The organism is Ruegeria sp. AL1 (assembly GCF_056540905.1).
Window position 1 is genome coordinate 115344 of sequence record NZ_JBQFXP010000006.1, and the last position, 57671, is coordinate 173014.

The window sequence follows — 57671 nt, forward strand, 5'->3', positions numbered from 1 at the left end:
ATTAGATTGAAATCGCGGGTCGGGTCAGCCGGGGCAACGGCCAGCACAGTGCGAGAGTTCGAAACGCTACGGGAGTTCTTTACCTCGGCCACATTGGTTGCCGTCGTTGATTTACCATTCATCGCGATATTCATCTGTGCCATCTACCTGATTGGCGGGCCTCTGGCTTGGATTCCGGCGCTTGCAGTGCCTGTCGTTTTTTTGGCAGGTCTTGCGATCCAACCCATGCTGTCAAAACTGGCGGAACAAAGCATGCAGGATGGGATATCCAAACAGTCTGTGCTTGTGGAAACCGTAACAGGTCTGGAGACAATCAAAACCACTGCGGCAGGCGCGCAGATGCGAAATCGCTGGAGCGATGCGATGGATCGGCATTCGTCACATGGTCGCCGCAGTCGCGCAATATCGCAATTCGCCTTGAATTTCACGGGATTTACCCAGCAAACCACGCAAGTTCTCGTGGTGTTCTATGGTGTCTTTCTGATTTCCAATGGTGAGACCAGTATGGGCGCGCTGGTTGCAGCAGTCATGCTGACGGGCCGAGCCTTGGCACCGTTGGGGCAATTGTCCCAAACTCTGACCCGAACCAATCAGGCGCGCAGTGCCTACCGAAGTCTAAACCGATTAATGCAAGCCGAAAGTGAACGCCCGAGTGGGCGCAACTGGATCAAGCGTACGCACCTGAATGGCTGCATTTCGTTCAACAATGTGCATTTTCGCTATCCAGATCAGTCAGAAGATGCGTTGAAAGGGCTGAGCTTTACGATAGAGCCCGGAGAAAAAGTTGCGATCCTTGGGCAGATAGGATCCGGAAAAAGCACAATCGCTCGCCTCATGCTCGGATTGTATCAACCGCGGGTCGGGTCGGTGATGATGGATGGGCTCGACATCCGACAGATCGATCCACGCGATTTGCGGCGCAACATAGGTACGGTTTTGCAGGATATTTGGCTGTTCAGCGGCTCGATCCGGCAGAATATCAACAGTGGTGCTGTCCGGCCTCGGGATGAGGACCTGATACGGGCGGGTCAAATATCGGGTGTAGAGGATTTTGTTTCCCGCCATCCCAGCGGGTACGACATGCAATTGGCCGAACGCGGCGAAGGTCTTTCCGGGGGGCAGCAGCAGGCGATTGCACTGGCGCGGGCACTCATCGGCAAACCGCCGGTTCTTTTGCTGGATGAACCGACAAGCGCCATGGATGTAAAAAACGAGGCTGAGATCATCGCGCGGCTAAAGGCGGCTTCAGTCGGAACAACGATGGTTGTTGTGACGCACCGCACCAGCCTGCTGGAGTTGGTAGACAGAATAATCGTCATCGAAGATGGCAAAGTTGGTGCAGACGGGCCCAAGAGTATCCTCACGCAACATATTCGCAAACCGGGGAGGCACCTGAATGTCGCGGCATCCTGATCTCGACAGTCTGGCACGAGAGATGCGAGGTCGCTCGCCACTAAGGGCGTCGTTGCTGCTTGTCGTGATAATTGGGTGCCTTGTTTCGGCAGTCATTTGGGCGAAATTCACTGAATTGGACAAGGTCGTACGCGTGGACGGTCGAATTGTCCCGTCACGCGATATCCAGATCATCGAAGCAACGGAATCGGGTGTGATCCAGGGTTTGAATGTGCGCGAAGGCGAGGTTGTGGCGGCAGGTGCGTTGCTGATGGAACTGGATTCAGCCCAAATCGACAGTGAGTTGGGTCAGGAGCAGCAACGCGCATTTGGGCTGCGCGCGCGTGCTCAACGGTTGAGTGCCGAAATTGACGGTCAACCGTTGGATTTCGATCCCGATCTGTTGCTTCATGCGCCGGATGTGGTTCGGTCGGAAGCTGCACTTTACCAGGGAAGGCGCGCGGAACTGGATGCCGAAATCGCGATTTTCGACCGGCAGAGACTGCAGAGGCAACAGGAATATGAAGAAGGATTGGTGGACAAAGTAACTGCCGTCGAAACACTAAAAGTTCTGGCAGAGGAACGCGCGATGATGGCCCCTTTGGTGAAGCAACGCATGGAACCTGCAACCACCTTGCTGGCGCTCCGCCGCAGCGAGGCCGAGTGGCAGGGTCGAAAAGTCAGAGCCGAAGCTGTTGTCCGTAGGCTTGAAACCGGTCTGGAGGAAATCGAGGATCGCAAGGATGCTGTTCGCAGTCGGTTTCGAAGCGCGGCTTTGACCGATCTGGCATTGGTGACGGCGGAGATTGCCACATTGCAACCGGCATTGCCCGCATTGCGGGACCGCGCAGCTCGGGCGCAAATTCGCGCGCCGGTTCGAGGAATCGTGAACCGGGTCCACCGCTCAACGCTTGGAGGGTTGGCGCGAGGTGGAGAAGAACTGATTGAAATTGTTCCCCTTGACGACACGTTGCTGGTCGAAGCCTATGTCCGCCCGAAGGATATTGCCTTTTTGCATGCGGGTCAGCCGGTCAAGGTCAAGATCACGGCATATGACTTTTCCAGATATGGCAGTCTGGACGGTGAGATCACCCGCATCGGTGCCGATACGATTTCACGATCAGAGCGCAATGAAGAGGAGGTGTTTGTGGTGGAAATTAAGACGTCAAATACACTTCTGGATGCGGACGGTGTCGCCGTTGAGATCATACCCGGAATGGTCGCAGAAGTGGACATTCTGTCTGGTCGTCAAACGGTTTGGGCCTATTTGATTCAGCCTGTGATTAAGGTCAAGGACCGTGCTTTGCGAGAGTGATCCATCGCCACCAATGTGCTGTCAACGCCAGTTCACATCACCAAGGAAGATGTACCCAGCCCCATATATCGTTTTGATAAGGCGCGGATTTTTGGGGTCTTCGCCAAGCTTGGTGCGGAGTCGGGAGATCCGGACATCCATGGCACGATCAAAACTGTCTCCGGCGCCACCGCCGAGCATCTCTTGCATGCGGGCCCGGCTGATCAAACGCTTGGGGCTGTCAAGAAACAGGCGCAACACTTCACCTTCGGCGTGGCTGAACGGTGTATTTATTCCCTTTGCATCAATCAGAACATACCGGTCGAAATGGGCGGTCCATCCGTTGAATTCTGCAACTTCAGAGTTTTGTATCGCTGGTCGGGTCGACCGCAGACGGGCCCGAATGCGGGCGACCACCTCGGCCGGGTCAAAAGGTTTGGTAATATAGTCATCCGCACCAAGCTCAAGACCAGTGACGCGGTCTTGCACCTGAGCGCGCCCGGAAATAATGATGACTGAGGCCCCTTGCTCAAGCGCCAAACGATGCACCAGTGCCAGCCCGTCCGTATCGGGCAGTGATAAATCCACCAGGCAAACATCCGGAGTGACCCGCTTCAATGAAGCTTCAAACTCACGCGCGCGCGAAAAGCTCTGGGTCCGAAATCCAGCGTCCTCAAGGGTATCCGTTAGAATCCGGCGAATTTCAGGCTCATCGTCAAGTATGGTGACCAATGGCTGGTTCATCATGCAGCCTCGCAACTGATCAGCGCCGCCAATTGCGCATGGTTGAACGGTTTTTGCAACACGGGGGCCAGTGCCAGCGCCTTTCGGTGCAACGGGTCGGTTGGCGGCAGTGAAGTCATAAGAATGCAAGACAAACCCGGACCAAGTCGTTCTGCGATGTCGAGACCCGTTCCTGCACCTTCCAGTCGAATATCCGACAGGACCAGTTCGATATCCTGAATATCGTTGATAAGGTTCAGTGCCTCATCGGCAGAGGTCGCCTCGATCACGGCGTAACCGAGATCGATCAGAGTTTCGCGGAATTGCCCGCGCAGATCGTCATTGTCTTCGACCAGCAATACAAGTCCGGATTGCGCTGGCGGTGCAGGACGATATGGCAATCGCAAAACAACCGATGCACCGGACGGCGTATTGCGCAGGTTCAGGTCACCGCCCGCAAGTTTCACGGTGTCGTAGACCATAGGTAGCCCCAACCCTGACCCGTCACTGCCTTTCGTGGTAAAAAACGGGTTCAGCGCTTGGTCGAGCGCATCAGACGAAAATCCTGGCCCGGTATCTGAAACGGTAATTTCGATCCAGATCGTCCCGATGGCATGGGCGCTGATGGTGATCTGTCCGGATACACCACAGGCATCCCGCGCATTCAGGACCAAATTCAACAGCGCGTCTTGAAGCATACCAGGGTCCAGCATCAGCGCGCGATCCGGCAAGGTGTTCACAACCGACAACCCCATGCCGCGCGGCAAAGACGGGGACGCGAGCGTGCGCAAATCCTCTAATAGCTCGCGCATATCCGTGGATCGCGGTTGAGGTGTCCGGCTGCCGGTCATATCGGCGATGCGATTCAGCAATTGCCCGCCCCTGCGCGCGGTTTGCTGGGTTGCCGAGATCAGTTTCGCTGCCTCTTCCGGCAGTTCCATCTTGGCCAGACGCGCCTGCATGCCCAGGATGATGGTCAGCAAATTGGAAAAGTCATGCGCCAACCCGCTGGTCATCTGAGCTGCCATCGCGCGGCGGCGGGTTTGCTGCAATGCCACGCGGGCCTGCGTTTCTTCGGTGATGTCCACGGACATAACATACACGCCCCCTTCCCCGTCCGGAGTGAAGGACACCCGCAACCTGCGTGAGTCGTGATCCTCGGTGAATTCGAAAACTGACGGATTGCCGGAATAGGCCTGTTCCAAATGCGGCTTCACGCGCTCATAGGCCGCCGATCCAAGCGCTTCGGACATATGCAGCCCCAGAATGTCCGAAGGTCGCCCGGGCATGACAGAATTCAGACGCCGGTTGGAATAATCATAGTATCTGTCGGCATCCAGATGGGCGATATGAGCCGGCATCATTTCGGTGGTCAGTCGGGTTCGCGCTTCGATTTCGGTCAACTGGCGCTTGGCCTCTTCCAGCGTTGTGATCGTGGCGGCAAGTTTGCGGTTGGTGGCCGACAATTCCTCGGAATGGCTCAATACCTGATCTGACAGCTCTTCTGATCGGGCCCGCAGCAAAGTCTCGATCCGCCGCGTTCGGGTGATATCGGTATAAACCGCAACCCAGCCGCCGGTTGGCAACGGGGCACCCTCGACCGAGATGACCTGACCGTTGGGGCGTTCACGTTCCATGTAATGGGGTTCAAATGCGCGGGCTTGCTCGACCCGCTGTTCGACAAGCGTTTCAAGGTTGTCTGCGGTCCCGTATTCTCCGCGAGCGGCCAGAAAGCGGATGGTGTCACTGAATAGCGACCCCGGCTGAACCAATTCATCAGGCAGGTCGAACATCTCCTGAAACCGCAGATTGCACAAGACCAGCCGTAACTGACTGTCGTAAATGGACAAAGCCTGACCGATCAGGTTCAGCCCGGCGCTGGTCATTGCCTTGATGCGCTGTTCGCTAATGTCCACTTCCATCCTCCGACGATATAGTCCTAGCACCGGATTTGGCGGTCGTGTAGAGGGTTCGCGCTGCCAAGGGGCCCCAGCACAGGGCGGCCGCGACCTGGCGGTATCTGTAGCGTGGCCGCAATTTGGTCAATGAAAATCTGAAGATGGCAAACAAACCCGTTGCAGGCGAATGCTATTTTCCTTCACATACGGCTATGACGCAGCCAACGATAACCACCGATACTGATGCAGCAGGGGTTTGCATCCGGATTGCCGGTGAGTTGGTAACCCAATCGCTTGAATTTGTTGAAAAGGGGTTTCGCGCTATCAAACCCGGTGGCGCGGATGTGGTGCTGGATATGTCCGGCCTGCAGAAAATGGACACCGGCGGCGCCTGGCTGCTTGCCGATCTGTCCAACCGGCTGAGCATCAATGGCGCATCCGTCAAAATCGAAGGGCTGAAACCTGCTCATGCGTCCTTGCTGGACACGGTGACCCGCAGCATTCCGAAAGAGATTGGCGTAACCGAACCGCCGCGTGGGTTCGTGAACTGGCTGGGCCGCTTGGGGGAACGCACCGTCGGAGGCTGGCAGGACACGTTGTCCATGCTGGAATTTCTTGGGCTGACTTTGCACCGGCTTGCCCGTACGATTTTCAAACCCTGGCGTCTGCGCCGTGCCGCCTTGGTGTCCCAGATGGAGCAGACGGGTTTCAAGGCCCTGCCTATTGTCGGCCTTATGGGCTTCCTGATCGGCGTTGTTCTTGCCTTCCAGGGGGCGACGCAGCTCAGGCAGTTCGGGGCCGAGATTTTTGTGGTCGAATTGATCTCGATCTCGGTTCTGCGCGAATTGGGTATCCTGCTGACCGCCATCATCGTTGCAGGGCGGTCGGGGTCAGCATTTACAGCCTCAATCGGGTCGATGAAAGTTCAGGAGGAGATCGACGCCATGCGATCCCTCGGTCTGGACCCGATCGAGGTTCTGGTCATCCCGCGCGTCGTCGCGTTGCTGATAACATTGCCGATCCTTGGCTTTGTGGCCAATATCGCGGGTCTGGTTGGCGGTGCATTGATGAGCTGGATCGACCTGGGCGTCAGTCCCGGCATGTTCATGACCCGGTTGAAGGAAAACACAGGCGTCTGGCAACTGGCAATCGGGATGATCAAGGCCCCATTCTTTGCATTGGTAATTGGCGTGATTGCCTGTTGGCAGGCCATGCAGGTCAAGGGATCATCGGAAAGCGTGGGGCAACGCACGACAGCTTCGGTCGTGCAGTCTATTTTCATGGTCATTGCGCTGGACGCGCTGTTTTCGATCTTCTTCTCGGTGTTGGGTGTCTGAGATGGACGGAACCGTGCTTCAGGATGCCACACAGACTGACGCTCAGAGGCAGGCGGTAATACGGGTGCGCAACCTGACCAACCAATTCGGCGATCAGGTCGTGCACAAGGATCTGAACCTGGATGTCTGGCGCGGTGAAGTTCTGGGTGTGGTTGGCGGATCAGGCACCGGGAAATCCGTTCTTTTGCGCACGATTGTAGGCTTAAACCGTCCCGCCGCAGGCGATATCGAGGTGCTTGGCGTTGACGTTCTGAACGGGCCGGAGGCGGATCGTCAACGGATCGAAAAAAGCTGGGGAGTCGCCTTTCAGGATGGCGCGCTGTTTTCTTCGCTCACCGTAATGCAGAACGTCATCGCGCCGATGCGCGAGCATACCGGCATCAGCGAAAACCTCATGAAAGCCCTGGGTGGATTGAAGATCAGCCTTGTCGGTTTGCCACAACTCAGCTGCGGCAAGTTTCCCTCGGAGCTGTCTGGTGGCATGCGAAAACGGGCGGCATTGGCCCGGGCACTCGCGCTGGACCCCGAGATCGTGTTTTTGGATGAACCGACGGCCGGCTTGGACCCGATCGGGGCCGCGGCATATGATGACCTGATTGGCGAGTTGCAGCAGGCGCTGGGGCTCACGGTTTTCATGGTTACCCATGATCTGGATAGTCTTTACGCGATATGCAACCGCATCGCGGTGCTTGCGGAGAAACACGTCTTGGTTGAAGGTCCGATAGAAGAAATGACCGACGTCGATCATCCGTGGGTACAGGAATATTTCACCGGTCCCCGCGCCCGAGCGGCACAAGTGAAGGGGCAGAACAGGTAGAGGCGATGGAAACCCGGGCAAATTATATCCTGATCGGCGCGTTTACTCTTGCAGGTATCCTGGGCGCGTTCGGTTTTTTCCTGTGGCTCGCCAAGTTCGAGGTGTCGCGGCAATACGCTTACTACGAGGTGCTGTTCGAAAACGTCTCGGGCCTGTCGGCGGCAGGTGGCGTCAGCTACAACGGTTTGCCGGTCGGTCAGGTGATTTCGCTGGAGCTGGATGAAGAAGACCCTTCAAAAGTCAGGGTGCGGCTGGAAGTGGATGCTGACATTCCGGTTTCAAAAGACACGATCGCGCAACTTCAGTCATTGGGTGTGACAGGTGTTGCCTATGTTGAGTTGTCTGGCGGCTCGCCCACGGCCGAGCGATTGCCGAACAACAGTTTGATACAAAGCAAGCGCAGCGCGATTCAGTCCTTGTTCGAGGGCGCGCCATTGCTTCTGGAAAACGCCATTTCGCTGATCGAGGATGTCAGCAAGGTCGTCGATGAGAAGAACCGGGACTCGGTAACTGAAATTCTGGGTAATCTGGCCTCGGCTTCGGGACGTCTGGACAAGACCTTGTCGGACTTTGAATCGCTGTCATCCGATCTGGGAAGTGCCGCGCGGCAAATTGGCGATTTTACCAATCGTCTGGATCAGTTGGCCGATACCGCAGAAACAACTCTAACAACGGGAACCGACACGCTGAACAGCATCAAAGATGCTGTGGGCAGCGCGAAGGCTGCTTTGGAAACCGCGAATGATACGCTGGTCACAGCGAAAGACGTCATTGCGCAGGATATTCGTCCGTTTATTGAACGGGGATCGGCATTGGCGGACAATCTGATTGTCCTGTCAGAAGAAGGTCGAGTGTCGTTGGCAACCATTACTGAAACCTTCGCCAACGCAAATGGCACTCTGGGATCAATCGATACGGCCATGAGTTCGGCAGATGCAACGCTGAAATCTGCACAAAAGACGTTTGATACAGCCAACCGCGTGCTGGACGAAGATGTCGCGGCGGTCGTGGCCGATATCCGCAACGCGGCCAATCAGGTGGCGACGACGGTCACCACGGTAACAGACCGGATCGATGCGATATCCGCCGATATCCTGAGCGCCTCGCAATCGGCTTCCAATCTGTTGGGAACCATTGATAATATCGTGCAAGAGAACCGCAGGCAGGTCTCGGATTTCCTGCGTGTCGGATTGCCTCAGTTTACCCGGTTCATCGAAGAATCTCAGCGTCTGGTCATCAGCCTGGACCGGTTGGTGGATAAGGTCGAACGTGATCCTGCCCGCTTTCTGTTAGGCACCCAAGCATCGGAGTTTCGTCAATGATCAGGCCCGCCATATTTGTTTTAGTCGCGGCGGCACTGGGTGGCTGCACAGGGTTGGGAACGCTCAGACAGGCTTCAAAGCCCAACGATTTGTACCTGCTGACGCCCAAAAGCACCTTTTCCTCCTCGCTGCCGCAGGTGAAACGGCAAATCGTCGTCGAAGAACCTACCGCAACGGCCGCCGTCAACACCGATCAGATTGCGATTCAACCCAGCGCCCTGCAGGTGCAATACCTGCCGCGCGCCCGGTGGGTGGATCGTGCCCCGTTGATTGTCCAGACACTGATGGTCGAAAGCTACGAAAACTCGAACAGAGTGGCCGCCGTGGGACGCTCCACAGTTGGGCTGCGGGCCGATTACGTCATCGCCCCTGACCTGCGCGAGTTTCAGGCCATTGTCACCAATAACGAAGATGGTTCGCAGGCCGTGCGCGTCGAAGTGCGCCTGAACATCAAAATCATTGACGAGTTTGAGGACAAGATCATCGCCTCAAGCTCGTTTCAGGAGAATGTGAATTCTGCAAGCGGACAGACACCTGATCTCGTTGAGGCTTTCGACCTTGCATTGGGGCGCACGATGCGGGATGCGGTGGAATGGAGCATCCGCAAAATCCACACACACGCATCTAACAACCCAAATACAATCTCACGCTGACCGCCCCGATCAGAAATGGCTGGCCGAGGCGGCATTCCAGTCCTGTGCAAAGGTTGGCGGGATGTCCTCGCCCAACAATACCCGATCCTCCAGAATTTCATAAAGATCAGCATAGGTTTCTTCGTGCTCATCTGCTGTGCGACGCAGAATATCTGACGGATGCAGGTCCGAGACCTTCGCTTTACCCATCGCCCCCAGAATTTCGCGGAAGCTCTCCAATGTGGCGTCGTGATACCGATGAACGCGCTGGCGTTTTTGCGGGACGTTGACAGCGCGTCCGCGGATCGGGTCTTGCGTTGCCACGCCCGACGGGCACCGGTTCGTATTGCAATGCAGCGCCTGAATGCAGCCGATGGCAAACATCATCGCCCTTGCCGCATTGCACATGTCCGCTCCAAGCGCAAATTTTTCGATCATGTCGAATCCCGTGGCAACCTTGCCCGAACAGATGACCTTGATGTCGTCGCGCAAACCGATTCCGCGCAGGCAGTTATCCACAAAAACCAACGCTTCATTCAGCGGCATACCCAATCGGTTGGTGAACTCGACCGGCGCGGCTCCGGTTCCCCCTTCCGACCCGTCGACCGTTATGAAATCGGGTTGAATGCCTGTATCCAGCATTGCCTTGCAGATCGCCATGAACTCGGACCTGCGGCCGATGCACAGTTTAAACCCGACGGGCTTGCCGCCGGACATTTCTCTGAGGTGTTGAACGAATTCCATCAGGCCTGTGGGTCCATCAAAGGCAGAATGCGTGGGCGGAGAAATCACATCCTGATGCAGCGGAACCCCTCGGATTTCCGCGATTTCTTCGTCGACCTTGGCGGCGGGTAATACACCGCCATGAGAGGGTTTCGCGCCCTGGGACAATTTGATCTCGATGGCCTTCACAACATCTTTGCGTGCTTTTTCCGCAAACTTGTCCTTGTCGAAGCCGCCGTCAGCCGTGCGGCACCCAAAATATCCCGTGCCAATTTGCCAGATTATATCTCCGCCTTCCGCAAGATGGTGGTGGGACAGACCCCCTTCGCCGGTGTTATGTGCAAATCCGCCATCCTTTGCGCCTCCGTTCAAGGCACGAATAGCGTTGGCACTCAGAGCTCCGAAACTCATAGCCGAGACATTCAAACGCGACGCGTGATAGGGCTTTTCGCATTGCGGACCGCCCAGCATAATCCGCTCTTCTGTCTCATCCACATGTTTGGGCGCAAGTGAGTGATTGGCACGGTGGTAGCCGGTTTCCGTGATATCATATTGCGTCCCAAAGGCCTGCGTATCCAGTTGCCCCTTGGCGCGTTGATAAACAAGGCCGCGCACAATCCGATTGTAGGGCCGGCCGCTTTCGTTGGTTTCGACGAAGTACTGTCGGATTTCGGGGCTGACAAATTCCAGCATATAGCGGAAATGACCCAACACCGGATAATTGTTCAGAACGTTGTGCCGTGTTGTCAACAAATCATACGCCCCGATGACCGTATAGGGCACAATCAGCACCAGCAGCCATAAAGCTGGCCCCCAGAGCAGCCCCAGCAAAATCGTGACCGGCAGCGCCAGAAATGCCACTGCAAAATACACCCTGCGAACAATCATTGCGATCTCCCTGACGGCTCGGATTTGTAGCTGGGCACCATGCCCCTCAGTTGCGCCCATGGTTGGACAGATTGACATTTGATTGCAAGCGTTTGCCCGGCAACTGCGGCGATCCGACGAGAATGTGAGATACAGGACGCCAGCGCGGCTTGGTTGATCCGCACTGGCGCAAAGGATAAGCCGGGCCAAACGCAGGGAAGGCAGGATCAAAGACGGTGGCCAAATCCGACATTCCTCAGGGGGAACGGATCCTCATGTATGTCGCTGTTTTTGTGGGTGGCGCGGCGGGATCGCTGCTGCGCGAGGCGTTTTCCGGCAGCCTTTCCGGTGCTCCGTTTCTGACCGGGACCTTTGGCATCAATATCGTGGCGTGCTTTGTCCTTGGCTGGCTCTATGCAATTCGCCACAAGGTTCATGCACATGTGCTGCATCTCGGAGCGGTTGGGTTTTGCGGCGGCCTGTCGACCTTTTCCTCTTTCGTGGCCGAGCTTGCCCGCCTTTGGGAGACCAGTGGTCTTTACGTCCTGATCGCCATTGCCGCCGAAATCGCTATCGGTCTGGGAGCGGCGATTTTGGGCGAAACCATCGGAAAACGGCACCGGAGAGCCGGTCAATGACGGACTTGTATCTGCACGCGATGTTCGGGTTGGGAGGCGGACTGGGAGCTGTCGCACGGCACTGGCTTTCCATGCGTGTGACTCATGATCTGCCCCTTTCAACGCTGATTGTGAATGTCGTGGGCAGTTTTCTGCTGGGGCTTTGGATCGGATATCTGGGCGGGCCGGTCGAGATGGGAGAAGAGGAAAAGCGGCTTGTCTTCGGGTTTTGCGGCGGGTTCACAACCTTTTCCAGCTTTGCCTATCAGTCGTTGCAGCTTAACCGCGACCGATCCATCGCTATGGCTGCCGGAAACATCCTGATCAGCCTTGTTTTGTGCTGGTTTTCGCTGTGGCTTGGCGTGCGCCTGCTGGCGTTCACATGACGTGCATGTGCATCCGCAAAGCCAGGTTACCTAAAATCCAGACCGTCCCCCCGATGATAATCAGCAAAACCAGGGTCGAAAACAGGATCAAGTCCAGGTCCTCTCGGCTGCTGCGGCGGCGGTCGATATGCAGGAAATAGACCAACTGTACCAATAGCTGCGCCAATCCCAACAGACCGATGGTCAGATAAACGCCCTTGGTTTCAATCCCGAAAACATACGCAATCAAAAACACCGCGAAGGTAAGCAACAGGGAACCGCCGTAGCCAATGACATATCGGCGACGCTCGCGTTTGTGTAGGTCGACGCGTCTATCCATAGGTGAGCCCTCCGAAATACACGATGGTGATGATGCCGATCCAGATCAGGTCCAGGAAATGCCAGAACAAGGCCAGACGGACGACCCGGGACTTTACCAGATCGGTCATCCCCATGACCCGCAACTGGATACCGAGTACGATCAGCCAAAGGCACCCGATTGCCACATGCAACCCGTGCAGTGGGACCAAGCCATAAAACGCCGACAGGAAACCGCTTCGCTGTGGAACCCCGCCGAGGGCTGCCATGTTCATGAAATCCCGAACTTCAAGCGCAAGAAAACATAGTCCAAGGGCCAGAGTAACGCCGAACCAAAGGACGATACGAGGACGCGGCAGATTGTACTTTAGCGCCAGCATCGCCAATCCGACGGTCAGGCTGCTGGTCAAAAGGATCAAGGTCTGGGCAAAGATGCTTTTCAGATCAAACAATTCATGCGGGCCGGGGCCGCCGGCCTGCGCATCGATCATCGTGATGTAGATACCAAACATCAGACCGAAATAGACCAGATCACCCATCAGAAAGACCCAAAAGCCAAATGTCACTACTTCGGACGCTTTGTCGGCACTGGCGTGATCTTCACCCAGATTGAGGCCCGGGTAACTATGCTCTGGCGCGCGTCTCATGTGACGGCCTCCATGTCAGGACGGGCGAGACCGCGATTCTCGGGGGATGCCTCATGATCGCGGTCGATGGCGGTTGTGCTATGAACCAGCGCCAGCCACGCTTCGTGATCCCGGCGCACTTCTTCTGCGGGAATGATCAGTTCGGTACTGGTGTCAAAGCTCCAGACAATGACAGCGAGAATGATCAACATCGTCACCGCAGCGGCAAGCCACCAAATCCACCAGACCAGCGCGAACATCCATATCCCGCTGAGAACACACAGGATGAAGCCAATGCCCGTGTTGCGCGGCATTTCGATGTCTTCATAAGAATCCGGCGTGGGATAGGCGGCCCCGTTCTCTTTGGCCGCCGCGAAATCGTCCCGGTCGGACACTGTCGGGATAATTGCAAAATTATAAGGCGGTGGCGGAGCCGGAATTGACCATTCAAGCGTTCTTCCATCCCAGGGATCCCCAACCGGCACGCGACTTTGATCGCGGTCGCGGATACTGATCCAAAGTTGGATCAGCACCGAGAACAGCCCGCAGGTGATGATGATCGCTCCGATGATGGCCACAATCATGAAAGGTTGGAAGGATGGGTCGCTATAGCTGAACGAACGACGCGGCATTCCCATCAGGCCAACAAAATACAAAGGCATGAATGTGAGCAGGAAACCAAACGTCCAGCAAACTACGGAAACTCGGCCCCAATATTCGTTCAGGCGGAAGCCAAAGGCTTTGGGGAACCAGTAATTATACGCGGCCAGCAGCCCGAACAGAACACCCGGAAGCAACGCGTTGTGGAAATGCGCCACGAGGAACAGAGTGTTGTGAACCTGATAATCCACGGTCGGGTTGGCCAAAATAACACCGCTGAGCCCGCCAATGACAAACAGCATCAGGAACGCAAGGCTATAGAGCATTGGCACCGAAAGCCGGATGCGTCCACGATACAATGTTGCCATCCAGTCATAGATTTTCACACCGGTTGGGATAGCAATCAGCATTGTTGCAATACCAAACACGGCATTGATCAGCGCGCTTTGTCCCATCGTGAAGAAGTGGTGCAGCCAGACTGTAAACGACAGAACCGCAATCGACATGGTCGCGATGACCAGAGAATTATAGCCATAAAGGCGTTTGGCTGAGAATGTCGCAAACACCTCGGAATAGATGCCATAGGCGGGAAGCACCAGCAGATAGACCTCGGGGTGGCCGAACAGCCAGAACAGGTTGGCATAGTTCATCATGTTGCCGCCAAGGTCATTGGTGAAGAAATGGAAATCCAGATACCTGTCGGCTGCCAGCAACAACGCCGCGACACCCAAAGGTGGCATTGCAAAAACAATCAGGATCGAACTGCAGATAATCGTCCAGCAATACATCGGCAACCGCATGAACTTCATCCCCGGCGCGCGCAGTTTGTAGATCGTGACAGCGAAGTTGATGCCCGTCAGTGTGGTTCCAACACCCGAAACGACGATGGCCCATATCCAGTAGTCCGGCCCCACCCCTGGGTTAAACGCAGCGCCGGTGTAAGGGGGATAAGCGGTCCACCCGCCGGTTGAGAATTCCCCGACCACCAGCGAGACCATCAGCATCATTCCGGCAGACACTGTCAGCCCCAGGCTGATCTGGTTCATCACCGGGAATGCCACGTCACGCGCGCCGATCATAAGTGGAACAAGGTAGTTCGCGACCCCAAAGACAAAGGGCACCGCCACAAAAAACACCATGATCGTGCCGTGCGTGCTGAACAATTCAGCGAAATGTTCGGGTTCCAGAAAGCCGTCGCCCGGTCCCATCGCCTGTTGCGCCCGCATGACCACACCTTCAAGCACGCCGCGGGCCAGCATAACGATGGCAAAGACGATATACATGATGCCGATCTTCTTGTGATCCGCGCTTGTCAGCCAATCCCGCCAGAGTGGTCCCCACATGCGGAACCAGCTGAGCAGGCCAATAACCGCAATTGCGCCGATCACCACAACGGCAGCAGCGGCATTGGCAACAATCTCATTTGCGCCGGGATTCTGAATCAAACCGGCGATCGGCAGCGCGTCCCAGCTGAGCCGCCCAAAGAAACCATCGGCAGAGGTCATCGCGTGGCCTCCTGCCCGAACGATGTTGTTCCGGGCTGTTGATCTGCAGGAAGAGGTTGCCCGCTATGATATCTGTGAAGGATCGTTTGGAATAAATCCGCTTCTTCCAAAGTGAAATAAAGGGCTCTTAGCGGCATTTGAACGGTTCCCAAAGCCGCCTGTACCTCGTCACGATCTGTTCGCATGGCCAGTGTCTGGTAGGTCTCTTTGGTTAGCGGAATACCGTTCAGCCGGACACTCTCGACCCAGGCGTTGAAATCTGCTGGTTGCATGGCCTGGGTCAGAAAATTCTGTTTGGTAAAGCCGCGGCCGTTATATTGCGTGTTCTTACCTTGCATGGTTTTGGGGGTATCCGCGACCAGATGTAATTGCGTGGTCATGCCCGGCATGGCGTAGATCTGACCTGCCAGCGCCGGAATAAGGAAAGACTGCATGACCGTGTCTGTGGTCAGGGTCATTGCGACCTGTTGTTTGATCGGGATGCCCAACTCTCCGACCGTGGCGATTCCCAGATCGGGGTAGATGAAAAGCCATTTCCAATCGAGCCCCACCACCTGAACCCGCAATGCGGGCTCTTCTCCGAAAGTCGCGGCATAGGGGTCAAGCCGGTGCGTTGCTTTCCACAGATAGACCGAAAGGATCGCGACGATCAGAACCGGAACGCCCCACATCAAAAACTCCAGCTTGGCCGAAAAATCCCATTTGGGGCGATACTGTGCCGCGCTGTCGGGACGTCGGCGATACCTCTGGACAATAAGAGGCACCAGGACCAGAACCGGAACGACCGCGATCAGGATCAGCACGGTTGCCCGCATAAGATGGGTCTTTTGAACCGCGGAAATCGGGCCTTGCGGGTCCAGGAAGCTGTCGCTGGCGCCCGCGGGCGAGGCCAAGGCAAGAACACAGAAAAGCGCCTGAAAACACAGCAGAAACACAGAAAGGTTTCGATTTTCTTTCACGCCTGCCTGTCCTTTGATGCAATGGGTTCGGAACAACTATTGGCAGAGTCCCATGAATTCTCAAGGCTTTTTGAAAGGTCGGGATGTAACAGATAACGTCAAGCGTCGCGCATTAACCTCGGGCACAGTTGACAACCTGTCGTATCAAAGGATGGTGTATATACGATGCGCCTGCTTTGCATGATCCTCTGTCTCGTTTCACTTGCCTCTGCACTGTCGGCGCAGGATCGCGCTGCTGTCGAGCGGCAGTTCAAAACATGGTTGCAGGAGACCGTTTGGCCTCAGGCCCGGGAACGCGGCGTGTCGCGCCAGACGATGCAGCAGGCGTTCTCGGGCGTGACACTGAACTGGGACTTGCCTGATTTGGTTCCGCCGGGTGCCCCAAAAAATGCACCCCAGCCCCAGCGCCAAGCCGAGTTCGGCGCGCCGGCTCGCTACTTTAGCGCTGGTTCCGTTCAAGGCGCGACCTCGGTCGGGCGGAAAATGGCGAGACGGCATGCGGACACGCTGGCTCGGGTTGAGGCGCGGACCGGTGTGCCGGGGCGTATTCTTTTGGCGATCTGGGGCCGCGAGAGTGGCTATGGCCGGGTGCCCATCCGCCATGATGTGTTTCGGGTTCTGGGCACCAAAGGGTTTATGAGCACCCGTGCTGAGTACTTCACCGCTGAGCTGATCGCCGCACTGCAGATTGCCGAAGCCGGGCACGCACCCGAGCGCGAGATGAAAAGCAGTTGGGCCGGTGCTTTGGGTCAGCCACAATTCATGCCTTCCAGCTTTTTGTCCTATGCGGTCGATGGAGATGGCGACGGCAAAGCCGACATCTGGCGCTCTGAAGCGGACACTCTGGCCTCAATCGGTCATTATCTGGCACAACATGGTTGGATCAGTGGTCGGGACTGGGGGTTCGAAGTGACGGTGCCCGCCTCCGTGTCCTGTGCGCTGGAGGGCCCGGACCAAGGACGTCCAATCCGCGACTGGATGGATATGGGAATAACCCGCGTTTCTGGTCGCCCTTTTCCCGCGCATGAGATTTCTGGCGAGGCCTATCTGATGATGCCCGCCGGGCGGAATGGCCCTGCCTTTGTCGTGACGCCAAATTTCTATGTCCTGAAGGATTACAACACCAGTGACCTTTACGCCCTGTTCGTGGGCCATGTCGGGGATCGCATTCAGTTCGGAGTCGGCTCGTTTCAGACCCGCTGGGGCAAAGTCGATACGCTCTACCGATCCGATATTGCGAAATTGCAGCAAGTGTTGGTTGATCAGGGCCATGATGTCGGCGGTGTGGATGGGCTACCGGGTTATAAGACCCGACGCTCGATTGGGCGTTGGCAAGAGGGTGCTGGTCATGATCCAACCTGTTTCCCCTCGGCCAAACTGACGACTCTGATAACGGATTGATTCGCTCACGGGCCCATCACATTCGAATTTCTTAAGGTAATGCCTTCACGAAAACGTCATGGCATTGACGTGTTTCAAAATAAAGTTTCACGCCTGATCCCTGTTACATATCGAATCCGTCTTTGAGGCCTCAGCGGCGAGCAAAACCTTTTACCTTTCGTTAAATGGTGGCATTTTCGCCGCATCGAAAGGCACATTTCGCACCTGGTTCCCGAGTTTTTGCTGACATGAGTAAACGGTCAAATTTTGACCTTTTGCGATCCAGATCAAAGCAAAGAGCTTCTGAAAACACGAAACACACGGAATGTTGCGCACATCGAAACGCGATGTGCCGCCTGACACCAAGAAAATGGGAGAACACCGCATGAACCGTATTGTCCGTAATTCATTGGCAGGATTGCTATCCTCAACCCTGCTTAGCGGCGCGGTCTTAGCCGCCGGAACGCATCCGGAAACCGGCGAAGCGCTGGCAGAAGACCAGACCTTTACCTATCGCATCCTGGATGAGCACAGCTCGGTCGATCCGCAGGTTGTCGAAGACGTTTCGGGTGCCGAAATTGTTCGGGACCTGTTCGAAGGCCTGATGAACCAGGACGAAGACGGCAATCTGGTTCCCGGCGTAGCCACCGGTTTCGAGGTCAATGACACCAAAGACGTCTATACTTTCACCCTGCGCGACGACGCCAAGTGGTCGAATGGAGACCCGGTCACCGCAGGCGATTTCGTTTACGCCTGGAAACGTGCCGTCGATCCCGAACTGTCCTCACCCTATGCTTGGTTCATGGAACTGATGTCGATCGAGAACGCCGCGGACATCATCGCGGGCAATGCGTCCATCGACGATCTGGGCGTCAAGGCCATCGACGACAAAACGCTGGAAGTTCGCCTGAGCGCGCCCCTTCCCTATTTCCCACAGATGACCACACATTCGACTACCTTTCCTGCCCCGCAGAAAGTCGTCGAAGAATTCGGAGATGCGTGGACCCGGCCCGAGAACATCGTGTCGAACGGTGCTTATGTTTTGACCGAGCATCTGCCCCAGGAACGTTCCGTACGCGAGCGCAACGAGATGTACTGGGACAATGACAACACCATCATCGACAAGGTTGTCGCGCTGGTCATCAACGATGAAAACGTCGCCCTGACCCGCTATCTGGCAGGCGAACTGGACCGCACGGAAATCCCCGCCGGTCAATATCCGCGCCTGAGCCAGGAACACCCCGAAGAAGCCATCAGCTTCCCGCGTCTGTGTAACTACTACTACACCTTCAATCTGTCCGAAGGTGGCCCTGGGGCTTTCAAGGACCCCAATGTCCGTCAGGCCCTGTCGCTGGCCGTAGACCGCGCGATCATCACTGAAAAAGTGATGGCGGGTGGTCAGCCGCAAGCCTACACCTTTGCGCCCGAAGCGACCGCAGGTTTCACCGTTCCGGCGGTCGAAATGGCGTCGATGAGCCAGGCCGAGCGCGACGAACTGGCCAAAGAACTGCTGGCCGAAGCGGGCTATGGCACCGACAATCCGCTGAGCTTTGAGATGGTCTACAACACCTCGGAAGATCACAAGAAGGTGGCCGTTGCGCTGAGCCAGATGTGGAAGCAGAAGCTGGGCGTTCAGGTCGAGCTGGCCAACATGGAATGGAAAGTGTTCCTTGAAGAGCGTGGCAACCAGAACTTCGATCTGGCCCGTGGCGCATGGTGTGGCGACTATAACGAAGCCTCGACCTTCCTCGACCTGCTGCAGTCGGATTCGGGTTACAACGACGGCAAGTTTGCCAACGCCCGCGTTGACGAACTGCTGAAAGAGGCCAAAACCTCGGACGATCCGGCGCCGCTCTATACCGAGGTCGAGCGCATCATCGCACAAGAAACCCCGGTCATCCCGATCTATCACTACGCTGGCGTCTACATGATGGACAGCGATGTCGGGAACTGGCCGGTCAATAACGTTGAACAGAACTGGTATTCGAAGAACCTGTACAAGCTCGCCGAATAACCGTCTTTGAACCAAGCCCTGCTCCGGGACCGTCCCGGGGCAGGGCCAATAAACACGGGGGCAGAAAATGCTTGCCTATAGTCTGCGGCGGCTGCTGGTCGCCATTCCGACGATCCTTTTGCTGGTCGTCGCTTGCTTTTTTCTGATGCACGTCGCACCCGGCGGACCCTTCACCTCGGAACGGCCTTTGCCGCCGCAGGTTCTGGCCAATATCGAGGCGCGCTACGGGCTGGACCAGCCGCTGTGGAAACAGCTTTGGGACTATCTGTATAATATCGTTGTGCATTTCGACTTTGGCCCGTCCTTCAAGTTCAAGGACCGGGACGTCAATGATATCATCGCGCAGGGTTTCCCGATCTCGCTGACCTATGGCTCGCTGTCGTTTCTGGTGGCGACATCCATCGGTGTCGCGCTGGGGATTGCCGCTGCGATCAAGCACAATAGCTGGATCGACTATTTCGCCGTCGGTCTGGGCATCGCCGCGCAGGCGCTGCCGAACTTTATCATGGGTCCGATCCTGATCCTGACCTTCACCCTGTGGCTGGGTTGGCTGCCGGGTGGCGGCTGGCATGGCGGTCAGTGGCAATATCTGGTCATGCCGGTGATCGCGCTGGCCACGTCCTATATGGGCTCGATCGCACGGATCACCCGGTCGTCGATGCTCGAGGTTCTGAACTCGAACTTCATCCGCACCGCGCGGGCCAAGGGTCTGCCGACCAGAACCGTGATCTGGCGTCACGCACTGAAACCGACGCTGCTGCCGGTTGTGTCCTATCTGGGGCCGGTCTTCGTTTATGTGCTGACCGGTTCGGTTTTTGTCGACATCTACTTCTCGACCGGTGGTCTGGGTCAGGCCTATGTGAACTCGGCGCTGGCGCGGGACTATGCGGTGCTGCTGGGGGTCACGATCCTCTATGGCGCGCTGACCGTAATCGTGAACCTGCTGACCGACCTGGCTTATGCCTGGTTCGATCCGAAAATCCGCTACTGAGGGGCTGGCAATGCTTGGAAAATCTCAAAAAGCCGCCCAACTGGCCGAAGACGTCACCGACTACACGGCCATTCAGGGGCGATCACTGTGGCAAGATGCGCGCTTGCGCTTCGTGCGCAACAAGGCCGCGATGGCGAGTGTCTTTATCCTTGGCATGATCGTGCTGTTCACGATTTTTGGGCCGTATTTCGCAGTCTGGAGCAACGAGGAAATCGACTGGAACGTCATGGGTGACGTGCGTGGCCTTGGGATGCCCTCGGTTGAGACGGGGCACTTTTTCGGTGTCGACGATCTGGGGCGCGACCTTTACAGCCGCGTCATTCAGGCAACCACGACGTCGCTGCTGGTGGGTCTGATTGGTGCCGCGACGGCGCTGATTGTGGGCACCTGCTATGGCATCGCTGCCGGTTACATCGGCGGGCGCACCGACAGCGTCATGATGCGCTTTGTCGACATCCTGCTGGCGATTCCGGCCACGCTGGTCATCATTCTGCTGCTTGTCGTGGCGGGTCGATCCTTCTTCATGTTGTTCATCGCGCTGGGTGCGGTGGGCTGGCTAACGATGGCGCGGATCGTGCGGGGGCAGACCCTGACGCTAAAAAACCGCGAATTTATCGAGGCCGCCCGTGCCGCCGGTGTCAGCGAGTTCACCATCATGTACCGCCACATCCTGCCCAACCTTTTGGGCGTGGTGATCGTCTATGCCTCGTTGCTGGTGCCCGAGATGATCCTGACCGAGAGCTTTATCTCGTTTCTGGGTCTGGGTATCTCGGAACCCTACACCTCGTTGGGCCGCTTGATCGCCGAAGGGGCCGGTACGATGAGCTATGGCACGCTGTGGCAACTGATGTACCCGTTGACATTCTACGTCACCATCATCATCACGATGTTCTTCATCGGCGATGGTTTGCGCGACGCTCTGGACCCGAAGGATCGCTGATATGAGTTTGTTCTCCGTCAAGGACCTGAGCGTCCAGTTCGACACCCCCGATGGTGTGATAGAGGCCGTCAAGGGCATCAGTTTCGACATCAACCCCGGTGAATGCCTTGGCATCGTGGGCGAAAGCGGGTCGGGCAAAAGCCAGACCTTCATGGCCGCGATGGGTCTGCTGCCGCCTGCGGGCCGGGCCATGGGTTCCGCCATGCTGAACGGTCAGGAAATCCTGAACCTGCCCGTGAACAAGTTGAACAAGATCCGAGGCTCGGATGTGGGGATGATCTTTCAGGATCCGCTGACCGCCCTAACGCCGCACCTGCGGATTGGCCAGCAAATGCGGGAAGTTCTTCAAATTCACGAAGGGCTTCAGGGCTCTGCCGCGCGGGCGCGATGTCTGGAGTGGCTGAACCGCGTGCGTATCCCCGAGGCGGCGCGGCGGTTGGACCAATATCCGCACGAATTGTCTGGCGGGATGCGGCAGCGGGTCATGATCGCGATGTCGATGCTGTGTAACCCCAAGCTGCTGATTGCGGATGAGCCGACGACGGCGCTGGATGTGACGGTTCAGGCCGACATCCTGGACCTGATGGTGCGTCTGCAAAAGGACGAAGGCACCGCAATTGCGCTGATCACGCATGACATGGGCGTGGTGGCCCGGATGTGCGACCGGATACAGGTCATGCGCATGGGACAATTCGTGGAAGCCGGCACCGCGCATGAGATTTTCCGCGCACCGCAGCATGATTATACCCGAACCTTGCTTGAGGCCATGCCGCGCATTGATGCGGGCGATGCGCCGAAAGCGCTGGAGACCAAGGAGGCCCCACTTTTGACTGTCGATGACGTCAAGGTGCACTTCCCCATTCAGGTTTCGGGCGGGCTGTTCGGGCGCAAAGTGCCACTGAAAGCGGTCGACGGCGTCAGCTTTGATATCCGCAAAGGTGAAACTTTGGGTGTTGTCGGCGAATCCGGCTGTGGAAAATCCACGCTGGCACGGGCAGTACTGCAATTGATCGAACCCAGCGCGGGCAATGTCAGTTGGCTGGGCCACCCCATCGTTGGTTTGAAGCGGGCAGAGTTGAACAAGTATCGCAAAGATCTGCAGATCGTGTTCCAGGACCCTCTGGCGAGCCTTGATCCGAGGATGACGATCTCCGCCTCGATTGCGGAGCCCTTAAAAACCTACCGGCCCGATCTGACCGAGCGCGAGCGCAAAGAGCTGGTTTCGGAAATGATGGAGCGCGTGGGCTTGAACGCCAACATGATCAACCGCTACCCGCATGAATTGTCGGGGGGCCAGAACCAGCGTGTCGGTATCGCTCGGGCGATGATCAACAAGCCCAAGCTGATTATCTGCGACGAAGCAGTATCAGCTCTGGATGTGTCCATTCAGGCTCAAATCGTAGAATTGTTGCGGGAACTGCAACAGGAATTCGGCTTGTCGATGATCTTTATCAGCCACGACCTGTCTGTGGTTCGCGCGGTCTCTAACAGGATCATGGTGCTTTATCTGGGACGGATCGTCGAGCTGGGCGATGGTGAGGTCATATGCTCAAAGCCTATTCATCCTTACACGCAATCCCTGATCTCGGCTGTTCCCATTCCCGACCCGGACATTGAACGGTCGCGCCAACGGTTGAAGTTGCCGGGTGAGCTACCGTCGCCGATGGATCCCAAAGCCGGATTACGCTTTCTGCCCAGCCGGTTATCGGCAGGACAGACGGATTACATCCCGCGTCTTAGCGAAGTCGCGCCGGATCATTTCGTCGCCGAGCACGATCCGCTGGAAGCCATTATGGCGCAGGTCTGACGGTTGTCCCCCAAGCCGGTACACCGGCTTTGGGGGGCCAGAAAGTCCGGTCTTTCGGCGCATAACTCGATAGAGGCGATGCAGGTTCTGCGCCGTTTTTTTGACTCTGCCCGCGCAAGGTGGCACTTTTCATCCTAATGCGTCACTGTGTGATCCACCGCATTGAATGATTTGCGGTTGAGGCATATGACGGTCCTAAAGAGGCTGTGATTTAACGAATACGAATCGATTTTGAGAGGTAGCATGACACGCAAAGTCACCAAGGCGATTTTTCCGGTTGCGGGAATGGGTACGCGGTTTTTGCCAGCAACAAAATCTGTTCCCAAGGAAATCATGACTCTGGTGGACCGACCGCTGGTTCAATACGCGATCGACGAAGCCCGTGCCGCCGGCATCAAGGAATTTATCTTTGTGACCTCGCGTGGGAAATCCGCGCTTGAAGACTATTTTGACCACAATCTGGTGCTTGAACAGGAGCTCAAGGCCAAAGGCAAAGATGAGCTGCTGGAAACCCTGAATGCAACCAACATGGAAAGCGGTGCAATTGCCTATATCCGTCAACACAAGGCGCTTGGATTGGGACATGCTGTCTGGTGCGCCCGCCGTTTGATCGGGGACGAACCGTTTGCCGTCATGCTGCCGGATGACGTGATCGCGGCGGACAAACCGTGTCTACAGCAGATGATCGAAGCGTATGAGGAAACCGGTGGCAACATGGTTGCCGCGATGGAAGTGCCCGAGGAACAGACAAGCTCCTACGGTATTCTGGATGTTGGCGAAAACATCGGCTCGGTTGTTCGGGCAAAAGGGATGGTCGAAAAACCGGCTCCTGAAAATGCGCCGTCAAGATTGGCCGTAATCGGTCGTTATGTTCTGGGCCCTTCGGTTCTGTACAATCTGAACCAGAAGAAAAAAGGCAGCGGCGGTGAAATCCAGCTGACCGACGCCATTGCCGAGGACATCGTCAACGGCGTGCCGGTGTTTGGGTACAAATTCGACGGCCAGCGATTTGATTGCGGATCCAAGGCCGGATTTCTGCAGGCCACCGTGGCTTTTGCACTTGCTCGCGCTGATCTGCGCGCTGATCTGCATGCGTATTTGCACGACATCGTTGCAGCGGACCGCGCGGCACAGTAAGGCAGCAGCACACATTTCGTCCATTCGTAAACAAATGTCTGACGGGGCGTTCGCCCTGGTCAGGCAGTATTGACCCCGGTTACGTCAATGTAGCGCGCGATCCATGTCGGATCGACAGCCACAGGAGGACGCCGGTGTCTCAGACTTCACCCCGCTTGAATCTGCCCTTTCTGCAACCATCGCAGGCGCAGAAACACGTCACGCATAATGAGGCGTTGCGCCAACTGGACCTTGTTGTCCAGCTGACCCTGTCCTCTCTGAACGCGACCACACCGCCTCCAGCTCCGGCGCAGGGCGAAATCCACGCCCTCGGCACTTCACCAACCGGTGTCTGGGCCGGTGAGGCCGGGCGTCTGGCCGCGTGGATCGACAATGGCTGGTACTTCTTCAGCCCTGACACGGGATGGCGTGCATGGGATCGAAGCGCAGGGCGCGCCAAGGTTTGGGACGGTACAAGCTGGGCGGACGCACCTGCCAGCACTGAAAACCTGAGTGGTGTTGGGATTGCGACGTCATCAGACAGTACAAACCGCCTGTCTGTTCGGGGTCCGGCGACTTTGCTGTCCAACGACGGCGCGGGACATCAACTGAAAATCAACAAGGCCAACGCAGGCGAGACCGCCTCATTGCTGTTTCAATCGAACTGGACGGGCCACGCCGAGATGGGTTTGTCCGGCAGCACCGGCTTTTCCGTCAAGGTATCTGCGGACGGTGGAAGCTGGACCGAGGCGTTGCGAATTGATCCTGCGTCCGGGCTGGTCGATGGCGCCGCTGTTCAGGCAAGCGCGGATGATACCACATCCGGCCGATTGATGCGCGCCGATTTTGGCTATGGGCCGGGCAATGTACTGGGGTCCGTGGGGGAAAGCGGAGGGGTTCCAACCGGCGCTGTGATCGAACACGGCAGCAACGCAAACGGAGACTATGTCCGATTTGCCGACGGCACCCAGCTATGCACCGTTGCGGCAGGTTCTGTCACCTGCACAACCGGCGTTGGAGCGCTCTACGCCAGCCCATCAGCGGACTGGGATTTCCCGATTTCCTTTCTGTCCGGCAGTGCGCCTGTCATCAGCGGCAATGGCGGCGGCGTGTCCCGTTTTCTAGGCACCGAGACACCCTCCAGCACGAAGGTTACTTTTCAGGTGCTCTCGGCGGTTTCGGATGCAACTGCGCTGGCTCCTTCACTGGTCGCCGTGGGCCGCTGGTATTAAATCCCTGACCGCCCGGGCTTTGGGTCGGGCGGTTACCTGGCGCGCCGCGTAGCGGCGGGCTGTTTCAGAAACCAGTCATAGGTGTCGCGCAACCCTTGATCGAGGTCGATCTCAGCCGTCCAGCCCAATTCTGTGAGCCGCGATACATCCATGCGCTTTCGCATCGTCCCATCAGGTTTGCTGGCATCCTGAACTGTTTGGCCCTCGAACCCCGTAACGACGGCCATTTTTGAAGCCAGTTCAGTGATTGAGATGTCCTGACCAGTCCCGACGTTAATATGACTCAGCATGGGATGCGTCTGAGCGTCGTAAACATCACGCGGAAGATCCAGTACGAACAGAGCCGCATTTGCCATATCATCCACATGCATAAATTCTCGTCGCGGGCGGCCGCTGCCCCAGATGGTGACGGTATCGCAATTGTCGCGAACCGCCTCGTGGAAGCGTCGCATCAGCGCAGGCAGGACGTGGCTGTTTTCAGGATGGAAATTATCACCGGGCCCATACAGGTTAGTCGGCATGACCGAGCGGTAATCCACCCCATACTGGCGGTTATAACTTTCACACAGCTTGATGCCTGCGATCTTGGCAATGGCATAAGGCTCGTTCGTAGGCTCTAGAACACCGGTCAACAGCGCATCTTCCCGCATCGGTTGCTCTGCGTTGCGCGGGTAGATGCAAGAGCTACCTAACTGCAGAAGGCTTTGAACACCCGCTGAAAACGCCTGATGGATCACGTTGCATTCGATCATCATGTTTTCGTAGATGAACTCTGCCGGATAGGTGTTGTTGGCGAGAATACCTCCTACTTTTGCAGCAGCCAATATGACCGCATCGGGCTTTTCTTCCTGCATGAAGTCGCGGACACTGGCCTGATCAGACAAGTCCAGCTCCGTCCGGGTTCGTGTAATCAGGTCAATCGGCGCACCTGCCGACTTGCGCGCTTCTAGCTGGCGTAGGATCGCTGACCCGACCATGCCACGATGGCCCGCTATGTAGATCTTATGCACGCGTGCCTCTCAACCAGCTTCCAGACTGACTGGGGTTTCATAACCGTGCTGCTTCAGCAAAGCATGGCGCTTGGCAGTTGCCAGATCTTCGGCCACCATCTCGGCGCACATGTCCTGAACGGACCCCTGCGGTTCCCAGCCAAGTTTCTGTTTCGCCCTGGATGCATCGCCCAGCAAGCTATCCACTTCGGCGGGGCGGAAATAGCGGGGGTTGATCCGCATAACCACATCTCCGGTTTTCAAAGCAGGGGCGCGGTCGCCTTGAATATCCGCAACAACGGCGATTTCGTCCACGCCTTCGCCGGAAAACTCTAAAGACACTCCCAATTCCTGCGCCGACCACTCGATAAACTGACGTACCGAATGCTGAACCCCTGTTGCGATCACGAAATCTTCGGGCGCGTCTTGCTGCAACATCAACCATTGTACCTGCACATAATCTCGCGCATGGCCCCAATCCCGCAGGCTATCGATGTTTCCCATATACAGACAGGATTCGAGGCCCTGTGCGATATTGGCCAACCCGCGGGTGATTTTGCGGGTCACGAAGGTTTCGCCCCGGCGCGGGCTTTCGTGATTGAACAGGATACCGTTGCAGGCATACATTTCATACGCTTCACGGTAATTGACGGTGATCCAGTAGGAATACAGCTTGGCAACCGCGTAAGGTGAGCGTGGATGGAACGGGGTGCTTTCCCGCTGAGGCGTTTCGTGCACAAGCCCATACAGTTCAGAGGTCGACGCCTGATAAAATCGCGTCTTGCCTTCGAGACCCAGAAACCGGATGGCCTCCAGCAAGCGCAACGTCCCCAACGCATCCACATCAGCTGTGTATTCCGGGGCCTCAAAACTGACCGCCACATGGGACTGGGCTCCAAGATTATACACCTCATCCGGCTGCACTTCCTGCATCAGGCGGGTCAGATTTGATGTGTCGGCCAGATCGCCATAGTGAAGCTGCAGCTTGGGGTCCGGTTCGTGCGGGTCCTGATAGATGTGGTCAATGCGCTGGGTGTTGAAAGAGGATGCCCGCCGCTTGATGCCATGCACCTCATACCCTTTTTCCAGCAGAAATTCCGCAAGATACGAGCCGTCCTGACCGGTGATCCCGGTAATGAGCGCTTTTTTGGTCATGCTATACCCCGACGGTTCACTTTTTCGGCCTTTCCTTCCACAAACAGCAAGACCCGAAGGATTGCAACCCGGCCCCTTTGTGCCCTCAATCTCGTAAAACGCGACGATTCTACCTGTCGTCTAAAGCGCTGCCGTCCAAACTCGGTATCTGCCTTGCCCGGTGACTTCGCGTATCAAACCGCGCCGAGAGAACCTGTCCAGATTTCGCTGCACCGTGGCCCGTGACGCTTGTGTCAGTTTCTCGGCCAGAGGGGCTGATACCATTGGCCAACCTGTCAGCACATCAATTAACAAGGGCGGTGTCCTGCCGCTCAGGTCTTCGGTTGTCTGGCGCGCGCGCTTTTCCCACTGGCTGATGCGCTCCAGATGCAGCAGTGCCGCCAGTGAGGCCTGATTTGCGCCTCTGAACCAAGCCGAGAGTTTCTCTTCGGTTGAGCCCACCCCGCGCAAAGCCCCGGGTCCGGACAAGGCCAGCGGCATGAACAGCGCCCCACCCCGCCCCATGCTGGCTGCGTGTCGAGCCGCGATAATGGCCGCTTCCGTGTCCTGCCCGATCCCGGGCGACAAGGCGCGCCATGCGTGAAATCCGACAGCGGCCTGTGTGGCCGGATGCAACCCGTCGCAGTTTTGCATCACCTCCGCCAAATCGGCGACGGCCTGGGGCACATCGTCCATCCCTTGCCCCTGCCTGTCCAGAAAGACGGTCAGCCCGACCTCCCATCCCTCTTCAGACGGGGACATGCCCGAGTTCAGACGCCGAACCGCCCAGCCCGCTCGAAACAGGGCCTGAACATCGTCCCCGGTGGACCCAATCCGAAGGCCGGTCCACAGGGCCAGCCGATCCACGCTGATGCGATCTCCGGTCCACCACCCCAGATCGGACACGTCCATCAAAGCCAAACGATGCGTCCACCCTGCGGGGCCGGCCCGAAGTCGTTCGTCCAGCGCCCCGAAAACAACTGCCAATTCAGCCAGTTCGACCGACAACTCAGACTGGGCCGCGCGCCATTCGCGAGGGTCGAACAGCAGAGTCTGGGCAGGCTTGCGATTGGGGTTCAGAAAGTCCTGCGGCTCGTCTTCATCCTCGGGTGGCAGGAACCACAGGTCATCATCGCCCGGAGGATCGACGTCATAAATGCTGCGCGACCACTCGGCTTCGGACTCGTCATCCGAGTCTGGCACGACGTTTTTTGGCTTCATGCCGGGTATTCTTCGAAGAATCCCGGATGTTCACAAGAGGTTTTCGCCGTATTTCCGCTCAGCTTGCGAAAACGTTTGTCAAAATACCCAGTTCACCGTCGAGGTCCGTCTGGCCGTCATTGCCGATCAACATGTAGCCATAGCCGTCCTGAGCCCAGGTGGCCGTGGCAAGACCGCTCAGGATGGCACGGTTCACGTCCTTGTTCGGCGCGCCTGCGCCTTGCTTAATGATGCAAAACGCGAAGGGTTGCCCTTGTTCATCGGCAAAAACGATCTGAATCAGTGGCTTACCCTTGAATGACAGCACCTGTGCGCGCTTGAGGTCGAGCCCCGGCAACCCTTCCAGAGTGTCTCGGTTCAGCGACCGGCCAAGTTTTTCCTCGGCCTGCGCAAATTGTGCATCCAGCGCCGGGTTGGAATTGTCCAGCGACGCGATGGTTTCCGGGACATAGAGCGATTGATAGATCGCAGCCTGTGCAGCCCATCCCAGCTCTGCCGGGCGCGTTGCCCAGAATGTTGCGGACACCGCAATCACCCCAACCGATGCTGCCACTGCCAGCAAACGCCACGGGCTTGTCGATCCGCCTGCCCGGACGGGGGCAGGCAAATTGATTTGCGGGGCCTCGGCAGGCACATTTTCAAAGACTTGGCGGACCACCGGCGCAAACGGATCAAGCGCCATCAATCGAGCCTCAAGCTCGGTGTCTTCAGCCACAGCCTCTTCCAGCGCGCGGGCGCTGTCTTCGTCAAGGGTGCCTTCCAGATACGCAACAAGCGTTTCATCGGAAAACTTCATTTGCCACTCCGTCGAACGGTATCAGCGGCGTCCTGTTGAACAACCGCTTTCAGTTTTTGCCGGGCATTGGATAACCGGCTCATGATCGTGCCGATGGGAACTTCCAATAGGGCAGCCGTTTCGCGGTAGCTATATCCTTCGACAAACACAAGCATAACGGTCTCTCGCTGCGCCTCTGGCAGTTGCATCACTTGAGTAAACACCTCAGCGGCGAAAATATTCGTTTCCGCATCCGGGCCGGTGGCAATTAATTCGGCCTCGGGCGTGACAGACAGGGCCTGCGCCTTGCGCACCGAGCGCGCGCGCACCTCATTCAACCAGATCGAACGGCAGATCGTCATCAGCCAGCTGTCCAGTCGATCAAATGACGTCACCTGATGGTATTTTTCCAGAGCACGCACGCAGGTCGACTGTAACAGGTCATCCGCAACATCAGATGCCCCGGACAATGCCAGGGCAAACCGCCAGACCCGTTTCGAATGAGTCTGGATCGCAGTGCGTACCGCTTGTTCGGAAGTAATTTCAGCGACCATCGAATAAATCGCAACCCATCTGTGTTTGCTTTGTCATGGGCCGTGCCCACGCGGTCAGGATTTGCATATACTTTGGAGGAAAGAAATGAAACTTCTGCTCAAGGCAATCACGATTGCGTCGACAATTGTTGCAACACCGGTACTTGCAGCAAACTGGGAACTGAACTCGGATGCCTCGCATCTGGCGTATGGAACGGTCAAGATCGACGACATCGGCGAGGTCAATTCGTTCCGGAACCTGTCCGGGCACGTCAACCAGGACGGCCATGTCGAAATCGGAATAGAATTGTCGTCAGTGGAAACCAATATCGACATCCGCAACGAACGGATGATCGAACATGTGTTCCGCAAAGCGACCACAGCGAAATTGACGGCAGAGATTGATATGGAGGCTGTTTCATCGCTGGCAGTGGGCCAGTCCACCGTAGTTGAAGTAGACGCAAAGCTGTCTTTTGTCGGCACGGATGTTGATTTCTCCACCGGCATGTATGTTCTGCGCGTATCAGAAGATCAGGTGATGGTATCCACCAATGATATGGTCTTCATCAGCGCCGAAGATGCTGGCGTCACCGCTGGTGTGGACAAGTTGATGGAGTTGGCCCAACTGCCGGGAATTACCCGCACAGTCCCGGTCACGGCCCGGCTGATGTTCAATCTGAACGGTTAACTGGCTGGCTCGGACCTAGCGCTCGGCCATAAGATCAAGCAATTGATCCCGGGCGCGGGCGATATGAGCCTGCAAGACGGCACAGGCGGAATTTACCTCGCCCGCCTGTGCCAGGCGCAACAGTTCACGATGCTCCTTCCGGGCGGGTTCGCGTTGCTTCATCACGCTCAGATGCATGCGGACGTATCGATCCGACTGCAACGACACCTTATACAGCACTTCATTGGTCAGGCTTCGCCCGGCCGCTGCATAAAGAGCCGCATGGAACCGCTGGTTCAACGCGCCCCACTCGCCCACGTCATCGGCATCGTACGACGTCTCCATCTGATCAAGAATGCACTGACACGCGGTCAGGTCCACTGTCGTCATATTGGGGATCGAACGACGAAACAGGTCGACCTCAAGTAATATGCGTAAATCGAAAATCTCGGCAATTTCCGTGCGGGAATGCTGGCTGACAGTTGCGCCGCGGTTATTTGTAAGAACCACCAACCCTTCGGCGTCCAGCTTTTTCAACGCCTCGCGCACCGGCATACGCGAGACACCGTATTCCTCGGCCAGCGCTTCCTGGCGAATGACCTCGCCCGCCGCCAACTCGCCGCCTAAAATACGCTCGCGCAGATCGTGGGCGATGACATCAGGAAGGCTTTGTCGGGCTATGATACGCGCGGCCAATGGAATTTCCGTCTTTGAATTTTGGATACAAATACCGACCCTGTCCCCGTTTTCCAACACTTAACCGACCAGCTTTGGTTGAACATGGCGGCCAATCCCCGCTATCCCTTTTTCCAAACAGGTGCAGACAGGAGACAGCCAGATGAGCGCAACGGTCAGAATGACACCGGACGAAATACACGACCTGTCGTTGCGGGTCCTGACCGCATCGGGTTTTGGGTCCGATCACGCGCACGCCATTGCCAGAATGCTGACCACCTGTCAGATGGACGATTGCCAGTCTCATGGCCTGTTTCGGTTGTTCATGTGTGCCCAGACTATGAAAGCAGGTCAGATTGATGGCCACGCGGCGCCCATTGTCGCGCCATCGGACAACGCCATCGTGCGGGTGGATGCCCGGGGTGGAATGTCGTTGCTGGCTTTCCAGCAAGGTTTGCCGGTTCTGATTGAAAAGGCCAAAACGCACGGAATCGCAGCCATGGCTGTCAATCGGTGCTACCATTTCTCGGCGCTCTGGCCCGAGGTCGAGCGTCTTTCGGCGGCCGGACTGGCAGCTATGACAATGGTGCCCAGCCATTCTTGGGTGGCACCTGCCGGAGGGACGCGAGGCAGCCTGGGCACCAACCCGCTGGCCTTCAGCTGGCCGCGCTACAATGCCGACCCGTTCACATTCGACTTTGCGACCAGCGCTTTTGCCCGTGGTGAGATCGAGCTGTATCGACGGGCCGGCAAACCCCTGCCCGACGGTGTTGCGATTGATGCGCAGGGCCATCCAACGACAGACCCGCAGGCGGCTTTGGATGGCGCGATGTTGACCTTTGGCGGATACAAAGGCTCGGCCCTGTCCATCATGATCGAGCTGTTGGCCGGGCCCCTGATCGATGACATGACCAGTCTCGAGAGCATGGCGTATGCGCAAGGTGACGGAAGCGCGCCGTTTCACGGTCAGATCGTTCTGGCCTTTGAGCCTGATCAATTCAGTGGCGGGCGTGGTCAGGACAACTCGGCGCGCGCAGAACGCCTGTTTTCGGACATTCTGGATCAAGGCGCGCGGCTTCCGTCGCAGCGCCGTTACGCTGCGCGGGCGCGCAATACGCGGCGTGGATATGCTGAAATATCCGCCCAACTACACGCCGATCTTCTGGCGCTTCTGGCCTAAACGCCCCAAGTGTCACTGAGCCTGTACCCTTGTGGCCAGGGATCATCCGGATCCAGCATGTGCTGATATGTGCCTGTGATCCAGCCGCGACCGCTGATCTCGGGGATAATCGCCTGCGCTTTGCCGACCCGCGTGAACCCCACGATCCTGCCGGTAAACCGCGAACCGATGATCGAAACGGCCTCGAATGTCTGCCCCGTTGCCAGGAGCCCTTTAGCCGCCATCAATGCCATTCGCGCTGACACGGCGGTGCCGGTGGGCGAACGATCAACCTTGCCGGGTTGGATTGCCACTGCGGATTTGCCCATCAGACCGGATTTTGTGTGCTGCAGCGGCCCACAAAAGGCGCAGAAAGAGATATGGTTCCAGTCCGGAAGGTCCGGATGCACGAAGCCAAGCTGAGCATTTGCCGCCTTCGATATGGTGACCCCAAGACGGGCAATGTCCCGGGCCTCGTGCTCGGCTATCTCCAAACCAAGCGCTGCGGCATCGACCACAACAAAACTGTCTCCGCCAAAGGCCGTATCGACCGTCAAGGTGCCAAGCCCCGGCACGTCAAGCGGGGTGCCCAAGCGATCCGCAAAGCTGGGCAGATTTTGCACATGGATGCGCTCGGCCTTGCCGTTTCGGCATTCAGCGCGGATTCGCACCAACCCTCCCGGAGCCTCGAGAGTCAGATGTGTTTCCGGTTCGCGCATCGGGATGATGCCACAATCCAAAAGCACAGTTGCAACGCAAATTGAGTTTGACCCAGACATCGGCGGCGTGTCTTCAGGCTCCATTATGATGAACGCCGCGTCAGCCCTGGGGTCTTTGGGCGGGACCAGCAGATTGACATGCCGGAACACCCCGCCCCGTGGTTCATTCAGAACAAAGTTCCGTAGGGTCTGGTCGCGGGCGATGAAGGCGCGTTGCTCCCACAATGTATCGCCGGGAGGGGGTTGGACCCCGCCAACGATAACGTCCCCCACTTCGCCTTCTGCGTGGGCTGACACAATGTGGACGGTTTTTGAACTGCGCATGGATGCTCCTTAGAACCGGTCGACGGAAAAGGGCTGCAGGGAAATCGGTGGTGTTTGCCGATCAATCAATGCGGCCACCAACTCGGCGGTTCCGGCGGATTGAGTGAGGCCCAGATGGCCATGGCCAAACGCATAGATCACTTTGGACAACCGTTCCGAGGCCGCAATAACCGGGATGCTGTCCGGCAGGGACGGTCGGTGCCCCATCCATTGCGTGCCGCCTTCGGTCTTCAACCCCGGCATGAATTGTTTTGCCTTGTTCAACAATGTCTCGGCACGTTTGAAGTTCGGCGGCAAAGTCAGACCACCCAACTCAACAGCTCCGCCGACGCGTACGCCTCCGTTGATGCGGCTGGCCACAAAGCCGTGGCCCGAAAAAGTCAGGTGCGTGCGCAAATCAAACGCCCCTTGCGGAAGGGTCGTGTTGTATCCCCGTTCGGTATCCAGCGGGATGTGGTCACCCAAAGTCCGGGCAAGATGATGCGACCACGCGCCCGCCGCCAGAACGACACGGGCAGCATCCAGGCTGTCTCCCTGCGACAGCACCCGAACCCCGGCAGCAATAGGCTTGATGGCCAGCACCTCTTGCCGTTCGATCCGGCCGCCACGGTCGCGAAAATTCTGCGCCAGATGTTGACACCAAAGCTTGGGATCGAGGGTGTTCAGCCAATTCGGTGTAAACCCTGCATGGGTAAACCGGGGGCTCAGACCGGGTTGCCGTTCCGCGATCGCGGCGGGGTCGGTGAGGAGTTCGAAAGTAATTCCATGTGCGCGGCGAAGGGTCCATGCGGGCAGACTGGCGCGGAATTCCGCTTCGCTTTCGTATAGCTGCATTTGCCCGTCGCGCTGTATCAGGTGTTCGCCTGCAATCCTCGGAAGCAAGCGATCCAATGCAGCTTTGGACAATTCCATTAGATTCGCTTGCGCGCCAAGCAATTCGGCGTAGCGCTTCGGACGACTGGCCTTCCAGAACCGAAGCATCCAAGGAGCGATCCTTATTGCGTATGAGGGCCGAATAGACAGCGGACCCAAAGGGTCCAACAGCCATTTCGGCGCTTTGCGCATGATACCCGGCGTGGCCAACGGCTCGACTTCGGCGAAGGCAAACGCTCCGGCATTGCCCGCCGAACAGCGGGCGGCAACGCCATCCCGGTCGAGGATGAGCACAGAGTGACCGCGTCGCTGCAGTTCCAAAGCCGTCGTAAGCCCGATCACCCCAGCCCCGATCACAATGATCTGGTCGCTCACGTTTCAATCCCGAGGCGAAACGGATCCTCCGGTGCGAAACAAAGCGTTGCCTCGGCGAAGATATACGCCTGCCCCTTGATCCGCGGGACGACCCCACCCCTTGGCCCGGGTTCAAACGAAAGGCGATAAGAACTGCCGATGACACTTTCCTGAACAATCTCGTCGCCCGGCAAAAGCTCCCCGTCCGCCGCCAGACACGCAAGTCGGGCCGAACTTCCGGTGCCACAGGGCGAGCGGTCATAATTATCATCAGGACAAAGTGTAAAATTCCGACTGTGCACGCCTTCGGTGTCCGAGCTTCCCTGAAAGATCACGTGATCAATCGGTTCGCCCTTTTCTCCACCGATCCCCTGCGCGATCGAGGCCTGACGGATGGCAATGGCCGCATCGGTCAGGGCGTTGATGTTGCCGGGCTCCACTTGCATCGGGCTGGGGTCGACGATGAAAAACCAATTGCCGCCATAGGCAACATCGCCTGTCACTGCGCCATAATTGGGGACGTCCAGAGTGATGGCCTTATGCACCCGTCGGCTCTCGATATTCTTCACCGTCACGGTGTTTGGATCGTGCAGGACTATTGTCACCACCCCGGCAGGCGTTTCGATCCGGTGAGTCCCCAAGCCGATCCGGCCCAGATGCGCCAGAGTGACCGCAAGGCCGATGGTTCCGTGGCCGCACATGCCAAGGACTGCATCGACATCAAAGAAAATGACGCCGGTCACGCAGGTTGGGTCAATGGGTTCAACCAGCAACGCGCCGACCATTGCGGGTTGCCCGCGCGGCTCCAACATGACCGAGCGATAAAACTGCCTGTGTTCGGTTGCCAAGGACTGCGCGCGTTGTTGCAACGTCCCGGACCCAAGGTCAGGCGCGCCGTTCAGAATGACGCGCGTCGGCTCACCGCCCGTATGGCTATCGATTACATGCATTCAGCGATGACACCACCTTGTTTAGACCAGTCCGCAAACCATGCACCGAACAGAGCATATTGCTGTTCGCAGTAGATTCGCTGCGCTTCCGTCAGTTTATCCGTTTCGTTGAAATGCAGGCGGTATTCATCCTCTCCGTTCAACACCAGAAGATGCTTGTAATAGAGCACCAGATCCGGGCCTTCGTCAAAGCTGGACAAGACATGAATGGCCTCGGTCAATTCTTGGGCGCGCCGACGGGCCTCGGCATGTCCTTTCGCCGCTTTCCTGGACAACTCGGCCAGCAGCAGCGCTTCGCGGGGCAGAGCCGTACCAATACCGGTGATCGATCCGGTTGCACCACAATTGACGAACCCATGGTAAACCTCAGTGTCCACGCCCACCATCAAGGTTACCTGGTCATCCTGGCTGGTGATGTTTTCGGCGGCATAGCGCAGATCGGCAGCCCCGCCGAACTCCTTGAAGCCGATCAGGTTGGGATGCGCGGCTCTTAGGTCGAAAAACAATTCGGCGCGGGTCGAAAAGCCATAATGTGGGCTGTTGTAGATGACCGCAGGCACCTGTGGTGCGGCGGCCAGAATGGCCTTGAAGTGGTTGCGTTGCGCAATCGCAGAGCTGCCGCGTGACAGCACCCGTGGTATCACCATCAGACCAACAGCCCCGACCTTTTGTGCATGTGCGGCATGAGCCACTGCGGATTTCGTGTTGATCGCTCCGGTACCGACAACAACGGGCAGGCCCGCTTCAACCAGACGCGAGACCCCTTCCATGCGCTGTTCATCGCTCAGCAATGGCCAATCCCCCATCGATCCACAATAGACCACGGCAGACATGCCTGCATCGATCATCTCGCGACCCTTTCGAACCAGCGCATCGAAATCAGGTTGTCGCTGCGGGGTGCAGGGTGTCATCAGGGCGGGCATTGTACCCGAGAATATGTTGGTTGGCATCGGCTGCTCCTTTAACGGCAGAACTCAGGCGATCTTTGTCGTTGCGGTGTGCCTAAAGGATATTGGATACAAAATCCAGAGTAATGGTGCGTTCGTAAAACGCACCTACTGTTTTGAAGCTTATCGCAGGCGCTGACCAGTTTCAGGGTCAAACATCATCGCTCGTTCAGGCCGGATCGTGATCCCGATCCGCGCGCCTTGCCTGCTGCGCTCGTCCTCGCGCTCTTCAACGATGAGCTTGTCGCCATTCGACGTCAGCAAATACGAATAGCTGACACCGCCAAGTGCCTCGGTCAGATCGACCGTGCAGGTGTCGCCGGTCCGATCCACACCGATATGTTCGGGGCGAATTCCGAGTGTAACCCGGCCCATCCCGTCCGGGACAGAGGCCGTCACCGGCAGGGGTTGAGTGATCGCAGGGTGGATCACCTGACCATCAACCACATCGCAATCCAGAAAATTCATCGCTGGCGAGCCTATGAAACCGGCAACAAACCGATTGTCCGGGTCGCGGTACAGATCCATCGGCGCGCCGACCTGTTCGATCCGGCCATCGCGCAGGACAACGATCTTGTCCGCCATGGTCATCGCTTCGACCTGATCATGGGTCACGTAGATCATCGTCGCGCCGATCTCATTGTGCAGGCGCGCAATCTCAACCCGCATCTCGACCCGCAGTTCGGCATCGAGGTTCGACAGCGGCTCGTCAAACAGAAATACCTCAGGGCCACGCACGATGGCGCGCCCGATGGCAACCCGCTGGCGCTGACCCCCGGATAAAGCTTTGGGCTTGCGCTTCAGATACTGGTCCAGCTTCAGGATGTTCGACGCTTCCTGAACCTTGGTGTCGATCTCGGCCTTGGGCACGCCGTTCATGCGCAGGCCAAATCCCATATTCTCGGCCACTGTCATATGCGGATAGAGGGCATAGGTCTGGAACACCATCGCCACACCGCGTTTGGCCGGGTCCATATGGGTCACATCGCGCTGGCCGATATGGATTTCCCCTTCCGAGGTCTCCTCCAGCCCTGCGATCATCCGCAGCAGCGTGGACTTGCCGCAGCCCGAAGGCCCCACGAACACGCAGAATTCGCCATCTTCGATCTGCAGATCAATTCCGTGAATGACCTGCGTCTGGCCATATCGTTTGATTGCGCTGTTGAGTGTCACGCCGGTCATTATGCTTGCATCCTGTTTTTCTGGCTCTCGGGGAACCGCCATGCCTGTGCTTCGGTTCCGATCTGTTCGGCAGATTGCCGAACCCGTGGAACCCATTCCTTGAGTTGATCAAAACCCATCCGTTCGGTCGAACCTGTCACCGAGATCGCTCCCAGGGGGCGACCTGTGGATGACAGGACCGGACAGGCGATGCAGATGATGCCGGGCTCATGCTCTTCATCATCTACCGCATAGCCGCGGTCACGGATCACATCCAGATCCGCGCGCAGCGCCTCTTCCGAGGCGAGTGTCTTTTCGGTGAACCGGTGAAAGCTCTGCAATGAAATCGCCTTGTCCAGACGATCCTGGTCCAGAAAGGCCAACATGGCCTTGCCAACACCTGTACAATACGCGGGGCCGACCTTGCCGGCCTCGGAATACATTTCAACCGGGTTTTTCGCATTGCGCTTGTCGACATACAGAACCTGGCTGGAATCCAGCTGCGCCAGATGCACGGTCTCGCCCGTTTCAAGGCTGAGCCGGTCCAGAATAGGGCGCGCAATCGGCGCGAGCGAACTTTGCGTCCACGCAGAATGTGCTAGCCGCACCAGACGCAGCCCCGGTGAATAGGTCTGACGGTCGGGATCGTAGTGCAACATGCCCTGATTGGTCAGGGTCTGTAGAAACCGGTAAAGCGATGCCTTTGGAAAGCTGCTGCTTTCCAGCAGTTCCGCAAAACGCACCGGGCGACCAAACGAGGCCACCTGGTCCAGCACGTCACATGCCTTGCCGATTGTTCCGTCACCTGCCACGGGTACCTGTCCTCCTCCTGCTGACCGTCTCACTCCTCCACGAGGGTCTTGACAACGGTAACCGATTCGATGTGTAGTTTTCAATATGTAAAACAATGTTTCATTATTTGGAACCATAAATGGAAGCTAAGGGAGGAAACCATGCATTCCATCTTCAAGCGCACAACGGCCGCGCTGGCCATGAGCGTTGCACTTGCTGCTCCGGCAGCAGCTGAACTCAGCGGCGAGCTGCGGATTTTCCTGGATACATCCAACCCGGCGCCGCGCGCGACGATGGAAGCGATGATCGAACGGTTCGCCGCTCAGCACCCCGATCTGGAAATCGAAACCACGGTGATCGACCGCGAGGCTTATAAGACCCAGATCCGCAACTTCCTGACAGCGGACACGCCGGACGTTGCCACATGGTACGCCGCCAACCGCATGAAGCCTTATGTCGACGCTGGCCTGTTCGAAGACGTCTCGGACCTGTGGGCCGAAGCCGAAATTGGCGACAATCTGGCCTCGACCAAAGGCGCGATGACCATCGATGGCAAGCAGTGGGGCGTGCCCTATACCTATTATCAGTGGGGCGTCTACTACCGCAAAGACATCTTTGACGAGCTGGGCCTGACCGAGCCGACCACATGGGAAGAAGAGCTGGCCAACTGCCAGAAGATCGTGGATTCGGGCCGCGCCTGCTATACCATCGGCACCAAGTTCCTGTGGACCGCAGGCGGCTGGTTCGACTATCTGAACATGCGCACCAACGGGTTCGACTTCCACCAGCAACTGGCCAATGGCGAGGTGAGCTGGGAAGACGACCGCGTCAAGCAGACCTTCGCCAACTGGAAACAGCTGGTCGATATGGGTGCCTTCATCGACAACCACCAGACCTATAGCTGGCAAGAGGCCCTGCCCTTCATGGTCAATGGCGAAGCCGCCGCTTACCTGATGGGCAACTTTGCCGTGGCCCCCCTGCGCGAAGCCGGTCTGAGCGATGATCAGCTGGACTTCTACCAGTTCGTGGCGATCAACCCCGACGTTGAACTGGCCGAAGACGCACCCACCGACACGTTCCACATCCCGTCGAACGCCTCGAACAAGGAAGCCGCGCGCGAGTTCCTGCGCTTTGTTGTGTCCCCGGACGAACAGACCGAGATCAACAATGGCAAAAACCTCGGCCAGCTTCCGGTCAACGCACAGTCGGCCGTGGATGACGACAAGTTCCTGAACCAGGGCTTCGAGATGCTGTCCTCAAACAGCCCCGGCGGCGTCGCCCAGTTCTGGGATCGCGACGCACCGGCTGAAATGGCCAAAGTATCGATGGAAGGCTTCCAGGAATTCATGGTCAAGCCGGACAATGCAGACCGCATCCTCGCCAAGCTGGAACGCGCCCGTCAGCGCATCTACGACAACTGATCAGGTCAGACCGGGCCAATGCCCGGTCTGTACCAAAACCTGCGTAAGGCGGGTCCTAACCCGCCTTACTCCTTTGACCTAATCCGAGTGTCCCCATGACCATTGCCATCGAAGCTCCTGAGCAGGAAAGCTGGTTCCACCGCAACCAGCAGCGCATCGCCCCGTGGCTGTTTCTGGCCCCCGGCCTGCTGTTCTTTATGGTTTATGTCATCATCCCGGTTTTTCAGTCCTTCAACCTGTCGCTATACGAATGGGACGGGCTGGGTGCTGCGGAATATGTGGGCCTCCGCAATTATGAAGACCTCTATTGGGAATGGGTCGATCGGGATGCCTTCTATATCTCGCTCAAAAACAACCTGATCTGGTTGATCCTGTATCTCGCAGCGATCCCGGCGGGGTTGTTTATTGCCCTGTTCCTGAACCAGACCGTCTGGGGCATCCGTCTCTATAAATCGCTGTTTTTCTTTCCCTTCGTCATCTCTCAGGTCGTTGTAGGACTTGTCTTCACATGGTTCTATGACCCCACTTTCGGCCTGCTGAACGAATTCCTGGGCTTTTTCGGCTTGGGCCCGCTGAACGTGCTGGGGGATGAGCGTTTCGTCACCTACGGCATCATCTTCGCAGGCCTTTGGCCGCAAACCGCCTATTGCATGATCCTCTATCTGACCGGCCTGAACGCTGTGGACCCCGAACAGATCGAAGCCGGACGTCTGGACGGCGCAAAAGGCGCGCGGATGCTGTGGCACATCATCCTGCCGCAACTGCGCCCTGCCACCTTCATCGCCTTCGTCGTGACCATCATCGGCGCGCTGCGATCCTTTGACCTGATTTCGATTATGACCCAAGGCGGGCCTTTTGGGTCGTCCCGCGTGCTCGCCTATTACATGTTCGAGGTCGCGCTGTCCGAGTATGGCTTCCGCATGGGATATGGCGCCGCCATCGCGGTGATCCTGTTCCTCATCATGCTGTGCTTCATCGCCTATTTCCTGTGGTCGATGTATCGCGAAGAAAAGGGGCACTGAGATGTTTCCCAAACCCATCGAAAAACAACCCCGCGCGGCGCAGATCACCTATCAGGCCATGCTGCCTCTGGCGCTGTTGCTGTGGCTTGGCCCATTGCTGGCAGTTGCCCTGTTCTCGGTCAAACCGGCGGCAGATTTCACCAATGCCAATTATTGGGGGCTGCCCTCCAGCTTTGAAGGGGCCTTCAACTACGGGCAGGTGTTCTTTAACTCGGACATGCCGCGATACCTGCTGAACTCGTTCATGATCACCGTCCCGACTGTGATCGGAGCCGTAGCGCTCAGCTGCATGACTGGCTTTGCGCTTGGGATCTACAAGTTCAAATCGAACCTATGGATCTTCTTCATGTTCGTGGCAGGCAACTTCGTCCCGTTCCAGATCCTCATGGTGCCAGTGCGCGACCTGACACTCGATCTTGGGCTTTACAACACCAAAACCGGCCTCGTGCTGTTCCACATTGCCTTCCAGACCGGCTTTTGCACCCTCTTCATGCGCAACTTCATCCGCGCCCTGCCCTTTGAATTGATCGAAGCCGCCCGGGTCGAAGGCATCAGCGAGGTCCGCATCTTCTGGTACGTGGTCCTGCCCCTGATGAAGCCTGCGATTGCGGCGCTCAGCGTGCTGATCTTCACCTTCATCTGGAACGACTATTTCTGGGCTGTCGTCCTGACCCAGGGTGCCGAGAGCCAGCCTGTTACAGCAGGGATCACCAGCTTTAACGCGCAATTCCGCGCCGCCTATCAATTGATGAGCGCCGGTTCCATCGTCGCGGCCCTGCCGCCGGTGGCCATGTTCTTTCTGATGCAGAAGCATTTTATCGCGGGCCTGACCCTCGGTGCAGTCAAATGACGTCAAACCAAAGGTTTGCAAAATGAATAAGATTACCTTCATCGGAGCGGGCTCCACGATTTTCATGCAGAATATCGTGGGCGACGCGTTACTGACCCCTGCGCTGGCCGACAGCCATTTTGCGCTGATGGATATCGACCCGAAACGCTTGGGTGAAAGTGAAGCCGTGGCGCGGGCCATGATCCGCTCAGTCGGAACAGGGGCCACGGTTTCAACCCACACTGACCGCCGCGCGGCATTGGACGGCGCGGATTTTGTCATCACCGCTTTTCAGGTGGGCGGCTACGAACCCTGCACCGTGACAGACTTTGAAATCCCCAAACAATATGGTCTGCGTCAGACCATTGCCGACACTTTGGGCATCGGCGGCATTATGCGGGGACTGCGGACTGTACCGGTTTTGTGGGGTGTGGCTCAGGACATGATGCAGCTTTGCCCGCATGCAACGCTGCTGCAATACGTCAACCCGATGGCCATCAACACATGGGCATTGGCGGATCGGTTCCCTGCCCTCAAACACGTGGGCCTGTGCCATTCCGTCCAGAACACGGTCGAGGAATTGGCCCATGATCTGGACCTGCCGCAGGACGAGTTCAGCTTCAAAGTCGCAGGCGTCAACCATGTCGCGTTCTTTCTGCGGTTGGAACACAATGGCCGCGATCTCTATCCCACGCTGCGTCAGGGATACGCCAGTGGCCAACTGCCCAAGGCCCCGCTGCTGATGCCTCGCTGCCCCAACAAGGTCCGTTACGAGGTGATGGACCATCTGGGCTATTTCTGCACTGAAAGTTCCGAGCACCTGGCCGAATACGTGCCATGGTTCATCAAGGACGGCCGGCAGGACCTGATCGACCAGTTCTCGATCCCGCTGGACGAATACCCCACCCGCTGCATCGAACAAATCGCCGGCTGGAAAGAGCAAGCCAAGACCCTGACCGATGGCCGCGACATCGAAGTGATCCGCAGCCACGAATTCGCCGCCGATCTGATGAACGCTATCGTCACAGATACACCCTATACAGCCTATGGCAACCTGCCCAACACCGGCCAAATCCCGCAATTGCCGCTGGGAGCAGCGGTGGAAACCCCTTGCTTGGTGGATGCCAACGGCATTCAGCCTTCGGTGGTCACAGATATCCCGCCACAATTGATCGCGCTCATGCGCACGCAGATCAATGTGCAGGAACTGACGGTGCGCGCTCTGACGGAACAGAACCCCGATCATATCTACCACGCCGCCATGATGGATCCCCACACGGCGGCCGAGCTGGACCTGCGCCAGATCCGAAATCTGGTCAACGACCTCCTGACCGCCCATGCCGATTGGCTGCCCGACTGGTGCCGCCCGGCGCGGGCAGCCTGATCTTCACCTTTTCAAAAATACTCAAATCTGACCCTGCAACAAACACGCCGCAGCTATGAAACACCGCACAACACTGGCAGAATCAAAAAAACCGCGACGCAGGCGGACATCCAACACCGGGACGCTGAAATGACATCCACCGCCACTTTCCCAGACCTCGATCAGGCGTCTGTCTACATCACCGGCGGGGGGTCGGGTGTCGGCGCCGCCCTGACCGACGGGTTCCTTGCCCAAGGCGCTAATGTCGCCTTCATAGGGCGTTCAGACGCCAGCGCTTTTGTTGAAGAGATGCGCGCAAAACACGGACGCGCGCCCTTGTTTCTGCAAGGTGACATGACCGACACCGAATTGTTGCACGCCACAATGACCAAAGCTGCCGAAGCCCACGGGCCCTTCGATGTACTGGTCAATAATGCGGCCAACGATCAGCGGCATTCCTTGGAGGAAACCAGTCTCGAATTCTGGGACTGGATGATCGAGGTGAACCTGAAAGCCTATTACTTCGCCTGTCAGGAAGCAGCCCGTCAAATGCAGGACAAAGGCGGGTCCATCGTCAATTTCAGCTCGATCAGTTACATGATGGGCAATGCCGGTTACCCGATCTACACAACCTCGAACGCCGGGATCACCGGGATGACCCGGTCGTTGGCCCGAGAACTGGGCCCGCACAATATCCGGGTCAATGCCCTGGCACCCGGTTGGGTTCTCACGCAAAAACAGCTTGATCAATGGGCCACACCGGAAGATCTGGCTGCGCATTTGGACCGCCAATGTCTGAAGGAACACCTGAAACCCGAAGATATGATCGCCCCCACATTGTTTCTGGCTTCGCAGGCCAGCCGCGCAATGACCGGTCAATGCATGGTTGTCGATGGCGGCGTCGTGGTGACGGGGTGACGCGATGAAAGCAGAATGGATCGCTGTTGATTGGGGGACGTCTCACCTGCGGGTCTGGGCAATGCAGGGCGGTGATGTTCGGGATCACGTACAATCTGACAAGGGTATGTCGCGGCTGGCAAAATCCGAATTTCAACCCGCGCTGATGGGCCTGATCGATGGCTGGCTGGGGGCTGAGCCTGTGGACGTATTGGCCTGCGGAATGGTTGGCGCGCGTCAGGGCTGGGTTGAGGCCCCCTATTCGACCGTGCCGACTGCTCCATTGCCTGACGCGCCAATTCGCGTGCCAAACACGGACCCGCGTATTCGCGCCTTTGTTGTACCGGGGCTGAAACAGATCATGCCACCCGATGTCATGCGCGGGGAAGAAACGCAAATTGCCGGTTTCCTGTCGCGCCGCCAGAACTGGGACGGGGTTATCTGCCTGCCCGGTACGCATACCAAGTGGGCACATATCAGCGCCAATGAGGTCGTCAGTTTTCGGACCTGCATGACCGGCGAGATGTTTGATCTGCTGCGCGGTCAATCGGTGCTCAGACATTCGGTCAGCGAAGGCTGGGACGCGACCGCTTTCGCCGAGGCCGTGGCCGATTCACTCTCAAAACCCGAACAGCTTGCGACCCGTCTGTTTGGCCTGCGCGCCGCAGACTTGCTGCATCAACAGGACGGCGGTACCGCGCGGGCGCGTCTGTCAGGGTATCTGATCGGAGCAGAGCTGGCCGCAACCCGTCCCTATTGGCTGGGACAACAACTGGCGATCATCGGTGCCAAAGACCTTTCGGATGTGTATGCCACTGCGCTGAAACAGCAAGGGGCCATGGTCGAGGTCGCAAATGATACGGAATCCACTCTGGCGGGTTTGTTGCACGCCCGAACCTTGACGAGGCAATCTGCATGAGCCGTCCTATTATCGCCATTCTGCGTGGCCTCACCCCCAATGAGGCGGCCGAGGTCGGCCACGCCGTGATCGAAGCTGGAATCGACCGGATCGAAGTGCCTTTGAACTCACCGGATCCTCTGAATAGCATCGAGATACTCGCGGATCGCTTTGGTCAGGACGCGTTAATTGGCGCAGGAACTGTCCTGACCGCGCAGCAGGTTGATCAGGTTGCAGGCGTTGGGGGCCAGCTAATTGTGTCGCCCAATTGCGACGTCGACGTAATCCAGCGCTCGGTCGCGTTGAACCTACAAAGCTGGCCGGGTGTCTATACTCCGACCGAGGCGTTTGCGGCGCTCAAGGCCGGAGCAACAGGGTTGAAGCTGTTTCCCGGCGTGATGGCGGGCCCGTCCGGTTTGGCCGCAATGCGCCCGGTATTGCCAAAAGGAACTCAGGTCTATGCCGTCGGTGGTGCGGGTGCCGAGAACTTCGGCGACTGGATCAAGGCCGGCGCGGATGGGTTCGGCATCGGGTCTGCCCTGTTCAAACCGGGCATGACAATATCTGAAATCGCAGAGCGGGCGCAACAGATCGTCTCGGCTTATGATACGGCCGCCGCATGAGTGTAATCTTTGATGACAGGCCCTGCGATTTGGGAGAAGGCCCTTTGTGGCATCCCGCACGGCAGCAATTGTTCTGGTTCGATATCCTCGGCAAGCGGTTGATGACCAGGGAAAACGAAGAGCCGAAAAGTTGGAGTTTTTCAGAACATGTGTCAGCGGCCGGCTGGGTGGATCAGGATACGCTCTTGATCGCCTCGGAAACCGGACTGTGGCGTTTTGATCTGCAGACCGGGCAGCAGGAACTGGTTACCTCGTTGGAGGCTGACATGCCCAAGACCCGATCCAATGACGGGCGCGCGGACCCGTGGGGTGGGTTCTGGATCGGGACGATGGGAAAACGCGCCGAACACGGCGCGGGATCAATCTATCGGTTTTGGAAGGGCGAACTGAGACCGCTGTTTCGGGGCATCACGGTTTCGAACGCGATCTGTTTTACCCCTGATCGGACTTACGCCCATTATACGGATACCGCGACGCAGCAGGTGATGCGATGCGCGCTGGACCCGGTGACCGGTTGGCCCAAGGGGGACAGTGACGTTTTTCTGGATTTACGTGCCGAGGGGCTCAACCCCGATGGTGCGGTCGTGGATGCCGACGGCCAGCTTTGGGTTGCGCAATGGGGCGCGAGCCGCGTGGCCGTCTATGGTTCCGATGGGGCTTTGGTGAATGTCGTGGATGTTCCCGCCTTTCACACCTCTTGCCCCGCATTCGGCGGGCATGACTTGACAACGTTGTTCTGCACCACGGCCCGTCAGGGACTGGATGCGGAAACACTGACCACCCAACCTTCGAACGGTCTGACCTTTCTCGTGAAAAACGCTGGCAAAGGACAGGCAGAGCACAGAGTTATTCTATGAAACCCGAACTTGGTGTTTGTTATTACCCGGAACACTGGCCCGAGGACATGTGGTCGCAAGATGCGGCCCGCATGGTCGACACTGGGCTGTCCTGGGTCCGGATTGGCGAATTCGCATGGAGCCGGATCGAACCCAAGCCGGGTGAGCTGCACTTTGACTGGCTGGATCGCGCCATCGAAACGCTTGGAGCTGCCGGTCTGAAAATAGTGCTGGGCACCCCCACTGCAACGCCGCCCCGTTGGATGCTGGACAAACACCCGGACATGCTGGCCGTGGATGCGCAGGGGAACCCCCGCAAGTTCGGCTCTCGCCGACACTACTGCTTCAGCAATCAAGGTTATATTGAGGAATGCAGGCGCATCGCCCGGCTTTTGGGCGAACGCTATGGGCGCAACCCGCATGTTGCCGCGTGGCAGATCGACAATGAATACAGCTGCCACGACACAGCGCTTAGCTACAGTGATGCAGCACGGGTCGCCTTTCAAGGCTGGCTACAGGACAGGTATGGCAGCGTCACCGCGCTGAACGATGCCTGGGGAAACATCTTCTGGTCCATGGATTATGACCGTTTCGACCAGATCGATCTGCCCAATCTGACCGTGACCGAGCCCAACCCAGCGCATGTTCTGGCCTTTCGACGGTTCAGTTCGGATCAGGTGGTTGCGTTCAACAAGGCGCAAGTCGAGGTGTTGCGCCCGCTGACCGATGCACCGCTGTCGCATAACTACATGGGCCGTACATTGGAATTTGATCATTTCTCGGTCGGCGCTGATCTGGAAATCGCCACATGGGACAGTTATCCCATCGGGTTCCTGTCGGACCGGCTTGAGGGCAGCGAGGCGCATAAGACCGCCTTTCTTCAGCAGGGCGATCCGGATTTGCAGGCCTTTCATCATGACCTCTACCGAGCGGTTGGTCGCGGTCGGTGGTGGGTGATGGAGCAACAGCCCGGACCCGTGAACTGGGCACCCTACAACCCTGCCCCCCTGCCCGGAATGGTTCGTCTTTGGTCACTGGAAGCGATCGCTCATGGCGCCGAAGTCGTCAGCTACTTCCGCTGGCGTCAGGCTCCGTTCGCGCAAGAGCAGATGCACGCGGGATTGCTGACACCGGACAACCGGGATGCGCCGGGTCTGGCAGAGGCCAGGCAAACCGCGACCGAGCTTGAAGCGTTGGGAAAGCTGGACCCCTTTCAAGCACGGGTTGCCATCGTGTTCGACTACGCCTCGGACTGGGCGTGGGCCACGCAACCACAGGGGGCTGGGTTCGACTATTTCAGATTGGTGTTTTCGGCCTATCGCGCCCTTCGGCGGGCCGGACTATCTGTCGATTTTGTATCCGCGACCGATCCCGCGCCGCACGCCTACAAGCTGGTTCTTGCGCCGGGTCTGGCAACACTGGATAACGCTGTTCAAGAACGGTTCAAGGACAGTGATCTGGTCGTTTATGGACCGCGCGCCGGTGCCATTACGCAGGATTTCAGCATTCCCCGGCAAGGCCGCCCCGGACTGTCGCAGCTTGATTGCAGGGTGGATCTGATTGAAACCCTACCCCCCAGCACAAAACGCCCGGTTTTGGGCGGTGGGGCCGGTGTGCACTGGATCGAACGCCTATCGGGCGCTGCTTTGGATTTGATGGTGTTCGACGATGGATCATCCGTCCTCAAGGGGGGCGAAAGCCTGTGGTATCTTGCCTGTTTCCCGGACGATACGCTTTGGGACAGAATAATCAAACAAGCGGCGGACCGCGTCGATCTGCAACTTCGTCCCATGCCAAAGGGTTTGCGGCGCAGAGAGACGGCAACCCACGAGGTTCTGATTAACTACAACGCCCATTCGGTGGTTTGGGAAGGAACATCTCTGAGCGCTTGTGATGTGGTCTTTTTAGACCGCAAGTTGGACTGAATTTCGTCTGCATAATCTGAATTCAAAAATTGATAACGCTAACATTTCCTGATAGGTGACGCATATTCTGGCCCACCGTCTGACAGGTCGCACGCATGGAATTCGCACACCCAAACTTTCACAATGGAGTCCTTTCCGGACCAGTCACCGCCATTGGGGGATGCGAAACATATGATAATATTCGTTTTCTGGTGCCGTGGATTGGTGCGGGATCCTCTCTGGTGATGCAACACGCGCTGATTTCGTGCGGCTTTCCCAACGACATACCAAAAACCTGAGCTTTACGTTTTGACCTCGACAGACATCAAAGCGGATTTAATTGCGCGGCTGGATTTGATACATGCTGCAGGGAACCGATCCGTTGCTACAAAGAGGCACACCTTGGAAAATCGCTCGGGCGAAGCCCTTGATGGTCTGCAATCTGCCCTTTCCTCTGACGAAGGGCCCGAGCCTTTGGCGCAGCCCTCGGGTGCGCCCCGCTCCGACTGGAACCTTGTTGCAGATATCGGCGGGACAAATACCCGGCTGGGCGTTGTCACAGACGGCATATTGACGGATTTGCGCAGACATCCAACTGGCAGCCTGGGGGATTTGCGCGCCGCTCTGCACGACTTGCGCGACGAGGTGGGCACGAACCCACGCGCGGTGGTCGCGGCGGGTGCGGGACCAGTGCGTGACGGCATAATCCATCTGACCAATGCACATCTTGAATTGTCCGAGGTGGAACTTGCCCAGGCGACAGGGGCCCAGCACACCTTCGTAATTAACGATTTTACGGCTGCCGCCTGGTCCGTGGCGGAAATCACCGGTTCGGACGTGCAGGTTCTGCAAGGCGATCCAACACCCCCGGCTGGCACAAGACTGGTGGTTGGGCCTGGCACCGGTTTGGGCGTCGGCGCGTTGGTGTTTTCCGAGGGGCACTACCATACGGTGTCCGGAGAAGGTGGGCATATGGGCCTGTCACCCCGACACCGCGACGAAGTCGATGTCTTTGACGCCGCCCGACGGATCGCGCCTGAATGTTTCTTTGGTGACAGCCTGGCGCTTGAGGCCGAGATGTTCCTGAGCGGAACAGGACTTCCCATTCTGTATCAGGCGGTCGGCCTGGCCGCAGGCGACCCGGTTGCAAGGACACATTCGGCCAAGGAAATTTTGCAGGCGGCGCGCGAGGGTACCGACGCCTGCGCGGTTCGGACCGCACAGATGTTCACCGAACATCTCGGGGCCATTATGGGAGACTTGGCGACAGCGCTGGTCCCGTCGGGTGGCGTCTTTTTGGTTGGCGGCGTTGCCGAGAAAAACCGTTGGCTGTTCGGGCAGTCGTTCCTGAATGCATTCAACGCCGGAGGGCGGTTCGAGGCGCTGCGGCAATCGATGAATCTTTACGTGTCCGAACAAAATGAATTTGGCATTGTTGGCGCTAACAATTTCTGCAAAAATGCACTCGCGCACTAAATCTGTTGCGCATATTCAGCGATGGAAGAGGGTATTGGGATGATCCTGTGTTGCGGCGAAGCCCTGATCGATATGATCGGCGCGCCAACAGTGTCTGGTGAACAGGGTTTTGTACCTCATTCCGGCGGTGCCATTTTTAACACCGCCATCGCACTGGGCCGTCTTGGCGCGCGGGCAGGAATGCTGACGGGGCTGTCCAGTGACATGTTTGGGCAACAACTGACTGCTACTCTGCAGATCAGCCATGTCGATACCAGCCATGTCATCACCTCGGACCGACCGACGACTTTGGCGTTTGTCCAATTGAAAGACGGGCACGCCACATACAGTTTTGTCGACGAGAACTCGGCAGCGCGAATGCTGCAACCCGACGACATGCCGGTTCAGCTGCCGGGGGTCACGACCCTGTACTTTGGCGGCATCAGTCTAGCCTGCGAGCCTTGCGCCGACGCTTATGCGGCCCTTTTGGAAAAACACGGGGCGCAGTGTGCCGTTATGATCGACCCGAATATCCGCCCCGGATTCATTCAGGATCAAACGCGCTATCGCACACGGCTGAACCAGATGATTGCGCAATCCGACATCGTCAAAGTATCGGACGAAGATCTTGACTGGATTATTCCGGGTCCGGAAGGCCATGGGGAGAAAGTGCCATTGCTGCTAGAGGCTGGCCCGGCAATTGTGATCGTAACGCGTGGGAGCCTCGGGGCGACAGGTTATCTGGCGGACGGCTCTGAAGTGTCTGTACCTGTGCCTTCGGTCGAGGTTGTGGATACCGTGGGTGCAGGAGACACATTCAACGCCGGTGTTCTCGCCGAGCTTGATCGTCTTGGGCATCTAAACAAATCGGATTTGCGCAGTCTGACGACGGAGGATCTGAAAGCCGCGCTGGAAAAGGGCGCAAAGGTGGCTGCTATCACCGTATCACGCGCTGGGGCAAACCCACCATGGGCGCAGGAAATCTGACAATCGGACAAGCTGATGAAACGTTCTGAAATCAACCAAATCAAGACCGAGGCGCAGGCCTTCATTCACTCTTTCGGTGCGGTTCTGCCTCCGTTTGCGGATTGGTCTGCCGAACAAATGCGCAGCTCCGAGGCAGACGGCATTCGTGCGCGCGGTCTGGGGTGGGACATTACGGATTATGGACAAGGCCGGTTCGACGATCTTGGTCTGTTTCTGTTTACCCTGCGCAATGGTGATGTGAATGACCTGAGCCAAGGACGTGGAATGCTCTACGCGGAAAAGCTTTTGATTTCCCGCGACAAACAGTTGTCGCCAATGCACCGCCATATCCTGAAAGCCGAAGATATCATCAATCGGGGCGGTGGTGATCTGGTGATGGAGCTTTATGCCTCGGACCCGGAAGGCGGGATAGATCGGGAGACGCCGGTCACCGTGCCGAGTGACGGATGCCCGGTCACTGTTCAACCCGGAGAGCTGATGCGCCTGAAACCCGGCCAAAGCGTCACTCTGATGCCTGGCGTCTGGCACGCATTTTGGGCCGAACGGGGGGATTGTCTGATCGGTGAAGTGTCGACCGTCAATGATGACCGAACCGATAATGTCTTTGAAGACCCCATTCCTCGTTTTGCCACCATCGAGGAAGATACGACCCCTGACTTCCTTCTGGTCGCGGACTACTGAAAAACGTCTGACATGTAAAAACGGCCCGCGTAATTGCACGGGCCGTTTTGTGTCACATCTATCGCAGCTTGGGCTAGCTGCGACCTTTCCATGGAACCAACCAGTTCTCGGCCTTGCGCATCAGGATGTCTATGCCATAGCCGATGACGCCGATCAGAACGATGCCCATGATCACGATATCGGTCAGTTGGAATTTTGACGCAGCGATAATCATCATCCCTGCCCCTTTTTGCGCCGCAACCAGCTCAGCCGCGACAACCGTTCCCCAGCACACTCCCATGGCCACGCGGGCGCCGGTGAAAATCTCGGGCAGCGAATTTGGCACAATCACATAACGCATGATCTGCCATTTTGATGCCCCCAAGGAATAGGCCGCGTGAATCTTCGAGATATTCACACCAGATACGCCCGCCCGCGCCGCAATGGTCATGATCCAAAGCGCAGCGAGGAACAGCAGGACGATCTTGCCGGTTTCCCAAATACCAAACCAGATGATGACCAGCGGGATCAAAGCCAAGGGCGGTACGGGCCGCATGAACTCGACGATCGGATCGAACCAACCCCGGAACCAACCTGACAGACCCATGGCATAGCCTAACGGGATACCAACCAAAGCGCCGGCGACAAACCCCGCGATGACACGCAGCAAAGACCATCCCAGATGCTGCCACAGCGAGAAGTTTTGGTAACCTTCGCTGGCGATCTCGAAGAACCTGGCCACAACGGTTTCCGGCGCGGGCAGCCAGATCGGGTTCATTTGCAGCCCCTGATTGGGCGTAAAGCTGATGGCCCCCTTGTCGGTCAGAACAACGCTGCCGTCTCCGGTATCGACCTGAACACCCGGGCCAATAGATGTCCCGTTGATGGCTATGATTTTAGCCCCGTCTTTGCGCGTCGTATCGTCGTTTTTATCAAACAGGATTGTTGAGGACCGACCCGCCGCGGCGGAGTAAGCATCGTCTTTTGCGAAGCCGCTTCCGGGATCCACTTCGAACGAGTCCGCCTGCTCGCCAAAGGCCGGCACCCGCACAAAAATGGTTGCATCATCTGTGCTGCCGTCTGCGTTTTCGAGTGTGTAGGTAAATTCGGTATCGCCGACAAACGGACCGGGCACGTGAATCGGGATAAGCTTGGATCCCGTAAACGCTGCCCAGATCACGAAAATCACCAGCACTGAAATGATCGAGGCGGCACGGTCAGCCCGCACAGCGCTTTCATCGCCAAATGTCACCGTTTTCAGACTGGTGAAATCATGGCGGGCTGTCAGTCCACGCCGCAGAAGGTACACGATAAAGAACGCACCGCCGAACAGACCGATATAGAACAGAAGAACAATCATGCCACTTGCTCCGTCCGGCCCATGATTTCCTCTTCCATCTCCCAGATCATCGACAGGATTTCATCCCGTTTTTCTGCAAACCCTTCAGATTTCTTGACATCGCGCAGATCAGCATTCACCCCACGCTCAGCAAAGGGCAAATTGTATTCACGGTGGATGCGACCGGGCCGAGGTGCCATGACGATCAGGCGCTCGCCCAGCAAAAGAGCCTCTTCGACCGAGTGGGTGATCAGGATGATCGTCTTGCCAGTCTCTTTCCAAAGCTTCAGGACCAGCCCCTGCATCTTTTCCCGCGTCAGCGCGTCGAGCGCACCCAGCGGCTCGTCCATCAGGATCACGTCCGGCTCATTGGCCAGACACCGCGCCAGCGCGACGCGCTGTTGCATGCCGCCCGACAGTTCGTATACCGCTTTGTCCTTGAAATCCTGCAGGCCCACGACCTCGAGCAAATGATCAGAGATCTTGTCCCGCTCGGCCTTGGGCATGCCTTTCATGCGCGGCCCGAATTCGACATTCTCGCGCACATTCATCCATTCGAACAAAGCGCCCTTCTGAAACACCATTCCGCGTTCCGCATCAGGGCCTTTGACGATATGGCCATTAAGTTCCACACGCCCCGATGTGGGGGCCAGAAACCCAGCAAGGATGTTCAACAGAGTTGTCTTACCGCAGCCTGATGGGCCAAGGACGGACATCAGCTCGCCCTCTTTCAAACTGAGGGAAACGTCCTTGAGCGCCTGAACAGAGGAACCGTTCGGCAGGTCGAAGCGCATGGATAAATCGACAATGTCCAATTCGGGCATTCTGTTACCTTCCTGCGTGCATAACTGAGGACCGGCCCGTTTGCGGGGCCGGTCGGATCGAGCATCTTGCTGGCTTCAGTCGCTTGTTGCCGCAAGCGGCGCAGAGTTCACCGCGCCATCATAGGAATCCAGAGCGGATTCGATGCTACCTGCCGAGACAAAGACATTGGCCACGCCTTTCATGAACTCTTGCGCGCCGCCGCCCAGCCACTTGTCAGACAGCTGTTCGTCCACGGATGGAAAGGTGAAGGTGGAGATGGTCGCCTCGGCATCAGCAGGGTCCATACCCGCATCCTTGGCGATCACCGGCAGCATCTCGTCCTTGCTGTCGCCCGCGTTCCATTTCGCATTGGCATCCGCCGTCACTTTCAGGAATTTAGACAGAAGCTCGGGCTCTTCTTCGATAAAGCCGGATGGGGCACTGGTCACGTCAAACACGAGAATGCCCAAGTCTTCCTTCTCGGCGCCGGTCAACAGGATGTTGCCGTGATTAACCATTCGCCGCAACGCACCGCCCCAGCCGCAGACCATGTCCAGATTGCCTTGCGCAAAGGCAGCCGCACCGTCTGCTGGTGCCATATCGACGATCTCCATCGAACCGACATCGACCCCAAAGTGGCTCATTTGCGACAGGAAGCCATAATGCGCTGCAGTACCGATCGGCACACCAACCTTTTTGCCGTTGAGTTCGCCCGCATTGGTCTTGTCAATTTCCAGGGCCTCGGCCACGACGCAATTGTCGTTTTCCGAGTAGCTTACCGCCACGTCAACGATCTGGATGTCCTGACCCGCAGAGGTCGTCACCACGAAAGGCGGCACACCCTGGCTGACCGCAATCTGTACGTCGCCCGACGCCATCGCCGCAGACATAGCCGTACCAGTGTCAAAAGACACCCAGTTGATCTTGACGCCCAACTCTTCTTCATATGTGCCGTTGGCCTTGGCGTATTGGAACGGCATCGGCCATTCCAGAAAATAAGCGACGGTTAGTTCATCCAATGCAGCGGCCTGAGAAGCGGTCAATGCGGCCACACTGGCAAAAGCTGTCGAAAGTAGATGTTTCTTGATCATTTTGTCCATTTTCTCCCTGCTGGTCTCGTGTGTTCGATTGTTCTGAGTCTTCCGAACGTCGGATCAGTCCCGAAACCATAGACGCAGGGTTCGGAAACAGTGAAACTAATTCGAGGTTGCGAAAAAAGCGAAACTTTGTTTCGATGAATTGCTGTGTAACGCAAATATAAAGGTCACAATTGACTAATAAATCACTCAGCCTGAAATGGCTGGATGTCTTTCAGCTGATTTCCAAGCTCGGCTCCATTCAAAAAGTGGCGGCTGAAACCGGCTTGTCAATCAGCACCGTGTCGAACCATCTGCGCAGCCTCGAAAATGCGCTGGAGGTGGAGCTGATCGATCACAGCCGCAGGCCCATGCAACTGACCCCGGCCGGAACGGTCTTTGCCCGCTACGTTCAGGAAGGTTTATTGGCGCTTCAGCGCGGCGAGGCCGAGATACGGTCCGGGTCATGGCAACATGCAACGGATCTGAGGCTTGGCCTGATTGACGATTTTGATAACCAGATTGTACCCGAACTGTTCCGCCTGCTTTCGGCCAACCTGCCCCGCTGCAGTTTTCGCCATTTCACGCGACCCAGCCACGAGATCATCGAGAAACTGCAGGCGCGAAAGCTGGACGCGGGCGTGGCGACCAGACCGGCCGGCCGGATTGTGGGACTGACGGAATACCCGTTGATGCGCGATCCCTTCATCATCATCCTGCCGCGCCGCTATGATGAAAAGGTCGAAAACTTGCTGAGCGCCAGAAGTTCCTTGCCTTTTTTGCGGTATTCGCGGGATCACACCATTGGCAAACTAATCGAGATTCAGCTGACGCGTAGCAAAATTACCCTGCCCAACCGGTTTGAACTGGAGGGCAATCAATCGCTGATCGGACTGGTGGCTGAAAATGGCGGATGGACCATCACGACCGCCGCCAGCTATCATCAGGCCCGGGGGTTTCATGACGACACACGCATCCTGCCTTTCCCGGGCAAAAGCTTTGCCCGCACCGTGTCCCTGTTCACGACAGACGTGTACCCCGAGTCGACGTCGCGCCTGATTTACCGGACGCTTCTGGGGTTGATCCGACGGCATGTGACCGACCATATGAGCGCGAAGTATCCTTGGCTGACCGACGATTTCAGAACCATTTTACCGCGGCCTGACTAATGCCTCAGGTCAGTTTCTAGTCCTGCAAGCCCAGCCCATCGGTCGACAGATCATCCAGTCGCGGCATCAGCCTGAGCAATTCGCGGGTGTAATCCGTGGTCGGGTTTGAAAACAATGCGTTGGTTTCCTGCAACTCAACGACCTTGCCCTGTTTCATCACCGCGACACGGTCACACATCTGGCGCACCACTGGCAGATCGTGGCTGATAAACAGCAAAGTCAGACCAAGATGCTCCTGCAAATCCTTCAGGATGTTCAGAATCTGCGCCTGAATCGAAACATCCAGGGCGCTGGTGGGTTCGTCGCAAATCAAAAAGCGTGGCTGGGTCGCCAGCGCCCGCGCGATCGAGATGCGTTGACGTTGCCCGCCCGAAAACTCATGCGGGTATTTCATCCCGGCCTCGTGGCCCAAGCCCACCTGATCCAGAAGTTCATCTACGCGTCGCTTGATATCGACGCCCTCCATCAATCGGTGATGGCGGATCGGTTCGGCCACAATATCATCAACCCGCATACGCGGGTTGAGCGAGGAATACGGGTCCTGAAAGATCATCTGGATGTTCTTGCGATACGCATCCAGCGCGGTTTTGTTGGTCAGATCACTGACCACTTTGCCGTCAAACGTTATTGTGCCACCGTCGACCGGGTAAAGTCCCGCGATCATACGGGCGACAGTCGACTTGCCCGAACCCGACTCTCCAACGACGCCAAACACTTCACCGGCGCGGATGTCAAAGCTGACGTCATCCACTGCCGTGAAATACGTGCGATCCCAGGGCAGCAGACCTCGTTTCTGCAGGAACTTCTTGGTCAGATTCCGGATCTCAAAAATGGGTTTGCTGGTGTCGTTGTCCACTTTCGGCCAATGCCGGGCCATGTCATCGATCGCGAAACGAGTTTCGCGTCCGCCATAGCTGATCTGCGGAAAGCGGTGCAATTTCAACGTCGGGCGCGGAACCGCTGCAATAAGTGACTTGGTGTATTCGTGGCTGGGTTGTCCCATGACCTGAGACGTTGGGCCGGTCTCGACCACTTTGCCTGCATACATCACTGTCACCTTGTCGGTGGTATCGGCAATGACCCCCATATCGTGGGTGATCAGAATGACGCCAACTTGTCGTTCGGTCGCCAGTTCCTTGATCAGGTCCAGAATCTGCGCCTGCACGGACACGTCCAGCGCCGTGGTCGGCTCATCCGCGATAATCACGTCTGGTTCGGTACACAGGGCCAGCGCAATCACCACGCGCTGCCGCATCCCGCCCGAGAATTGGTGCGGATATTGATCCAACCGCGTGTCAGGATCGGGTATGCCAACCCGGTCAATCAAATCGCGGGCGCGTGCGTTGGCCTCGGCATCCGAGCCGCCCAGATGCGCCTGAATGGTCTCGACCAATTGCTCGCGCACGGTGAACAGTGGGTTCAGCGAGGTCAGCGGGTCTTGAAAGATCATCGAAATCTTCTTGCCGCGCAGCCCTCGCATCGCCTCGGCATCCAGTCCGCTGATCTGGTCACCGCTCAGTTTGATCGTGCCGCTGGCGATCCGCCCGGGACGATCCAAAAGGCCCATGATGGCAGCGCCGATGGTGGATTTCCCGGCCCCGGATTCACCCACCAAGCCATGGATTTCACCCGGTTCGACC

53 protein-coding genes (2 of these 53 cut by a window edge) are annotated in these 57671 nt (G+C 57.4%); 30 read left to right on the forward strand and 23 right to left on the reverse strand.

Going from position 1 to position 57671, the window contains the following annotated elements:
• Positions 1-1413, forward strand: partial view of a type I secretion system permease/ATPase gene (locus ACRZ9X_RS11320; RefSeq protein WP_480518832.1) — the 3' portion only. The gene continues 720 nt to the left of window position 1, outside the view; 1413 of the gene's 2133 nt are visible here — the last part of the coding sequence; its start codon lies off the left edge, out of view; the stop codon is at positions 1411-1413.
• Positions 1397-2707 (forward strand): HlyD family type I secretion periplasmic adaptor subunit, encoded by a 1311-nt coding sequence (locus ACRZ9X_RS11325; protein WP_480518834.1) that lies wholly within the window; start codon positions 1397-1399, stop codon positions 2705-2707. The genes ACRZ9X_RS11320 and ACRZ9X_RS11325 overlap by 17 nt, the downstream gene beginning before the upstream one ends.
• 21 nt (positions 2708-2728) lie before the next feature.
• Here ACRZ9X_RS11325 and ACRZ9X_RS11330 read toward each other — a convergent pair whose 3' ends face one another.
• A complete protein-coding gene (locus ACRZ9X_RS11330) occupies positions 2729-3430 on the reverse strand; it encodes a response regulator transcription factor (RefSeq protein WP_480518836.1) in 702 nt (233 codons plus the stop codon).
• On the reverse strand, positions 3430-5331 hold the full coding sequence (locus ACRZ9X_RS11335) for a PAS-domain containing protein (protein WP_480518838.1): 1902 nt from the start codon (positions 5329-5331) through the stop codon (positions 3430-3432). Before ACRZ9X_RS11335 ends, ACRZ9X_RS11330 begins: the two co-directional genes overlap by 1 nt.
• A 188-nt stretch (positions 5332-5519) precedes the next feature.
• On the opposite strand from ACRZ9X_RS11335, the gene ACRZ9X_RS11340 reads away from it, so the two are divergent.
• From ACRZ9X_RS11340 to ACRZ9X_RS11355, 4 genes are read left to right on the forward strand one after another with little or no spacing between them, the layout of a single operon-like run.
• Positions 5520-6644, forward strand: coding sequence for an MlaE family lipid ABC transporter permease subunit (locus ACRZ9X_RS11340; RefSeq protein WP_480519102.1), 1125 nt, complete (start codon positions 5520-5522; stop codon positions 6642-6644).
• 1 nt (position 6645) lies between these two features.
• The gene (locus ACRZ9X_RS11345) at positions 6646-7461 is read left to right on the forward strand and encodes an ABC transporter ATP-binding protein (protein WP_480518840.1); all 816 of its coding nucleotides are present in this window, start codon (positions 6646-6648) and stop codon (positions 7459-7461) included.
• 5 nt (positions 7462-7466) lie between these two features.
• Positions 7467-8783: an MlaD family protein gene (locus ACRZ9X_RS11350; protein WP_480518842.1), complete on the forward strand. Its 1317-nt coding sequence runs from the start codon at positions 7467-7469 to the stop codon at positions 8781-8783.
• Entirely contained in the window at positions 8780-9436 is a 657-nt protein-coding gene (locus ACRZ9X_RS11355) for an ABC-type transport auxiliary lipoprotein family protein (RefSeq protein ID WP_480518843.1), read from the forward strand. Before ACRZ9X_RS11350 ends, ACRZ9X_RS11355 begins: the two co-directional genes overlap by 4 nt.
• Before the next feature lie 9 nt (positions 9437-9445).
• Here the strand turns inward: ACRZ9X_RS11355 and ACRZ9X_RS11360 are convergent, their stop codons facing one another.
• Complete coding sequence (locus ACRZ9X_RS11360) at positions 9446-11026, reverse strand: FMN-binding glutamate synthase family protein (RefSeq protein ID WP_480518845.1); 1581 nt, start codon at positions 11024-11026, stop codon at positions 9446-9448.
• A 254-nt stretch (positions 11027-11280) separates the two neighbouring features.
• Between ACRZ9X_RS11360 and ACRZ9X_RS11365 the strand changes: the two genes are divergently transcribed.
• Together ACRZ9X_RS11365 and crcB are read left to right on the forward strand one after the other, a co-directional pair.
• Positions 11281-11643: a fluoride efflux transporter FluC gene (locus ACRZ9X_RS11365; RefSeq protein WP_480518847.1), complete on the forward strand. Its 363-nt coding sequence runs from the start codon at positions 11281-11283 to the stop codon at positions 11641-11643.
• Positions 11640-12008 carry a fluoride efflux transporter CrcB gene (crcB, locus tag ACRZ9X_RS11370; RefSeq protein WP_480518849.1) on the forward strand — a complete coding sequence of 123 codons (369 nt, stop codon included), beginning with the start codon at positions 11640-11642 and terminating at the stop codon, positions 12006-12008. The genes ACRZ9X_RS11365 and crcB overlap by 4 nt, the downstream gene beginning before the upstream one ends.
• On the opposite strand, the gene ACRZ9X_RS11375 is transcribed toward crcB, so the two are convergent.
• Genes ACRZ9X_RS11375 through ACRZ9X_RS11390 form a run of 4 tightly spaced genes read right to left on the reverse strand, consistent with a single transcriptional unit; the run spans position 12001 to position 15995 of the window.
• Positions 12001-12327 (reverse strand): cytochrome o ubiquinol oxidase subunit IV, encoded by a 327-nt coding sequence (locus ACRZ9X_RS11375; protein WP_480518851.1) that lies wholly within the window; start codon positions 12325-12327, stop codon positions 12001-12003. The two genes, crcB and ACRZ9X_RS11375, sit on opposite strands and share 8 nt — an antisense overlap.
• A complete protein-coding gene (locus ACRZ9X_RS11380; RefSeq protein WP_480518853.1) occupies positions 12320-12952 on the reverse strand; it encodes a cytochrome c oxidase subunit 3 in 633 nt (210 codons plus the stop codon). The genes ACRZ9X_RS11375 and ACRZ9X_RS11380 overlap by 8 nt, the downstream gene beginning before the upstream one ends.
• A complete protein-coding gene (locus tag ACRZ9X_RS11385) occupies positions 12949-15036 on the reverse strand; it encodes a cbb3-type cytochrome c oxidase subunit I (protein WP_480518855.1) in 2088 nt (695 codons plus the stop codon). The genes ACRZ9X_RS11380 and ACRZ9X_RS11385 overlap by 4 nt, the downstream gene beginning before the upstream one ends.
• A complete protein-coding gene (locus ACRZ9X_RS11390) occupies positions 15033-15995 on the reverse strand; it encodes a cytochrome ubiquinol oxidase subunit II (RefSeq protein ID WP_480518857.1) in 963 nt (320 codons plus the stop codon). Before ACRZ9X_RS11390 ends, ACRZ9X_RS11385 begins: the two co-directional genes overlap by 4 nt.
• Before the next feature lie 165 nt (positions 15996-16160).
• Here ACRZ9X_RS11390 and ACRZ9X_RS11395 point away from each other — a divergent pair, with 165 nt between their 5' ends.
• From ACRZ9X_RS11395 to ACRZ9X_RS11425, 7 genes are all read left to right on the forward strand, one after another.
• Positions 16161-17396 carry a lytic murein transglycosylase gene (locus ACRZ9X_RS11395; RefSeq protein ID WP_480518859.1) on the forward strand — a complete coding sequence of 412 codons (1236 nt, stop codon included), beginning with the start codon at positions 16161-16163 and terminating at the stop codon, positions 17394-17396.
• A 364-nt stretch (positions 17397-17760) separates the two neighbouring features.
• A complete protein-coding gene (locus ACRZ9X_RS11400; protein ID WP_480518861.1) occupies positions 17761-19389 on the forward strand; it encodes a peptide ABC transporter substrate-binding protein in 1629 nt (542 codons plus the stop codon).
• A gap of 67 nt (positions 19390-19456) precedes the next feature.
• Complete coding sequence (gene oppB / locus ACRZ9X_RS11405; RefSeq protein WP_480518863.1) at positions 19457-20380, forward strand: oligopeptide ABC transporter permease OppB; 924 nt, start codon at positions 19457-19459, stop codon at positions 20378-20380.
• Positions 20381-20390: 10 nt separating this feature from the next.
• Positions 20391-21320 carry an ABC transporter permease subunit gene (locus ACRZ9X_RS11410; protein WP_480518865.1) on the forward strand — a complete coding sequence of 310 codons (930 nt, stop codon included), beginning with the start codon at positions 20391-20393 and terminating at the stop codon, positions 21318-21320.
• A 1-nt stretch (position 21321) separates the two neighbouring features.
• Complete coding sequence (locus tag ACRZ9X_RS11415) at positions 21322-23127, forward strand: ABC transporter ATP-binding protein (protein ID WP_480518867.1); 1806 nt, start codon at positions 21322-21324, stop codon at positions 23125-23127.
• Positions 23128-23370: 243 nt separating this feature from the next.
• The gene (gene galU / locus ACRZ9X_RS11420) at positions 23371-24264 is read left to right on the forward strand and encodes a UTP--glucose-1-phosphate uridylyltransferase GalU (RefSeq protein WP_480518869.1); all 894 of its coding nucleotides are present in this window, start codon (positions 23371-23373) and stop codon (positions 24262-24264) included.
• 134 nt (positions 24265-24398) lie between these two features.
• A complete protein-coding gene (locus ACRZ9X_RS11425) occupies positions 24399-25475 on the forward strand; it encodes a DUF2793 domain-containing protein (protein ID WP_480518870.1) in 1077 nt (358 codons plus the stop codon).
• Positions 25476-25507: 32 nt separating this feature from the next.
• Here ACRZ9X_RS11425 and fcl read toward each other — a convergent pair whose 3' ends face one another.
• The 5 genes from fcl to ACRZ9X_RS11450 form a co-directional block, all read right to left on the reverse strand.
• Complete coding sequence (gene fcl, locus ACRZ9X_RS11430; protein ID WP_480518872.1) at positions 25508-26485, reverse strand: GDP-L-fucose synthase; 978 nt, start codon at positions 26483-26485, stop codon at positions 25508-25510.
• Positions 26486-26494: 9 nt separating this feature from the next.
• On the reverse strand, positions 26495-27619 hold the full coding sequence (gmd, locus tag ACRZ9X_RS11435; RefSeq protein ID WP_480518874.1) for a GDP-mannose 4,6-dehydratase: 1125 nt from the start codon (positions 27617-27619) through the stop codon (positions 26495-26497).
• A gap of 120 nt (positions 27620-27739) precedes the next feature.
• Complete coding sequence (locus ACRZ9X_RS11440) at positions 27740-28819, reverse strand: helix-turn-helix domain-containing protein (protein WP_480518876.1); 1080 nt, start codon at positions 28817-28819, stop codon at positions 27740-27742.
• A 58-nt stretch (positions 28820-28877) separates the two neighbouring features.
• Positions 28878-29615: an anti-sigma factor family protein gene (locus ACRZ9X_RS11445; RefSeq protein ID WP_480518878.1), complete on the reverse strand. Its 738-nt coding sequence runs from the start codon at positions 29613-29615 to the stop codon at positions 28878-28880.
• Entirely contained in the window at positions 29612-30148 is a 537-nt protein-coding gene (locus tag ACRZ9X_RS11450) for an RNA polymerase sigma factor (RefSeq protein WP_480518880.1), read from the reverse strand. The genes ACRZ9X_RS11445 and ACRZ9X_RS11450 overlap by 4 nt, the downstream gene beginning before the upstream one ends.
• Before the next feature lie 85 nt (positions 30149-30233).
• On the opposite strand from ACRZ9X_RS11450, the gene ACRZ9X_RS11455 reads away from it, so the two are divergent.
• A complete protein-coding gene (locus tag ACRZ9X_RS11455; RefSeq protein ID WP_480518882.1) occupies positions 30234-30815 on the forward strand; it encodes a YceI family protein in 582 nt (193 codons plus the stop codon).
• Positions 30816-30830: 15 nt separating this feature from the next.
• Here the strand turns inward: ACRZ9X_RS11455 and ACRZ9X_RS11460 are convergent, their stop codons facing one another.
• Positions 30831-31490, reverse strand: a complete 660-nt coding sequence (locus ACRZ9X_RS11460) for a GntR family transcriptional regulator (protein ID WP_480518884.1) — start codon at positions 31488-31490, stop codon at positions 30831-30833.
• A gap of 142 nt (positions 31491-31632) precedes the next feature.
• Between ACRZ9X_RS11460 and ACRZ9X_RS11465 the strand changes: the two genes are divergently transcribed.
• Complete coding sequence (locus ACRZ9X_RS11465; RefSeq protein WP_480518886.1) at positions 31633-32649, forward strand: Ldh family oxidoreductase; 1017 nt, start codon at positions 31633-31635, stop codon at positions 32647-32649.
• Here ACRZ9X_RS11465 and ACRZ9X_RS11470 read toward each other — a convergent pair.
• The 6 genes from ACRZ9X_RS11470 to ACRZ9X_RS11495 form a co-directional block, all read right to left on the reverse strand.
• Positions 32646-33671, reverse strand: a complete 1026-nt coding sequence (locus ACRZ9X_RS11470; RefSeq protein ID WP_480518888.1) for a trans-3-hydroxy-L-proline dehydratase — start codon at positions 33669-33671, stop codon at positions 32646-32648. The two genes, ACRZ9X_RS11465 and ACRZ9X_RS11470, sit on opposite strands and share 4 nt — an antisense overlap.
• Before the next feature lie 9 nt (positions 33672-33680).
• The gene (locus ACRZ9X_RS11475) at positions 33681-34919 is read right to left on the reverse strand and encodes an NAD(P)/FAD-dependent oxidoreductase (protein ID WP_480518890.1); all 1239 of its coding nucleotides are present in this window, start codon (positions 34917-34919) and stop codon (positions 33681-33683) included.
• Entirely contained in the window at positions 34916-35848 is a 933-nt protein-coding gene (locus ACRZ9X_RS11480; protein WP_480518892.1) for a 4-hydroxyproline epimerase, read from the reverse strand. The genes ACRZ9X_RS11475 and ACRZ9X_RS11480 overlap by 4 nt, the downstream gene beginning before the upstream one ends.
• Positions 35839-36798: a dihydrodipicolinate synthase family protein gene (locus ACRZ9X_RS11485; RefSeq protein ID WP_480518894.1), complete on the reverse strand. Its 960-nt coding sequence runs from the start codon at positions 36796-36798 to the stop codon at positions 35839-35841. The genes ACRZ9X_RS11480 and ACRZ9X_RS11485 overlap by 10 nt, the downstream gene beginning before the upstream one ends.
• A 120-nt stretch (positions 36799-36918) precedes the next feature.
• Positions 36919-37977 carry an ABC transporter ATP-binding protein gene (locus tag ACRZ9X_RS11490; protein ID WP_480518896.1) on the reverse strand — a complete coding sequence of 353 codons (1059 nt, stop codon included), beginning with the start codon at positions 37975-37977 and terminating at the stop codon, positions 36919-36921.
• On the reverse strand, positions 37977-38768 hold the full coding sequence (locus tag ACRZ9X_RS11495) for an IclR family transcriptional regulator (protein WP_480518897.1): 792 nt from the start codon (positions 38766-38768) through the stop codon (positions 37977-37979). Before ACRZ9X_RS11495 ends, ACRZ9X_RS11490 begins: the two co-directional genes overlap by 1 nt.
• Before the next feature lie 141 nt (positions 38769-38909).
• On the opposite strand from ACRZ9X_RS11495, the gene ACRZ9X_RS11500 reads away from it, so the two are divergent.
• From ACRZ9X_RS11500 to ACRZ9X_RS11555, 12 genes are all read left to right on the forward strand, one after another.
• On the forward strand, positions 38910-40169 hold the full coding sequence (locus ACRZ9X_RS11500; protein WP_480518899.1) for an ABC transporter substrate-binding protein: 1260 nt from the start codon (positions 38910-38912) through the stop codon (positions 40167-40169).
• Positions 40170-40264: 95 nt separating this feature from the next.
• Positions 40265-41191, forward strand: coding sequence for a carbohydrate ABC transporter permease (locus tag ACRZ9X_RS11505; RefSeq protein ID WP_480518901.1), 927 nt, complete (start codon positions 40265-40267; stop codon positions 41189-41191).
• Between the two features lies 1 nt (position 41192).
• The gene (locus ACRZ9X_RS11510; protein WP_480518903.1) at positions 41193-42041 is read left to right on the forward strand and encodes a carbohydrate ABC transporter permease; all 849 of its coding nucleotides are present in this window, start codon (positions 41193-41195) and stop codon (positions 42039-42041) included.
• Positions 42042-42063: 22 nt separating this feature from the next.
• Positions 42064-43404 carry an alpha-galactosidase gene (gene melA, locus ACRZ9X_RS11515; RefSeq protein WP_480518905.1) on the forward strand — a complete coding sequence of 447 codons (1341 nt, stop codon included), beginning with the start codon at positions 42064-42066 and terminating at the stop codon, positions 43402-43404.
• A 129-nt stretch (positions 43405-43533) separates the two neighbouring features.
• On the forward strand, positions 43534-44301 hold the full coding sequence (locus tag ACRZ9X_RS11520) for an SDR family NAD(P)-dependent oxidoreductase (protein ID WP_480518907.1): 768 nt from the start codon (positions 43534-43536) through the stop codon (positions 44299-44301).
• Between the two features lie 4 nt (positions 44302-44305).
• Positions 44306-45199 carry a 2-dehydro-3-deoxygalactonokinase gene (locus ACRZ9X_RS11525; RefSeq protein WP_480518909.1) on the forward strand — a complete coding sequence of 298 codons (894 nt, stop codon included), beginning with the start codon at positions 44306-44308 and terminating at the stop codon, positions 45197-45199.
• Positions 45196-45801, forward strand: coding sequence for a 2-dehydro-3-deoxy-6-phosphogalactonate aldolase (locus ACRZ9X_RS11530; protein ID WP_480518911.1), 606 nt, complete (start codon positions 45196-45198; stop codon positions 45799-45801). The genes ACRZ9X_RS11525 and ACRZ9X_RS11530 overlap by 4 nt, the downstream gene beginning before the upstream one ends.
• A complete protein-coding gene (locus tag ACRZ9X_RS11535; RefSeq protein ID WP_480518913.1) occupies positions 45798-46658 on the forward strand; it encodes an SMP-30/gluconolactonase/LRE family protein in 861 nt (286 codons plus the stop codon). The genes ACRZ9X_RS11530 and ACRZ9X_RS11535 overlap by 4 nt, the downstream gene beginning before the upstream one ends.
• The gene (locus ACRZ9X_RS11540; RefSeq protein WP_480518915.1) at positions 46655-48562 is read left to right on the forward strand and encodes a beta-galactosidase; all 1908 of its coding nucleotides are present in this window, start codon (positions 46655-46657) and stop codon (positions 48560-48562) included. Before ACRZ9X_RS11535 ends, ACRZ9X_RS11540 begins: the two co-directional genes overlap by 4 nt.
• Before the next feature lie 381 nt (positions 48563-48943).
• Entirely contained in the window at positions 48944-50017 is a 1074-nt protein-coding gene (locus ACRZ9X_RS11545; protein ID WP_480518917.1) for a glucokinase, read from the forward strand.
• Between the two features lie 39 nt (positions 50018-50056).
• Positions 50057-50983: a carbohydrate kinase family protein gene (locus tag ACRZ9X_RS11550; protein WP_480518919.1), complete on the forward strand. Its 927-nt coding sequence runs from the start codon at positions 50057-50059 to the stop codon at positions 50981-50983.
• 15 nt (positions 50984-50998) lie between these two features.
• A complete protein-coding gene (locus ACRZ9X_RS11555; RefSeq protein ID WP_480518921.1) occupies positions 50999-51664 on the forward strand; it encodes a D-lyxose/D-mannose family sugar isomerase in 666 nt (221 codons plus the stop codon).
• A 73-nt stretch (positions 51665-51737) separates the two neighbouring features.
• Here ACRZ9X_RS11555 and ACRZ9X_RS11560 read toward each other — a convergent pair whose 3' ends face one another.
• From ACRZ9X_RS11560 to ACRZ9X_RS11570, 3 genes are all read right to left on the reverse strand, one after another.
• Positions 51738-53003 (reverse strand): ABC transporter permease, encoded by a 1266-nt coding sequence (locus ACRZ9X_RS11560; RefSeq protein WP_480518923.1) that lies wholly within the window; start codon positions 53001-53003, stop codon positions 51738-51740.
• A complete protein-coding gene (locus ACRZ9X_RS11565; protein WP_480518925.1) occupies positions 53000-53806 on the reverse strand; it encodes a taurine ABC transporter ATP-binding protein in 807 nt (268 codons plus the stop codon). Before ACRZ9X_RS11565 ends, ACRZ9X_RS11560 begins: the two co-directional genes overlap by 4 nt.
• A gap of 75 nt (positions 53807-53881) precedes the next feature.
• On the reverse strand, positions 53882-54877 hold the full coding sequence (locus ACRZ9X_RS11570; protein ID WP_480518927.1) for a taurine ABC transporter substrate-binding protein: 996 nt from the start codon (positions 54875-54877) through the stop codon (positions 53882-53884).
• 179 nt (positions 54878-55056) lie between these two features.
• On the opposite strand from ACRZ9X_RS11570, the gene ACRZ9X_RS11575 reads away from it, so the two are divergent.
• Entirely contained in the window at positions 55057-56031 is a 975-nt protein-coding gene (locus ACRZ9X_RS11575) for a LysR family transcriptional regulator (protein ID WP_480518929.1), read from the forward strand.
• A 16-nt stretch (positions 56032-56047) separates the two neighbouring features.
• Here the strand turns inward: ACRZ9X_RS11575 and ACRZ9X_RS11580 are convergent, their stop codons facing one another.
• A protein-coding gene (locus ACRZ9X_RS11580; RefSeq protein WP_480518931.1) for an ABC transporter ATP-binding protein crosses the window boundary here: on the reverse strand, positions 56048-57671 show its 3' portion. It continues 86 nt past the right edge of the window; only the last 1624 of its 1710 coding nucleotides appear in the window; the start codon falls outside the window, past its right edge; the stop codon is at positions 56048-56050.

What these genes read in the sequence shown, in the direction of transcription:
- ACRZ9X_RS11325 (WP_480518834.1), top strand. Translation starts at nt 1,397, where the DNA reads ATGTCGCGGCATCCTGATCTCGACAGTCTGGCACGAGAGATGCGAGGT.
- ACRZ9X_RS11330 (WP_480518836.1), bottom strand. Translation starts at nt 3,430, where the DNA reads ATGAACCAGCCATTGGTCACCATACTTGACGATGAGCCTGAAATTCGC.
- ACRZ9X_RS11335 (WP_480518838.1), bottom strand. Translation starts at nt 5,331, where the DNA reads ATGGAAGTGGACATTAGCGAACAGCGCATCAAGGCAATGACCAGCGCC.
- ACRZ9X_RS11340 (WP_480519102.1), top strand. Translation starts at nt 5,520, where the DNA reads ATGACGCAGCCAACGATAACCACCGATACTGATGCAGCAGGGGTTTGC.
- ACRZ9X_RS11345 (WP_480518840.1), top strand. Translation starts at nt 6,646, where the DNA reads ATGGACGGAACCGTGCTTCAGGATGCCACACAGACTGACGCTCAGAGG.
- ACRZ9X_RS11350 (WP_480518842.1), top strand. Translation starts at nt 7,467, where the DNA reads ATGGAAACCCGGGCAAATTATATCCTGATCGGCGCGTTTACTCTTGCA.
- ACRZ9X_RS11355 (WP_480518843.1), top strand. Translation starts at nt 8,780, where the DNA reads ATGATCAGGCCCGCCATATTTGTTTTAGTCGCGGCGGCACTGGGTGGC.
- ACRZ9X_RS11360 (WP_480518845.1), bottom strand. Translation starts at nt 11,026, where the DNA reads ATGATTGTTCGCAGGGTGTATTTTGCAGTGGCATTTCTGGCGCTGCCG.
- ACRZ9X_RS11365 (WP_480518847.1), top strand. Translation starts at nt 11,281, where the DNA reads ATGTATGTCGCTGTTTTTGTGGGTGGCGCGGCGGGATCGCTGCTGCGC.
- crcB (WP_480518849.1), top strand. Translation starts at nt 11,640, where the DNA reads ATGACGGACTTGTATCTGCACGCGATGTTCGGGTTGGGAGGCGGACTG.
- ACRZ9X_RS11375 (WP_480518851.1), bottom strand. Translation starts at nt 12,327, where the DNA reads ATGGATAGACGCGTCGACCTACACAAACGCGAGCGTCGCCGATATGTC.
- ACRZ9X_RS11380 (WP_480518853.1), bottom strand. Translation starts at nt 12,952, where the DNA reads ATGAGACGCGCGCCAGAGCATAGTTACCCGGGCCTCAATCTGGGTGAA.
- ACRZ9X_RS11385 (WP_480518855.1), bottom strand. Translation starts at nt 15,036, where the DNA reads ATGACCTCTGCCGATGGTTTCTTTGGGCGGCTCAGCTGGGACGCGCTG.
- ACRZ9X_RS11395 (WP_480518859.1), top strand. Translation starts at nt 16,161, where the DNA reads ATGCGCCTGCTTTGCATGATCCTCTGTCTCGTTTCACTTGCCTCTGCA.
- ACRZ9X_RS11400 (WP_480518861.1), top strand. Translation starts at nt 17,761, where the DNA reads ATGAACCGTATTGTCCGTAATTCATTGGCAGGATTGCTATCCTCAACC.
- oppB (WP_480518863.1), top strand. Translation starts at nt 19,457, where the DNA reads ATGCTTGCCTATAGTCTGCGGCGGCTGCTGGTCGCCATTCCGACGATC.
- ACRZ9X_RS11410 (WP_480518865.1), top strand. Translation starts at nt 20,391, where the DNA reads ATGCTTGGAAAATCTCAAAAAGCCGCCCAACTGGCCGAAGACGTCACC.
- ACRZ9X_RS11415 (WP_480518867.1), top strand. Translation starts at nt 21,322, where the DNA reads ATGAGTTTGTTCTCCGTCAAGGACCTGAGCGTCCAGTTCGACACCCCC.
- galU (WP_480518869.1), top strand. Translation starts at nt 23,371, where the DNA reads ATGACACGCAAAGTCACCAAGGCGATTTTTCCGGTTGCGGGAATGGGT.
- gmd (WP_480518874.1), bottom strand. Translation starts at nt 27,619, where the DNA reads ATGACCAAAAAAGCGCTCATTACCGGGATCACCGGTCAGGACGGCTCG.
- ACRZ9X_RS11440 (WP_480518876.1), bottom strand. Translation starts at nt 28,819, where the DNA reads ATGAAGCCAAAAAACGTCGTGCCAGACTCGGATGACGAGTCCGAAGCC.
- ACRZ9X_RS11445 (WP_480518878.1), bottom strand. Translation starts at nt 29,615, where the DNA reads ATGAAGTTTTCCGATGAAACGCTTGTTGCGTATCTGGAAGGCACCCTT.
- ACRZ9X_RS11450 (WP_480518880.1), bottom strand. Translation starts at nt 30,148, where the DNA reads ATGGTCGCTGAAATTACTTCCGAACAAGCGGTACGCACTGCGATCCAG.
- ACRZ9X_RS11455 (WP_480518882.1), top strand. Translation starts at nt 30,234, where the DNA reads ATGAAACTTCTGCTCAAGGCAATCACGATTGCGTCGACAATTGTTGCA.
- ACRZ9X_RS11465 (WP_480518886.1), top strand. Translation starts at nt 31,633, where the DNA reads ATGAGCGCAACGGTCAGAATGACACCGGACGAAATACACGACCTGTCG.
- ACRZ9X_RS11470 (WP_480518888.1), bottom strand. Translation starts at nt 33,671, where the DNA reads ATGCGCAGTTCAAAAACCGTCCACATTGTGTCAGCCCACGCAGAAGGC.
- ACRZ9X_RS11480 (WP_480518892.1), bottom strand. Translation starts at nt 35,848, where the DNA reads ATGCATGTAATCGATAGCCATACGGGCGGTGAGCCGACGCGCGTCATT.
- ACRZ9X_RS11485 (WP_480518894.1), bottom strand. Translation starts at nt 36,798, where the DNA reads ATGCCAACCAACATATTCTCGGGTACAATGCCCGCCCTGATGACACCC.
- ACRZ9X_RS11490 (WP_480518896.1), bottom strand. Translation starts at nt 37,977, where the DNA reads ATGACCGGCGTGACACTCAACAGCGCAATCAAACGATATGGCCAGACG.
- ACRZ9X_RS11500 (WP_480518899.1), top strand. Translation starts at nt 38,910, where the DNA reads ATGCATTCCATCTTCAAGCGCACAACGGCCGCGCTGGCCATGAGCGTT.
- ACRZ9X_RS11505 (WP_480518901.1), top strand. Translation starts at nt 40,265, where the DNA reads ATGACCATTGCCATCGAAGCTCCTGAGCAGGAAAGCTGGTTCCACCGC.
- ACRZ9X_RS11510 (WP_480518903.1), top strand. Translation starts at nt 41,193, where the DNA reads ATGTTTCCCAAACCCATCGAAAAACAACCCCGCGCGGCGCAGATCACC.
- melA (WP_480518905.1), top strand. Translation starts at nt 42,064, where the DNA reads ATGAATAAGATTACCTTCATCGGAGCGGGCTCCACGATTTTCATGCAG.
- ACRZ9X_RS11520 (WP_480518907.1), top strand. Translation starts at nt 43,534, where the DNA reads ATGACATCCACCGCCACTTTCCCAGACCTCGATCAGGCGTCTGTCTAC.
- ACRZ9X_RS11525 (WP_480518909.1), top strand. Translation starts at nt 44,306, where the DNA reads ATGAAAGCAGAATGGATCGCTGTTGATTGGGGGACGTCTCACCTGCGG.
- ACRZ9X_RS11530 (WP_480518911.1), top strand. Translation starts at nt 45,196, where the DNA reads ATGAGCCGTCCTATTATCGCCATTCTGCGTGGCCTCACCCCCAATGAG.
- ACRZ9X_RS11535 (WP_480518913.1), top strand. Translation starts at nt 45,798, where the DNA reads ATGAGTGTAATCTTTGATGACAGGCCCTGCGATTTGGGAGAAGGCCCT.
- ACRZ9X_RS11540 (WP_480518915.1), top strand. Translation starts at nt 46,655, where the DNA reads ATGAAACCCGAACTTGGTGTTTGTTATTACCCGGAACACTGGCCCGAG.
- ACRZ9X_RS11550 (WP_480518919.1), top strand. Translation starts at nt 50,057, where the DNA reads ATGATCCTGTGTTGCGGCGAAGCCCTGATCGATATGATCGGCGCGCCA.
- ACRZ9X_RS11555 (WP_480518921.1), top strand. Translation starts at nt 50,999, where the DNA reads ATGAAACGTTCTGAAATCAACCAAATCAAGACCGAGGCGCAGGCCTTC.
- ACRZ9X_RS11560 (WP_480518923.1), bottom strand. Translation starts at nt 53,003, where the DNA reads ATGATTGTTCTTCTGTTCTATATCGGTCTGTTCGGCGGTGCGTTCTTT.
- ACRZ9X_RS11565 (WP_480518925.1), bottom strand. Translation starts at nt 53,806, where the DNA reads ATGCCCGAATTGGACATTGTCGATTTATCCATGCGCTTCGACCTGCCG.
- ACRZ9X_RS11570 (WP_480518927.1), bottom strand. Translation starts at nt 54,877, where the DNA reads ATGATCAAGAAACATCTACTTTCGACAGCTTTTGCCAGTGTGGCCGCA.